This is a genomic window from Bacillus sp. DX3.1 (genome assembly GCF_030292155.1).
Classification (GTDB): Bacteria; Bacillota; Bacilli; order Bacillales; family Bacillaceae_G; genus Bacillus_A.
In genome coordinates, this window is the sequence record NZ_CP128153.1 from 5,006,371 (window position 1) to 5,064,041 (window position 57,671).

Below are 57,671 nucleotides of genomic sequence, written 5' to 3' on the forward strand. Positions count from 1 at the left end.
GCTCCGTAAATTCCAAGGCTTAATCCGACTGAAAAGCTATCGATGCTCACACTAAATGCAAATAACAATAAGCTTACCCCTACCGGTGCAGACCTCGTCTCTTCTCCTTCTAACATAGAAGAATATATAATATAAAATCCTAATCCAACTAATAAAATCGCTCCAGCAATGGTCGCCATATGACCCAATTGCTCCGATAAAAAACGACCAAGTACCATACCAAGAAACGGCATGACAATGTGAAACAGACCTATTGTAATACCGATATACAAAATTTGCCGCATTCTTAACGCAACCATGCCCATACCGAGGCTTACAGAAAAGGCATCTAGCCCTAGGGCAAACGCCATAATAAACAAAGGTAATAGTTGTTCAACCGTCATCTCGTTCGTCCCTCCTCGGACTTGCTACTTCACAATATGCTCATCCGAGGAAAAATAGAATCTATGAAAGAGTACTGCATGTCATAAAGTGAAACTTTAATCAGTGGGGAGTCTCTTCATCCCCCACTGATTATTAGCCCTCACCAATCGGGCTTTTACGAGCAGTTATCCCCCACCTAACTTCTTGACTTCCTGCCGAATTTTGGGGTGAGGGTATTACTACCCGCGAATAGCGGGATAAAGAGTAGATACATTCAGCTTTAATCTTCAAAAATGACATGATGTCCCGCCGCTTTTGTTAAGCGATTCATAATCGCATTACCGATTCCATCACTTGGGAACGACTCACTAAAAATAACATCGACTTTACTTGTATCAAATGTGCGCAACACATCATATAGTTTTGTCGCAACACTCGCTAAATCATTTCGTATGCCACATGACAATACGACATCCGCTTTATATACATGTTGATATTCTTCTGTTGTTAATACACCGACTGTATACCCTTCATCTTTTTTGTTATCCACAAGTTGCTGAATAAAAGCACGTGATCCTTCCACAATGCTGAGTGGTGCTTTCGGTGCATAATGTGTATATTTCATTCCCGGTGCTTTCGGTTTTTCGGTTTCATCTTTTAATGCTGGATCTAAAGAAACAGGTCCAATTACTTCTTCTAATTGTTCCTTTGTAATCCCGCCTGGGCGTAAGATGGTTGGCACTTCACTTGTACAATCTATTACTGTCGATTCCACACCAACACCTGTTGCACCGCCATCAACAATACCAGCAATTTTCCCGTTCAAATCTTCATATACATGGGAAGCTAACGTTGGACTTGGACGTCCAGAACGATTGGCACTTGGTGCTGCAACTGGTACATTCGCTTCTTCAATAAGCGCAAGTGCCACAGGATGATCAGGCATTCTGACGCCAACCGTATCTAAACCTGCTGTAACCTTCTCTGAAATCCCATCTTTTTTCGGTAAAATAAGTGTCAATGGTCCCGGCCAAAAATGCTTCATTAGTACATCCGCAACTGGTGGAATCTCTCTTACAATATCCGTTAATTGTGATTTTGCACCAATGTGGACAATCAGTGGATTATCACTTGGTCGACCTTTTGCCTCAAAAATTTTTGCGATTGCTTCATCATTCATTGCGTTGGCCCCTAGTCCATATACAGTTTCTGTTGGAAAGCCAATTGCTTCATTTTCTCTTAATAATTTTGCTGCTTCTCTCAACTGTGGATAATCTTCTTTTATTTCCACAACATTATCCACAACCCATATTTTTGTATGCATTTTTTTCCACGTCCTTTTCTTCCCTGAAATACTTGTCTATTTGTAGTTTACTATGAGATTTATCCAAAAGACAAACAAGGTTTATCCACAAAATGTGGATAAACCCGATTAATTTGTGGATAACTTTGTGAATAGCTGACAATTTAGTATTATTACATTCTGCTGTTTTATATTTTCACTAAAATGTTCTAACTGCCGAATCCCCGTTGGAACTTCTTCCTTTTCCACAGGCGTAAAGTTGAAAAACTGAAATATTGTCTCAGATTGTGGATGATTTGTGAGTAAATATAATTGTTGAATACTTTTCTCTTTCATATACTGCAAAAACATTTCAAAAAAATATAAGAACATCTTATTATCCACAGCGGGTGTGAACAAACAAGAACGAATGAGTGCATCTTCTTGCTTTTGTTCATAACCAATCACCGCTTGCATTTCTCCGCCATCTTCCAATATCATAAATTGTTCATATAACTCATTTATTTTATCATCTTTTTTATTAGCCTGTCCGAAAAAAGAATGCAATCGTTCTATATCTGCTTTCGTAGCAAAATAAAGTTTTTTCATACCGTATCCCTCCTCATTTCTATATATGAGAGAGGATACGAAAATAAAACTTATTTAGAAAATAAAGAGGAGATTGCTTCTACGATAAACAGTTTGACTTGCGGCTCTTCCACTTGCTCATCTTGCGCTTCTATTTTTTCTTTTTGTTTTTCCACAGACCTTTCCTCTTTTTCCACAATTACTTTCTGCTCTACTTCCTGTTTTACAGGTTCTTCTTGTACAGGCTTCTCTTTTATCTCTTTCACATCAGTTTGAACTTTTGTAACAACCTCTTTTTTTGTTGTTTCTTTTATCGATTTTCGTTTCGGCAATTCTTCTTCATCTTGTTCCTCTAGCACTGGTTGCTCTTCATCCTCAATCGATTCTGCTTTCACAACATGCTCATCTTTTTTTACAGCTGTTCCACTTGAGAAATCTAGGAAACACATCGGCGGGAATAATACACACCACCAATTTGCGCCCTCTCCTTTTCCGATTGAGATGAGTACAGCTTCATACTCTCCGGCAGGATAAATAAAGTTTCCATATACTTTTGTAGGAAATTTTACATTTTTTCCAAACGTAACTTGAAATGATTCCTTACTTCCTTCTCGTTTCAATGTATCAGCAACAGTTTTTTCAATTTCCGGGATATGGCTCTGGATGACACGACGTGCGTCTTCAAACGATTTTAAATCTGCTACCCAACCATCAATTTGCGCTTTCACTTCATCACGTACTTTACGTTTTAACGCTTGATCTTCCTTCGTATCGCTATTTGCTAAAATACGTAATCGAACGGCTTCTTTCGGAATAACAGTAGGTCCCTTTGCATCAGCTTTCATATATCCAAAATGCACGAGTAACTGTGCACCAATTAATAATAAAAGAAAATAGGCAATCGCTTGTTTTTTCATCTCCTACACCATCCCTTCAGTAAAACAGTGTAGACAAGTTTTCTTCTTTATAAACTATTAAATTCCGAATCTATAATTTTTTTGTAACAATTCATTCGATATGTATACAAATCCATTTTGATTTTTCGACAGATAAGCTGCGGCTATGGATAACAAAAGGGGACCTGCACTCGTTTTCTCTCTTTGTTTTCACTATGTCTGGGCAGGAAAAAGATCTGACCGCTTCTATGCATGGCCGGATGCTCTCCCCCACCTAAAAAGAAGGGTTTTATGTCGGTTTTCTAATTTGTATTTATATAAAAATGGAGCAAAGGTCTACACCCTCACTCCATTTCAGCAAACACCATACGATCTTTTCCGTTAATATCAAATACAACTTCCACATGGGCATGCGGGAATGTCTGTTGCAATAATTCTTTTACATCTTCTCCTTGCCCAACGCCTACTTCAAAGGCGACGATTGCCTCACTTTGTAAAACGGTTGGCAACTCCTTCATAAAACGACGATAAAAATCGAGTCCATCTTCTCCGCCAACGAGTGCCCGCTTCGGTTCGTGCTCTTTTACAACAGAAGAAAGGCCTCTCCAATCTTCCTCTGGAATGTACGGAGGGTTAGAAACGACAACATCTAGTTTTTGACCCGTTTCATAAAATGGTGATAATAAGTCACCATGATAAAACGTCACATTCGCCTCTAACGTCTTTGCATTCTCTTTCGCAACTTCAATCGATTCTTGGGCAATATCTACTGTATACACATGCAGATTTTGGTTTTCTAGAGCGAGCGTAATTGAAATTGCGCCGCTGCCCGTTCCAATATCAGCTACATGCAGTTCCTTCTGACCAAATCTACTCTGAATTCGCGTTAATACGCCCAATATAAGCTCTTCTGTTTCGGGTCTTGGTATCAATACTTCTTCATTTACGAAGAAAGAACGTCCATAAAACATTTCATACCCAAGCAAATACTGAACTGGGATACCATCCACGTGCTTGTGGATAAATGCTGTGAAGGTTTCGGCCTGTCTTTCTGTCAACTCTTCACGCATACTCATCATTAAACCTGTTCGATTCGTCTTTAATACATGACAAAGGACAATTTCTCCCGCATTTTCATCTCGCCCATTTTCTTGTAAAAAAGAAGAAGCCCATTTCAGGGCTTCATAGACACGCATTACTCAGCTGCCTCCATCTTTTGCGCCTGATCTTCCATCACTAAGGCATTGATGAAATCATCTAACTTACCTTGTAGGATTTGATCTAGCTTCTGAATCGTTAAACCGATTCGATGGTCTGTAACACGGTTTTGCGGGAAGTTATACGTACGAATACGCTCTGAACGGTCTCCCGTACCAACAGCTTGTTTACGGTTTTGATCGTACTCAGCTTGCGCTTCTTGTCTAAACTTATCATAAACACGTGCACGTAATACTTTCATTGCTTTTTCTTTGTTCTTAATTTGTGACTTTTCATCCTGACAAGACACAACTACACCAGTCGGTAAATGCGTTAAACGTACCGCTGACATCGTTGTATTAACACTTTGTCCACCAGGACCACTAGAAGCAAACGTATCAACACGAACCTCTTTTTCATGAATATCGATTTCTACTTCTTCTGCTTCCGGTAATACAGCTACAGTTGCAGTAGATGTATGAATACGTCCACCAGATTCCGTTTCCGGAACACGTTGTACGCGGTGTGCACCATTTTCAAATTTCAACTTTGCAAAAGCGCCTTTACCGTTAATCATAAAGATAATCTCTTTATATCCACCTAGTTCTGTATAGCTCGCTTCGATAATCTCAGTTTTCCAACCTTGCACCTCAGCATAACGGCTATACATACGGTATAAATCACCAGCAAATAAAGCAGCCTCATCGCCACCAGCAGCACCACGAACCTCTACGATAACGTTTTTATCATCGTTCGGGTCTTTTGGAACAAGTAAAATTTTCAGACGCTCTGATAATTCCTTCTCTTGTCCCTCTAACTCAGAAACTTCTTCCTTTACCATTTCACGCATGTCAGCATCTAACTTATCTTCCAACATTGCTTTTGCATCTCGTAATTGCTCACGAACATCTTTATACTCACGGTACACCTCTACCGTTTCTTGCATATCAGACTGTTCCTTTGAATATTCACGAAGTTTATTCGAGTCACTAATAATCTCTGGATCACTTAAAAGCTCGTTTAACTTCTCATAACGATTTTCTACAGCTTGCAAACGATCTAACACATCATTCACCTCTACATCCTAGTATCTAATACAAATAGTATATGGCACTTAATCAAAAAAACGCAAATTATATTTAAAAGCGGAAGCGGCTCGTTCAGAATGGGAGGGGGATGGCGCTTCTGACTTAGAGGCGTTCTTTGCCTCGTAGGAAGAAGCGAAGCCACCGACCATTCTTGCCGCTGGAGCTGGATATCATTAAAAGCGGAAGCGGCTCGCTCAGAATGGGAGGGGGATGGCGCTTCTGACTTAGAGGCGTTCTTTGCCTCGTAGGAAGAAGCGAAGCCACCGACCATTCTTGCCGCTGGAGCTGGATATCATTAAAAGCGGAAGCGGCTCGCTCAGCTCTGACCGGCTAAGGTTCTTTCGCACACAAGGCGCTTTTTGCCTTTTGTGCGGAAGGTTCTTAGATGCGAAGAGCTTGCCGCTGGAGCTAGATATCATCTAAAAGCGCAGCCGACTATCCCACCACTCTTTATCTATTTTCGAAAAAAACCCGCTCTATGTAGCGAGTTTCATTTATCGTTGTTTTGTAGGTACAGCATGACAATGACGACAGCGCGGTTCATATGACTCTGATGCCCCAACTAAAATGATTGGATCATCAAAAGAAGCTGGTTTTTCATCGATTAAACGTTGCGTACGGCTTGCTGGAGATCCACATACGGAACAAACTGCTTGCAGCTTTGTTACATGTTCAGCAATCGCCATCAACTGAGGAACTTGTCCAAATGGTAGACCGCGGAAATCTTGGTCTAAACCGGCTACAATGACACGATAGCCACGATTTGCCAATATTTGCACCACTTCCACAATGTCCTCATCAAAAAATTGCACCTCATCAATTGCGATAACATCCATATCTTCCGTTACATGCTCAAACATATCTTTTGAAGTCGCAACAGGAACTGCTGTTACTTTCATTCCATTATGTGAAACAACGTCCTCTTCACTATAACGGTTATCAATACATGGTTTAAATACAATTGCGTGTTGCTTCGCAAATTGTGTGCGGCGTACACGGCGGATGAGCTCTTCTGATTTTCCAGAAAACATACTTCCGCAAATCACTTCAAGCCAACCGTTTTGATTTATTAAGTACATGAAAGTTCTCCTTTCTTCTACTTTCTCTGACATAAAGTAGGTAAAGGTTTATATTTTCGCAAAAAAAACAGACAAGCGAATAGATACACTTGCCTGTTTTATGTTTGTTATTACTTAAGACCGTATTTCTTATTGAAGCGGTCAACACGTCCGTCTGCAGTAGCAAACTTCTGACGTCCAGTGTAGAATGGGTGAGAATCAGAACTGATCTCAACTTTTAATAATGGATAAGTGTTTCCATCTTCCCACTCAACAGTTTCGTTAGAACCTCTAGTAGATCCTGTTAAGAATTTGAAGCCTGTGTTTGTGTCCATGAATACAACTTTCTTGTAATCTGGATGGATTCCTGCTTTCATTCTTTTCATCTCCTTCCGCCCTGAATCATTTTCGAAACAGAGTTTTTCATCGTTAGCTGCAAATACAACTATAATGATGAAACACATATGATGAAATTATAACAAGGCTAACTCCATTTTGCAACTACCTGTTTTTGTCTTTTACAAATTAAAAGTGGAAGCGGCTCGTTCAGCTCTGACTGGCTAAGGTTCTCTCGCACAAAAGGCGCCTTTTGCCTTTAGTGCGGGAGGTTCTTAGACACGAAGAGCTAGCCGCTGGAAATAGAAAAACTCGCTTACTATGAAATAAGCGAGTCCCATCTTACACCTTTACTTTGTTGTTACATATCGTTTGGAATCTGCAACAATGTTTTGTAAAAACTCTTCATTTGTTTTCGATTGGCGAAGTTTACGTAGGAAACTTTCAACAAAGTCTGGTGTATCACGCATCGTTTTACGAATACCCCATAGTTTATCTAAGTGTTCTTTTGGAATTAATAGATCTTCTTTACGCGTACCAGAACGACGAATATCAATCGCTGGGAAGATACGGCGCTCAGCTAATGAGCGATCTAAATGAAGTTCCATATTTCCTGTTCCTTTAAATTCTTCGTAAATAACATCATCCATACGAGATCCTGTATCAACAAGTGCTGTCGCTAAAATCGTTAAGCTACCGCCTTCTTCAATGTTACGAGCAGCTCCGAAAAAGCGCTTCGGTCGATGGAAAGCAGCCGGATCAATACCACCTGATAACGTACGACCACTTGGTGGAATAACAAGGTTGTAAGCTCGTGCTAAACGGGTAATACTATCCATTAGAATGATAACGTCTTTTTTATGTTCTACAAGACGCATTGCACGCTCTAATACAAGCTCTGCTACTTTAATATGATTTTCTGGCACTTCATCGAAAGTAGAACTTACAACATCGCCTTTAACAGAACGTTCAATGTCTGTTACTTCCTCTGGACGCTCATCAATTAGAAGAACAATAAGTTCTGCTTCTGGATGATTCGTTGTAACACTGTGTGCAATTTCTTTTAACAGTATCGTTTTACCAGCCTTTGGAGGCGCAACAATTAAACCACGTTGTCCAAATCCAACTGGTGCAATTAAGTCCATGATGCGTGTTGATAATTTCTTCGTTTCCGTTTCCAACTTCATTTGACGATCTGGATATAACGGGGTTAACGCAGGGAAATGCACACGCTCTTTTGCTGATTCTGGGTCATCACCGTTCACGGCTTCTACCTGTAGCAACCCGAAGTAACGCTCATTTTCTTTTGGAGGACGTACTTTACCAGAAACTTTATCTCCATTACGCAAATCGAAACGACGAATTTGCGAAGCTGAAATATAAATATCTTCAGAACTTGGAGAATAATTGATTGGACGTAGGAACCCAAATCCTTCTGATTGAATAATTTCGAGTACACCTTCCATGAAAAAGAAACCTTCTTTTTCTGCTCGAGCTTTTAATATAGCAAAAATTAACTCTTTCTTTGTTAATTTGCTGTAATACGAAATCTTAAACTCTTTCGCAAGCTCATATAACTCTTTTAACTTCATGTTTTCTAATGCTGCAATTGACAAATTCATTCAGACACCACACTTTGATATTATTCTCTTTTCACACGGGTAAAGGGAAAATTACGGAAGGCAAATTCATAATAATGAAAGGCAATAAGTTCAAGTAGAGTAATATTCCCTATTGTAACCCTTTTGGCTAGTTTTAATCAATACGTTGTAACACAAATACAAGAAGCGAAGACAAGAAAATTTGTCTCCGCTCTTTTAGATTACTTCCACTTTTATTTAATTACAAGGTTTGGCTTTTTGTTTAAGCTGTGGCGTCCGTCAACAAAGCGCACTGTTCCTGATTTCGCACGCATAACGAGAGATTCAGTTGTACCAACGCTACCTTTGAATTGAACACCGCGTAACAATTCTCCATCTGTTACACCTGTTGCTGCAAAGATTGCGTCATCACCTTTTACTAAATCTTCCATACGAAGCACACGATTTATATCTTCAATTCCCATTTTTTTGCAACGCGCTAATTCTGCTTCATTTTGCGGAAGAAGTCTCCCTTGGATTTCTCCGCCCAAACATTTTAGTGCAACTGCTGCAAGAACGCCTTCAGGCGCACCGCCAGAACCGAATAAAATATCAACACCTGTGCGATCAAACGCTGTGTTAATCGCTCCAGCTACATCACCATCATTAATTAATTTAATACGTGCACCCGCTTTACGAATTTCTTCGATAATTGCTTGGTGACGTGGTCGATTTAAAACTGTCGCAACAACATCTTCAATGTCTTTATTTTTCGCTTTTGCCACAGCACGTAAGTTATCAATAATAGGTGCATGAATGTCGACTGCACCAACCGCTTCTGGGCCAACTGCAATTTTATCCATGTACATGTCAGGAGCATGTAACAAATTACCGTGATCCGCTATCGCAATGACAGCAAGTGCATTCCAGCCTCCAGCTGCCACAATATTCGTTCCTTCTAACGGATCAACTGCAACATCGACACGTGGGCCATATCCTGTTCCTAATTTTTCCCCGATGTATAGCATTGGCGCTTCATCCATTTCCCCCTCGCCAATTACAACTGTACCTTTCATCGGAATTGTATCGAACACGTCACGCATTGCTGATGTTGCCGCTCCATCTGCCTCGTCTTTTTTCCCGCGTCCCATCCAACGTGCAGATGATAATGCTGCAGCCTCTGTTACACGTACTAACTCCATAGATAAACTTCTTTCCACGATAATCCCTCTCCTTTGAATCTTTATATTTATGCCGTTTTGTGTGAACTGTCTTTCAATAAAGTGAAGCTTCCGTCAGCAGTGATTCTTCGTCCCCCACTAACGGAAGCACCACCGATCATTCTTTATCCCGTACCAATCCCCACACAACCTTAGGTGAGGAATAAACTGCCCGTAAAAACTCAATTAGTGAAGGCTAATTATTAGCGGAGTTGAAGAACCCCCCCTGATAAAAGTTTCACTTTATGCATTTTTCATTTCTTCGATTTCTTGCTTCGTCATCTGCTCACGCCAAATATTGGCACCGAGACCTCGAAGCTTGTCTACTATATTCTCATAGCCACGATCAATGTGCTCTAAACCTGTCACTTCTGTAATTCCATCTGCCATTAACCCCGCTATCACAAGTGCCGCTCCTGCTCTTAAGTCGCTCGCTTTTACCTTTGCCCCTTGCAAAGTTACAGGTCCTGTCATAATAGCAGAACGACCTTCTACTTTAATTTGAGCATTCATGCGGCGTAATTCATCAATATGTTTAAAACGAGCACCGTAAATGGTATCCGTTACAACACCTGTTCCATGCGCTTTTGTTAACAGCGTTGTGAATGGTTGCTGCAAATCTGTTGGAAATCCTGGGTACACAAGTGTTTTTACATCCACTGTTTTTAATTGACGGTTACCATTCACCGTAATTTGATCATCGTGTGTTTCAACTTGTACACCAACTTCTCGCAATTTTGCAGTTACAGACTCTAAATGTTGCGGAATTACATTATCAACCGTTACCTCTCCGCCAGACGCTGCACCTAAAATCATGTAAGTACCCGCTTCGATTCGGTCTGGAATAATTGAATGGTAACAGCCGTGCAAGGAATCGACACCATCAATACGAATGACGTCTGTGCCAGCACCTTTGATTCGCGCACCCATGCTTGTTAATAATGTTGCTACATCAATAATTTCTGGTTCTTTTGCTGCATTTTCAATGACTGTTCTACCTTTTGCACGTACAGCTGCAAGCATAATGTTAATTGTCGCCCCTACGCTCACAACATCTAAATAAATACGTGCTCCTCGCAGTTCATCTGCACGTAAATAAATCGCACCTTGCTCATTTGTAACATGTGCACCTAGTGCTTCGAACCCTTTAATATGCTGATCGATTGGTCTCGGTCCTAAATGACATCCACCGGGAAGCCCAATTACAGCTTTTTTAAAGCGTCCAAGCATAGCACCCATCAAGTAATAAGAAGCACGAAGTTTTTTTACCTTCCCATTTGGAAGGGGCATAGCAACCATTTTGGAAGGATCAACTGTCATCTCTTCCTCCTGATGGAACTTTACAACTCCCCCAATTTCCTCCAATAGGTCTCCTAACATCTTTACATCTGAAATATTAGGTACACCACCGATTGTTACTGGGGTATCAGCTAAAATGGTTGCCGGAATAAGAGCAACCGCGCTATTTTTTGCACCGCTCACGCGAATTGACCCGTTTAAAGGTCGTCTACCTTCAATTAGCAACTTTTCCATGTTGAGCTCCCTTCTTTTGTGAATGTATTTACCTTTCTTATTCCTCCTACATACCTATCATGTAAGCAGTCCACTTCCTATCTAATGAAGAAATAGACTATTAATACATAAGAAAGTCTTCCCATAAGAATTTCATTCGTTCAGCAAACTATCAATAAAAAATTAAAAATTTCTACTTCATTTTTCATACCAGACTTAACAGGCAGTAAGACCTCACCTTGAAATATAAAAAGGTCGAAGCAGATAGATGTGGACTAACTGCCCGTCAAGCACTGGGTGATCCCACTCACCACACCATCATATAAAATATTCCTTACGGTGGTAGTTTCACCCTATTAATCACCTCGGATACGTTATAACACTTATCAAAAGGCCATGCTCGTTATTTTCCATTATTCCATTTATCCCGCATTAACGAGCAGTAAGACCCCCATTTCAAGATTCTGAGAAATTCAAAGAAGATAGATGGGGATAACTGCCCGTAAAAGCCCGATTGGTGAGAGCTAATGATCAGTGGGGGATGAAGCCTCCCCACTGATCAAAGTTTCACTAAACATCTTACAAAGAATGTAGCACTTTATCTGATGATACAAATTGTTCACGCTTTCATTATACAACGAAAGGAAACCGTCTAAAAGACTAGACGGTTTCCAAAACGGAATTTTATTCTTACGCTTTACCGTTAGAACCAAATTCGCGCATTTTACCCATAACAGTTTGCTTGATTGCTTCGCGGCCAGGTCCGATAAATTTACGAGGATCGTAAACTTCTTGGTCTTTGTTTAATACTTCGCGAACAGCTTTTGTAAACTCAATTTGGTTTTCAGTGTTTACGTTGATTTTTGAAGTACCTAAAGAAATAGCTCTTGTGATGTCAGCAGTCGGGATACCAGTACCACCGTGAAGTACTAAAGGTACACCAGTGAAGTCACGAACTTGTTCCATTTCTTTGAATCCTAAGTTAGGCTCACCTTTGTAAGGGCCGTGTACAGAACCTAAAGCTGGAGCTAGGCAATCGATACCTGTTGCTTCAACTAGGTGTTTACATTCTGCAGGATCAGCGTAGATAACGCCTTCAGCAATTACGTCGTCTTCTTGTCCGCCAACTGTTCCAAGCTCAGCTTCTACAGATACGTTACGAGCGTGTGCATATTCTACTACTTTTTTAGTAGTTTCTACGTTTTCCTCGAATGGATGGTGAGAAGCGTCGATCATAACAGATGTGAAACCTGCATCGATTGCTTCTTTACATTTTTCAAAGCTAGAACCATGGTCAAGATGAATCGCTACAGGAACAGTGATGTTCATTTCTTCGATTAAAGCTTTAACCATAGCTACAACTGTTTTGAATCCAGTCATATGACGAGCTGCACCCTCAGATACACCTAAGATTACAGGAGATTTTTCTTCTTCTGCAGCAGCTAAGATAGCTTGAGTCCACTCTAAGTTGTTCATGTTGAATTGACCAACTGCGTATTTTCCTTCTAGTGCTGTGTTTAGCATTTCTTTCATGGAAACTAAAGGCATGGTGAATCCTCCTAAAAAACGTTTTTTGTATCCGATAAATTCTTATCGCTGGTAGTATGACCAGAATAAGGTAAAATATGTATATTTACATACCGGACTTTTTTCTACACTCCATAGGATACCAACTTGTACTAAAAAACTCAACCGCATTCACCTGCTCATCAGTCCATGTAAACGCTTTTATCCATATTTTTTATAAAAAGTTCATAGTTAAGCCTCTACAGCAATCAAATTTCGCACTACTTTTCGAATTTCATCGATATCAAATGGCTTTGCAAAATGCATCAAAGCACCTAAATCCTTTGCTTCTTGAATCATATCGAGCTCACCGTAAGCTGTCATTAAAATAACTTTAATATCTTTATTAATTTCTTTCACGTGCTTTAAAATCTCTATACCATCCATACCTGGAATTTTCATATCTAAAACGACTAAATCCGGATTATCCTTTTTCACGATATCTAAAGCTTGAAATCCATTTGCTGCTTGGAACGTTTGGTAACCTTCTTTTTGGAATACTTCATGCAATAACACACGAATACCATATTGGTCATCAACGATTAAAATTTTTCCTTCCATAGTCCCCAACCTTTCTGTGTAAATACAAGATTAAAAGCTTCTTATATCTTATTCGGTTTATTTTCGCTACACATTATCAAATTCCTTCCTGTTCTTTCTTATTTTACCGTTTCTTATTTTGTTATGCTAGTCTCATTGCTTCGCCTTTCTGAAAAAATAAGCTATAATGAAAGCCGTCTAACACGTCAGAAAGGAGCATCGCGATGTTAAAAATTTTTTCTACTCAGTTGAGTGGCTATTTTACAAGAATTTCTCAAAAAGAAGAGATGAATATAGAAGATAGTGCCCGTCTACTTGCCCAAGCACTAGTTAGTGATGGTATCATTTATGTACACGGTACAAAAGAAATGGAGGGTGTTGTTTCTGAAGCTTTATACGGGGCAGAGCCGATGAAAAACGCCAAATGTTTATTCGAAAATGGAAAACGAGCAGCCGTTACATCCGCTGACCGTGTGCTTCTCATCAGTCGTTTTTCAACAGATGAAGAAGTCATTTCATTAGTGAAAAAGCTGCAAGATGAAGGGCATTCCGTTGTTGGTATTTCAGCAGTTCAAGAAGGCGAAGCATCACTGGAGCAATTTACAGATGTACATATTGATACAAAGTTGCTAAAAGGACTAATTCCAGATGATGAAGGCTCCCGTTACGGCTTCCCAAGTTTAATAATCGCTCTATTTGCGTATCACGGATTAAAATTTACAATCGATGAAATTATGAACGAATATGAATAAAACAAAAAGGCGTCCGAATCTGGACGCCTTTTCCTTGCTTATTTGCCTTCTTTATTAATAATAGAAGCTTGTACGAAATCACGGAACAACGGTTGTGGACGGTTTGGACGAGATACAAGTTCTGGGTGGAACTGTGCTGCCACGAACCAAGGATGTTCTTTTAACTCGATAATTTCTACTAAACGACCATCTGGGCTTGTACCAGAGAATAGGAAGCCTGCGTTTTCCATGTCTTGACGGAATTGGTTGTTGAACTCATAACGATGACGATGACGCTCATATACAACCGGCTCACTATACGCATTGTAAGCATTCGTTTCTGGTGTAAGCTTACATGGGTATAGACCAAGACGAAGTGTACCACCTAAGTCTTCTACATCTTTTTGTTCTGGTAATAAATCGATAATTGCATATGGTGTTTCAGGATCAATTTCAGAAGAGTTTGCACCTTCTAATCCTAATACGTTACGTGCAAATTCAATTGATGCAAGTTGCATACCTAAGCAAATTCCTAAGAATGGAACCTGGTTTTCACGAGCATATTGGATAGCAGCAATTTTACCTTCTACTCCGCGATCGCCGAAGCCACCTGGTACAAGGATACCATCTGTATCGCCAACCATTTCTTTCACATTTTCTGCTGTTACATGCTCAGCATTTACCCATTTCACTTCTACATCTGTATCAAATGTGTAACCTGCATGGCGAAGTGCTTCTACAACAGAAATGTATGCATCTTGTAGCTCTACATATTTACCAACAAGAGCGATTTTTGTTTTCTTAGACAGGTTGCGTACTTTTTCAACTAATGCGCTCCAATCTGTCATATCTGCAGCTGGGTTGTCTAATTTTAAATGATCGCAAACGATTTGGTCCATATTTTGCTCTTGAAGAGATAATGGAACTGCATATAATGTATCTGCATCGCGTGCTTCGATAACCGCTTTTGTATCGATGTCACAGAATAAAGCAAGCTTGTCTTTCATATCTTGAGAAACAGGCAATTCTGTACGAACAACGATAATGTTTGGCTGAATACCTAAGCTACGAAGCTCTTTAACGCTATGTTGCGTTGGTTTTGTTTTCATTTCGCCTGCTGCTTTTAAGTATGGAATTAATGTACAGTGAATGTACATTACGTTGTCACGGCCAATATCGCTCTTAATTTGGCGAATCGCTTCTAAGAACGGTAGGGACTCGATATCACCAACAGTTCCGCCAATTTCTGTAATAACAACATCCGCATTTGTTTCACGGCCAGAACGATATACGCGTTCTTTAATTTCATTTGTAATGTGAGGAATAACTTGAACTGTTCCTCCTAAATATTCACCACGACGCTCTTTTTGAAGAACAGAAGAGTAAATTTTACCTGTTGTTACGTTGCTGTATTTGTTTAAGTTAATGTCGATGAAACGCTCATAGTGACCAAGGTCTAAGTCTGTTTCTGCACCATCATCTGTTACGAATACCTCACCGTGTTGGTATGGGCTCATTGTCCCTGGATCTACGTTAATGTATGGGTCAAATTTTTGAATTGTTACGTTTAAACCACGATTTTTTAAAAGTCTTCCAAGAGATGCTGCTGTGATCCCTTTTCCTAAGGATGATACTACACCGCCTGTTACAAAAATATACTTAGTCATGAAAGTACTCCCTTCTACTCTTCTGTTATATAATCACCGTTGCAAAGCGCAACGTATGTAGATAACACTGTATCCATCTTATTGTTAGACTCTTTCAGTTTTCTAAACAAAAAACAAAAAAGAAAATTGCTCCCCTCATCACAAAAAGTAATAAGTAGGGAGCAATTTTCTTTTATATTTACACTTTAAAAGTATTATCGTCCTTTTTTAAAGAGCCCAAAAATGATTCTACATGGACGATAATAAAAAGTCAAGGTTAGAGTTTGTCCTCTCCCTCTTCCTCTTCTTCATCATATTCAAGTTCTTCTTCAGCGAATTCTTCATCATCGTCGTCTTCATCTAGATCATCAAGATCTTCGTCTTCATCAAGAACCTTGTCCAAATCTTCTACATCTTCTTCTTCGAAATCGTCTTCATCACTATCAACATAGTCATCAAGATCTTCTTCCTCTTCTTCAACCTTACGCTTCTTCTTAGGTTTTGGTTGAGGTAAAATTTCTTCATCAATTTGCTCATATGGGTACCAGCTGCGCATTCCCCAACGATTTTCTCCTAAATTAATGAAACGTCCATCGATATTTAAATCTGTATAAAATTGTGCGATATTCGCAGCAACTTTCTCTTTAGACAGTCCCAGCACTTGAGCGATTTCTTGAACTAAATCCTGAAATGATGTTGCTTGTCTTTTGTCCTCTAACAAGCTATGTACAACTTCAATCATGGACAATTCTTTTAGCTCTTCTGGTGAATATTGCTTAAAATTCACTTATGCGGCACTTCCTTTCTTAAAATATAATCCTATATATAAAGTCCTGGTCAAAAAAATCCATACTATTTATTATAAACAAAACTCCAACAAATATGCTACAAAAAAATAGGAAATCATAAAGTGAAACTTTGATCAGTTGTGGTTTTCTTCATACCCACTGATTATTAGTTGAATCAATCGGGATTTTACAGGCCATTTATCCCTACCTAACTTCTTTCAATCTTATTCTATATAAAGCACCAAATGAATGAGAAATTGCTACAAATCCTATTTTATATTTTAAGCGAGCTACGTCAACCTCTTCTTTTTTATTCTAGAACCATATGAGCTCCATGTAATACGTAACGAATTTGCATCTCTGTGTATTCCTCTAACGTATAAAGCTTTTGCAGCGCCCAGCGCCTAAATCCCCACATTTGTCCTTGAATAAAAATATTGTGGGCAAGCAGTTGAATTTCCTTTTTCGTTAATGTGAATATACCATTTCGGGCACACTGCTCCAAAATATTTTCAAACATGCTCACCATTTGAAATTCTTTTTCAAGAACATAAGGAAGCGATTCTTTTGGTAAAAAACGAACTTCTTGATACATAATTAGCACTTCTTCTTGCAGTTCATCCATCACTTTAAAATAATTTGTAATGGCTATCCTTAAACTATCAACGCTTCCTTTCTCCGTACATACAACTTCTTCTAACCGTTCTTTTACATGCTCATAAATGCTATCGCACACTAAATAGAGAACATCATCTTTCGTTCGAATATACTCGTAGAGCGTACCGATACTAAACCCTGCTGCTTTTGCAATTTCCCTCGTTGTTGTGCGCGGGAATCCTTTTTGTTTAAAAAGCTGCACAGCTCCTTTAATCATCTGCTCACGCCGCAGTGCAACCAACTTCTCATCTTTTACAGACGCATGCACATTATGCTTAATCATCCCCTTCACCTCTTTCTCTATCAATTTGAAGGAAAAAGCGTAGGAGATACCTACGCTTTTTCCTTACTCATATCTCATGATTATTTCGTTAACATACGAGAGATTACAAGACGTTGGATTTCTTGCGTCCCTTCATAAATTTGCGTAATCTTCGCATCGCGCATAAAACGTTCCACTGGATAATCTTTCGTATAACCGTAACCACCAAATACTTGCACCGCTTCGGTTGTTACTTTCATCGCCGCATCCCCAGCAAATAACTTCGACATCGCCGATTCTTTTCCGTACGGAAGTCCTTCTGATTCTAGCCACGCTGCTTGATACGTTAGTAGACGCGCCGCTTCTACACTCGTCGCCATATCCGCTAGTTTAAAACCGATACCTTGCTGCGCTGCAATTGGCTTTCCAAACTGGTGCCGCTCCCTCGCATAATCTACGGAAGCGTCTAAAGCTCCTTGTGCGATTCCAACCGCTTGCGCCGCGATACCATTGCGGCCGCCGTCTAACGTCTGCATCGCAATTTTGAAACCTTGCCCTTCTTCCCCAAGTAAATTCGCAACAGGAATGCGGCACTCTTCAAACATAATTTCTGTCGTTGGTGAAGAGCGAATACCGAGCTTACTTTCTTTCTTACCAACCGAAAACCCTGGTGCACTGCTTTCTACAATGAATGCACTTGTGCCGCGTTGTTTTGATTCCGGATCGGTCAATGCGAAGACAACGTAAATATCAGCAATCCCACCGTTTGTAATAAAAATCTTAGAACCATTTAAAATGTAATGGTCACCATCACGCTTCGCTGTCGTTCTCAGCCCCCCTGCATCTGAACCAGAACTAGGCTCCGTTAAACCATATGCACCAATTTTTTTCCCTTCCGCCATCGGACGTAAAAACGTTTGTTTCTGCTCTTCTGTACCGAATTTAAAAATTGGCCAGCCTGCTAGCGAGGTATGGGCAGATAACGTTACGCCTGTAGAAGCACAAACACGTGATAATTCTTCAACTGCAATCACATAAGCCAAGTAATCGCTTCCAATCCCCCCGTATTCTTCAGGCCATGGAATCCCTGTTAAACCGAGGTCTGCCATTTGATCGAATAATGCACGGTCAAAACGCTCTGCTTCGTCGCGCTCCGCTGCCGTCGGTGCCACTTCATTTCTCGCAAAATCCCGAACCATTTTCCGTATCATCTCATGTTCTTCCGATAACCTAAATTGCATGTTCTCTTCCTCCTCTATCCTTTTCATGTAATCAAACGATTTCTATAGCGCTCTGCTAATCACAAGACGCTGGATTTCACTCGTTCCTTCATAAATTTCACAAATTTTCGCATCGCGGAAAAAGCGCTCGACTGGATAATCTTTCGTATAACCATAGCCGCCAAATACTTGTACCGCTTCAATTGCGACTTCCACCGCTGTTTTTGAAGCGAATAACTTCGCAATAGATGCTTCCTTGCCACATGGGAGGCCTTGCGCCCGCATTGAAGCTGCCCTGTATACGAGTAATCTTGCAGCTTCTATACTCGTTGCCATATCCGCTAGCTTAAAGCCGATCCCTTGCTGCGCGGCAATTGGCTTTCCAAATTGTTGGCGCTCCTTCGCATAATCCACGGCGCACTCTAGCGCTGCCTCAGCGATGCCAAGCGCTTGTGCCCCAATGCCAATACGACCGACATCTAAGTTTGCCATCGCAACCTTAAAGCCTTGTCCTTCTTCACCAAGTAAATTCTCTGCCGGTACTTTCATATCTTCAAATGTGAGCTGTACTGTACGTGAACCAAGCAGCCCCATCTTATGTTCATCTTTACCAACGATAAGACCCGGTGTATCCTTCTCGACAATAAATGCTGAAATCCCATTCTTCCCTGCATCTGGATTTGTAGAAGCAAATACGATATATGTATCCGCCTCGCCTCCATTCGTAATAAATACCTTAGAACCATTAATCACGTAGTGGTCACCTTGCTTCACTGCTCGTGATTTCAGGCTTCCAGCATCTGAGCCCGCATTTGGCTCCGTTAAAGCAAAAGCACCTAAATATTTACCCGTTGCTAGTTTTGGAAGATATTTTTGTTTCTGTTCTTCTGTTCCAAAATATACAATCGGATTCGTTCCAACAGATGTATGTACCGCCAAAATCACGCCGATTGTCGCACTTACTTTTGACAATTCCTGAATAGCTAAAATGTAGGAAATGAAGTCCATTTCCGCACCACCGTATTTCGCTGGAATTGGAATCCCCATCAATCCAAGCTCACCCATTTTACTTAAAACCTCTCTAGGAAACACCCCTTGTTCCATACTTGGAACAAAGGGAGCAATTTCCTTTTGTGCGAAATCCCGAACCATTTTTCTCATCATTTTTTGCTCTTCTGTGAAATGAAAATTCATATGCCCCGCCTCCATTTGTTTCATATATTTATTCGATAATCTGGTAAGACCACTACTTTGTAAAAAAGAGGGAGACCTACCTTATTGACTTCCTATTCGTACACGTAGAAGCCACGGCCTGTTTTACGCCCTAACCAGCCAGCATTCACATATTTACGTAGAAGTGGACAAGGGCGATATTTACTATCTCCTAATCCTTCATGAAGTACTTCCATAATATATAGACACGTATCTAGACCGATAAAATCTGCTAATGTTAATGGCCCCATTGGATGGTTCATACCAAGCTTCATTACTTCATCGATTGCTTCTTTCGTCGCCACGCCTTCGTATAGTGTATAAATTGCTTCGTTAATCATTGGTAATAAAATGCGGTTCGAAACAAATCCAGGGAAGTCATTTACTTCAACAGGGACTTTCCCGATTTTCTTTGTAATGTCTTCAATTGTTTCATATACTGCATCGTCCGTTGCTAATCCACGAATGATTTCAACAAGCTTCATAACCGGGACTGGATTCATAAAATGCATCCCAATTACCTTCTCTGGTCTTTTTGTTACTGCTGCAATTTCTGTAATCGGTAAAGAAGACGTATTTGTCGCCAAAATCGCGTGTTCTGGTGCAATTCCATCTAAATTCTCAAAAATTTTCTTTTTAATATCCATTTTCTCAACCGCTGCTTCAATAATGAGATCTGCTTCCTTTACACAATCTAGTTCAAGGGTGGTTGTAAGACGGTCCAAAGTTGCTTGCTTAGCCTCTTCTTCCATACGTCCTTTTTCCACTTGGCGCGCTAAATTTTTTGTAATAATCGCTAACCCTCTATCTAATTGCTCTTGCTTTAAATCTTGTATATACACGTGATAACCTGCCATTGCACACACTTGTGCAATGCCTGCCCCCATTTGTCCGGCACCAATTACAACAATATTTTGTACACCCATGTTCTTCTCCCCCTTTAATTAGCGAACTTCAATCATAATCGCGTCACCTTGACCACCGCCGCTACAAATAGAAGCAATGCCAATTCCGCCGCCGCGCTGTTTTAACGCATGAATAAGCGTAACGATAATACGGGCTCCGCTCGCCCCAATTGGGTGTCCCATCGCAACTGCTCCGCCGTTTACGTTAATCTTCTCCGGATTAATTCCTGCAATATCCGCACTTGCAATTGCAACTGCTGCAAAAGCTTCGTTAATCTCAAATAAATCAATCTCTTCCACTGTCTTACCTGTTTTCTTCAAGAGCTCATTAATTACATAACCCGGTGTTCTCGGAAAATCCTTCGCTTCAACAGCAATAGCTGTATGTGCCAAAATTGTTGCTAACGGTTTTCTTCCTTCTTGCTGCGCTCTGTCCTCGCTCATTAATACAAGTGCAGCACCGCCATCATTTAAACCAGGTGCATTGCCCGCTGTTACTGCTGCCGTTTTATCAAATACTGGCTTTAGTTTTGCTAATTTTTCAACTGTCGTATCCCCGCGTGGTGCTTCGTCTTGCGCGACAATAATTGGTTCACCTTTTCGCTGCGGCACAGATACTGGGACGATTTCTTCTTCAAAACGTCCTTCTTTTTGTGCAGCAACTGCACGCTGATGACTGCGACATGCCCATTCGTCTTGTGCTTCGCGGGAAATACCGTCTTCTTTTGCCACTTCCCCGCCATATACACCCATATGTATACCTGAGAATGCGCATGTTAAGCCGTCTGCCACATTTAAGTCGACAACTTCGTTATTCCCCATTCGATATCCCCAGCGTGCACCTCGTAAAATATAAGGACTGTTACTCATTGATTCCATACCACCAGCTACAATAAGTGATTGATCTCCAGTACGAATAATTTGATCCGCTAACGTAACAGCACGAAGGCCTGATGCACACACTTTATTCACTGTTTCTGTGCGTGTCTCCCATGGAATTCCAGCTTCTCTTGCCGCTTGCCGCGAAGGAATTTGTCCTTGTCCCCCTTGAATAACCGCTCCAAAAATAACTTCTTCAATGTCGCTTGCTTCCACATTTGCACGATCTAGTGCAGCTTTAATCGCAATACCTCCAAGCTCCGTTGCTTTTACATCTTTTAAAGCTCCCCCAAATTTTCCAACCGGTGTTCTTGTTGCACTTAAAATCACTGTTCTTACCAAAACGTATTCCCCCATTTCCTTTTTTACGGCGTGATTGAACGCTCGCTCAGTATTCCTACGTTGAGAAGAGGCGCAAAACTTGCACCTCTTTCTAAAGTTGTATGAATTCTTATGATTTACATTGCTTCTTTCTTTTGCCCGATGACAGAGCGTTCTAGAATCTCTGTTACATCAAGTGTTTGTACTTGCTCTTCTACTTCTTTTGCTTTCGTACCATCACTAATCATTGTTAAGCAATACGGGCAGCCCGTACCGATCATTGTCGGTTTCACAGCAAGCGCTTGTTCTGTACGTGCCACATTAATACGTGTACCAGCAGTCTCTTCCATCCACATAAGACCACCGCCTGCACCGCAGCACATTCCTGTTTCACGATTACGCTCCATTTCAACAACTGTTACGCCTGGAATTGCTTTTAAAATATTGCGCGGCGCTTCGTATACTTCGTTGTATCTTCCTAAATAACAGGAATCATGATACGTAATTGTTTCTTCCACACGGTGAACTGGCTTTAAGCGCCCTTCTTTCACCCACTGTGCTAATAGTTCTGTATGATGATAGACTTCTGCTTGTAAGCCAAAGTCCGGATACTCATTTTTAAATGTGTTATATGCATGCGGATCAATCGTAACGATTTTTTTCACACCTGCTTTTTCAAATTCCTCGATATTTTTTGTCGCCATCTCTTGGAAAACAAATTCATTTCCTAAGCGGCGCGGCGTATCTCCCGAGTTCTTCTCTTTGTTACCGAGAATTGCAAAGGAAATGCCAGCTTCATTCATTAGCTTCGCAAATGATAAGGCAATCTTTTGACTACGATTATCGTACGAACCCATAGAACCAACCCAGAATAAGTACTCAAATTCTTCGCCAGCTTTTGTTTTCTCTTTAACAGTCGGAATTGATACTTCCTCATCCGCTTGACGCCATGTTTCACGCTCTTTACGGTTCAGTCCCCAAGGGTTCCCTTGACGCTCAATATTTGTCATGGCACGCTGCGCTTCTGGATCCAATTTCCCTTCTGTTAAAACAAGGTAACGGCGCAAGTCAATAATTTTATCAACGTGCTCATTCATAACCGGACATTGATCTTCACAGTTCCGGCACGTTGTACATGCCCAAATCTCTTCTTCTGTAATGACTTCTCCAATTAAGCTTGGATCGTACGCAAGTGTTGCCCCTGCTGATTCTTGCTGGCCTTTCCCAGTTGCCATCATCGCTAATTGGTTTCCTTGTGTATTATTAAAGGCAACAGCCGGAACCCAAGGTGTCCGTGATGTCACCGCTGCTCCCTTGTCAGTCAAATGGTCGCGAAGTTTTAAAATTAAATCCATTGGCGACAGCATCTTTCCAGTTCCTGTTGCCGGGCACATATTCGTACAACGTCCACATTCTACACAAGCGTATAGATCAATGAGTTGCGTTTGTTTAAAATCTTCAATTTTCCCAACACCAAATGTTTCTTGCGTTTCATCTTCAAAATCAATTTTTTCAAGCTTCCCTGGATTGGAAAGACGACTAAAAAAGACATTGGCAGGTCCAGCAATTAAGTGCGCATGTTTGGACTGCGGTACATAAACTAAAAACGTTAACAAAATAAGTAAATGCACCCACCAAGCAAAATAGAACACGGAAATGGCTACGGTTTCATTTATACCCGCAAAAACGTAAGCGGTTGCAGAAGCGATCGGTTCGCTCCACGAAAGTTCTTCGCCGTGCCATATAATGCCCATCCCGTTACCAAGAAGTACAGAAAGCATTAAGCCACCGATAAAAATGAGAACGAGGCCCGATTTGAAATTACGTTTTAAACGAACAAGCTTTTCAACGTACCTTCTATAAAAAGCCCAAAAGACTGCAATTAAAATAATAAGTGTGATAATTTCCTGGAAGAATGTAAATGCAGGGTATAGTGGTCCAAGTGGAAGATGTGATCCTGGTGCTAATCCTTTCCAAACGAAGTCAATTGCTCCAAATTGGACAAGAATAAATCCGTAAAAAAACATAACGTGAATAATGCCGCTCTTCTTATCTTTCAACAGCTTTTTTTGTCCGAAGACGTTTACCTTAAGAAGATCCCATCTTTCTTTAAAGCGGCGATCAAATTCTACCTTTTTACCTAATTGTATGTAGGCCATCCTCGTTCGTATGAGATATACAAATAAATATCCTGCATACGCAATAACGGCAATGGCAGCCAGCCAATTGATAAGTAATAAACTATTCATTTTTATGCCAACCCCTCTCTTTGTAAGCCCTCTTTCTTTTAGAATCTTCGAAAATAAATAATTTTCTGAATTTATATCCCCTATCCCCATTATATAATGAGTGAGCATTCAGTCAACAGTTTTTTGTTATACAACAACAGAATTTTTATAACACTGTTTTTAACTGACGATATTTTGAATCATCCCACAACAATTATTTCGGAAGAAACTAAAAAAGAGCCACCCTCTCTAGAAAAATCATCTAAAATACTACATGTAATATTGAATTGTCTTACATACTTCTGTTTAAACTATAATAACTACGTATTTCTAATACAATAAGCATCATTAACAAGTTCGGTTATCTTCCCAAATTTTCTTCTTAGTACTGTAGCACAAATTGAACAAAACACATGACTGTGTAACCCAAAAAGAATGTGTTGAGAGAACCTGTTTTATGATCCAAATTGGATTCATTGGACCACTATAGAAATGAATATAGAGGAGGTAATTTGATAATGGTCTTTTTATCTCTCTTGCTACTATTGTTTGTAATATGGGCCCTACTGGACCTTTCATATGGAAGAAAGCATCATTTAAAACAAATTAAGCCTCGTTCTTTTCCTTTACGCCGTGGCCATTTTAAACTTTATACATATGGAAAAAATTTATACGATGACTTATTTACTGATATACAGCAGGCACAGCACCACATTCATATTTTATTTTTCATTGTTAAAAATGATGAGGTAAGTAATGCCTTTTTACAGCTTCTAATCAAAAAAGCAAAACAAGGCATACAAGTACGGCTTCTTCTCGATCGCATGGGTAGCCACCAATTATCAAGGGAAGCGATTCGTACATTGCGACAACATGGTGTCTCCTTTTCATTTTGTCATAAGATTAAATTCCCTTTTCTCTTTTTTTCCGCAAACCAAAGAAACCATAGAAAGATCACGATTATTGACGGGAAAATCGGCTATATCGGTGGCTTCAATATTGGGGAAGAATATTTGGGGCATGATCCAAAATTGGGCCTGTGGCGCGATTACCATTTGCGCCTTACAGGAGAAGGGGTACAAGATTTACAAACACAATTTTTGCACGACTGGCGCGATGATACAGCTGAGGATTTACTAGGAGAAACGTTATATTTCCCTAAACAACCGCCAGGCCCCATTCCACACCGCTTTATTCCAACAGACGGTGCTTACTTACAGCAAACCTTTTTAAACCTGATTGAAAGCGCAAAAGAAGAATTGTATATTGGTACACCCTATTTTATTCCAGGAAAAAAACTCATGCATGCGTTATTACAAGCGAAAGAGCGCGGCGTTCGTATCACGATTCTTGTTCCAAAAAGGGCAGATCATCCGTTTGTTCGGGAAGCGAAATTACCATACTGCCGAAAACTGATTCAAGCAGGTTGCAACATTTATGAATTTCAGCAAGGATTTTTTCATGCCAAAATTATTATGGTCGATGGCCATACTTGTGATATTGGAACGGCCAATTTTGATATGAGAAGTTTATATACCAATCACGAAATCAATTGTCTCTTATACGATTCAGCCTTTATAAAAGAAATTAAAACGAAAATTAGCGAAGACATAGAAGAATCCTCCTTACTTTCTTGGAAAAATGTCTCCTCTCTATCCCTGATTGATAAGGGAAAAGAATGGATTGGGACATTACTGGCATTTTTCCTATAGGATGAAACTTCTATCAGCGGAATACGAAATAGAATTGCGGTCTCACGCTGATTATATTGATGCTTCTTTTATACAACCCTTTTTAAAAATTGCAAAAGAAGTAAATCAGGACTTCGATATTATGATTGAGAGCAAACGAAAAGATTTGGCACTTTTTCAATTATATAAATCCATTTTGATTTTTCGACATATAGCCGCGGCTATGGATAACAAAAGGTGACCTGCACTCGTTTTCTCTCTTTGTTTTCACTATGTCTGGGCAGGAAAAGGATCTGACCGCTTCTATGCATGGCTGGATGCTCTCTCCCATCTAAAAAGAAGGGGTTTATGTCGGTTTTTAAATTTGTATTTATATAGTCAATGAACTCGCTGCTATTGGAGGCGTAAAGAGAATAAGCGGTCAACGTTACAATGGTAATTGTAACGTTTTTTCATAATTCCTTTCTTCTTTGCATAAACAAAATTGCGATCAAATTCAAGGCTTTTTAATTAGTCAGCCCGTCCCCGTCGAAGATGTATGGATACTGTTACAAAAAGAAACAACCGCTTAAATAAGACGGTTGTTTCTTTTTATATTAATATTCAAATGGTAAATCAGAAGCTAATTGTACCACTTCATTATGATCTGTTACTGCATGATTTTGATCTAATATTACATTGCTAAAAGAAATACCCACTACCATTGCTAACGTCAATAAACTACCAATAAGAAGTTTCTTCATATTCCATCACCCATATATTTTTCTTTTAATATATCATGAAAATTTATCCATTTTACATGCAATTATGCATGCCCATTAATATCCATTTTTATTTTTCGACATATAAGCCGCGGCTATGGATCACAAAAGGTGACCTGCGCTCGTTTTCTCTCTTTGTTTTCACTATGTCTGGGCAGGAAAAGGATCTGACCGCTCCTATGCATGGACGGATGCTCTCTCCCACCTAAAAAAAAGGGTTTATGTCGGTTTTTTAATTTGTATTTATATAGTAAGTATAAGGACTTACAGATTTATTTTCTTTAAAAGTATGTTTTTATAGGAATGTAGCTCTAATAAATCAAAAAAGAAAAGTGCTTTTTCATAAGCAACTCTAATATCCTGCTCTGCGTATCCTAACTTTTCCAGACACTCCCCTTTTTGATAATATAGCTGTCCAATAAGTGTCATGCTGCTTATACGACACGATGTTTCAATTGCCTTTTTAACCTGGTAAAGTGCTTCTTCATATTGTTCATCTAAGTATAGTGCTTTCGCATGATTATAACCAACCTTTACAGCAAATTCCTCGTTGCTATGTAGCGACTCCAATTGCTTTAAAATATCTTGAAACAATCCTATACTTTTTTTGAAATACCCGTTTTCCGCATAAATATTTGCAATTGCATTTTCTACATATAAATTTTGAAATACATCAAGTCCTGCTAGTTGCTTGTTCATTAATTTTCTTAATTCCAAAATACAATATTCATAGTTTACCTTTTTTAACATATATGCCGATACATGATACTGCCAAAGAAGAAACTGTTGAAATTCGGGATGATATTCTTCCTTCTTTAATTCATTCCACACTTTTTTATAAATTTCTTTATACTGCTTTTGTTTACAAAGCAGTATAATATGATCTTTAAATTGTTTTTTTCTTTCAATATCAGAATAAATGAGTACCTCATAAAAATGAGTGATAGGTACTTGTAGCTTCGATGCAATCCCTTGTAATATATCCATACTCGGATATACTGCTCCTGACTCAATCCTGCTTACTTCTGATTGATGACATATATTATCAGACAACTGCTTTTGTGTTAAACCTCTTAACATTCTAATTTTCTTTATTTCAGTTCCCAGCTTTTCTGCGTGCATAATAGCTCACCATCCCATTACAGAAATCTAACTTTTCAAGTTGTCATACCACTACAATACTGGTTTTTCGACATTTTTTGATATGTAATATTGCATAATATATACGAAATTTATCGACTTTGCTTCAAGACTCATCTCATACAGCTACTAGATTGGAAATGTTAAAGATGAATTTATACCATCAGTGAGGATCTTATCACCCGTTCATGCGGAATAAAAATGGGGTAATTGCGATTGTTATTGGTAAAATTTCCCAAAATCCAGAACAGTAACCTAACCTTACTATACCAAATTTTTTGTCGAAAAATGAAATAAAATCCACATTACACAATGCACTTCAAGTTCCAAGCCCACAAATACGATCTCTTAGTCACAATAAAAAGGGGAATAATAGAAAAAGATGTTTACCACTATAACCGGTAAACATCTTTCTTTATATCCATCCCTTTTCCTCTGCGATTGTGATGGCTTCAATTCTATTCTTAGCATCTAGCTTTGTTAATACCTCTGAAATGTAATTCCGCACCGTACCCGATGAAAGATAGAGTATTTTCGCGATTTCATTGGCTGTTTTTCCTTCTCTCGCTAACAGCATTACTTCTTTCTCACGATCTGATAATGGGTTTTGTTCTTGCCAAAGCCCAAACATTAGCTCCGGAGAAATCTCCCGTTTCCCCTTCATCACATTACGAATCGCTGCCGCTAAATCTTCACTTGGACTATCCTTTAATAAATAACCCTGTACATTCGCTTTCATCGCCCTTTCAAAATAACCTGGGCGCGCAAATGTCGTTAACATCATCACTTTGCATGGTGATTTTTTCTTCTGCAATGCTTCTGCAACATCTAGCCCACTTTGAATCGGCATTTCAATATCCACAATGCTTACATCAGGCTGCAACTTTTCAATCAGTTTTAAAGCCTCTTCTCCGTTCTCTGCTTGCCCAACCACTTCAATGTCATCTTCTAAATCAAGCAACGCACCTAATGCTCCTCGGAGCATTCGTTGATCTTCTGCAATGATGATTCGAATCATGACTTCACCTCGTCTTTTCCTGTTCTAATTACGATTGGAACTTTCACCGTTAACATTGTTCCAGGTCGCATTCCACCTAATTTAAGCGCTCCATCTATAAGAGCAAGTCGTTCTCTCATACCTAAGATTCCATTTCCATCATTAGCTTGCGCTTGTAATCCCACTCCATTGTCCTTAACCTGCAAAATCAGTTCCCCTTGCGTTTCAAGTAAAGACACCTTGCATGTTGTCGCTTTACTATGCTTTACAACGTTTGTGATAGCTTCTCGCAAACACATACCTAAAATATTTTGTTCAAGCGGTGATAACGCATTTGAACCCGCCTTCTGCTCTACTTCTAACGAAATATTGGCAGCCTCTAGTATGACCTTCACTTGCTCTAGCTCTTCCTCCACTGTAATCATACGCATATCCGAAATTAATTCTCGCAGTTGTTTTAAAGCTGTACGAGATGTTTGCGTAATTTCCTTTGCTTCTAGACAAGCGCGTTCCGGATTTTTCACGATGAGTTTCTCAACAAGCTGGCTTTTTAGCGTGATAAGAGATAATGTATGACCTAAAGTGTCATGTAAATCTCTCGCAATTCTCTGGCGTTCTTCACGTTTTACCAAGTCTTTAATTTGCTCATTTGCTTCACTTAACTGCGTTTTTAATATCTTTTTCTGGTTAAAATTACGCATTGCAAAAGGTGTAATAAGCATTAAAATAAACATCGGTACAGACCCTAAAATAGACGTTAATGTAAAGCTACGACTATATACCAACACAAAAGTAACAAGCATCATCACTAAAAGAGGGACCAGTAGACGAAATGATTTTTTTGTAGGTGCAAACCCTATTGCATTTGCCGTAAAAAATCCTAAATAAACAAAATATGGATTGTAAAAAACCCCAAATAAAAACACAATAACCATTTCAATACATGCCCACAAAATAAATGTCTTTCCTACAAAATAAAGCTGGCGGTACGCAATGATAAAGATTACTAGCATACCGCTTCCTAATAGCAATTTCCAGCCCGATTCTTGCGTTAAATTATAGATTGGAAATACTAAATACACGAACCATATATAGGGGAAGAATCCCATACTTTTCGGAAAAAGTTCAAATTGCTTCTTTTCTATCATTCTATACCGCTTCCTGTCGTTTTCTTATATATATTGATATTACAACGAATATAAGGAAATAACCTCCTAAAATCGCGATATTTTCCCAGACAATGGATTTTCCGGCTACAATATCCCATGCCCCGCTTCCGAAGTGATATGTTGGTGTCCATTCTCCAATTGTTCTTAGTGCTTTCGGAAATACTTCAATTGGCATCCATAAACCGCCTAGTACTGCTAAACTCATATTTAAAATGTTAGCGAGCCCGGAAGCCGCGTCTGCTTTCTTAATTGAACCTACAATCGTTCCAAGTGCTAAAAATGGCGTCACGCCTATTAATAACCATAATCCAGCGCCAATCCACTGCCCTACTGTTAATTCCACATTATTAATTAACATACCTGCAATAAAGATTACAAGTATTGAAAAAGCATTTACCACTGTTTGAGAAATAATTTTAGCCGTTAAATATGCACCCTCTGGAAGTGGTGTGATTTTTAAAAGATGTGTCCATCCCTGCCCTTTTTCTTGAGAAAGTCGCACACCAAAGCTAAAAAGTGCCGTCCCTACAATACTAAACGTAGCCATCGAAATTAAATAATGGGCTTTCCAAGCATCCCCGTTCTGCGGTACTTGAATCACATTTGTAAAAATGTAATAAAACATAACTGGCATTAATAATGAGAAAAAGATAAATAATTTATTGCGAAACGTACGTAAGACCTCTATTTTACATTGCATCCATAGCGCTTTCATACAATTCCCTCCTTCTGATTTGCGACAAACTGTTCAAAGGCTTCATCAAGACTTCCACGTTCAACTGAAATATCTGTAACCGGTAAGTTTTCTTTATAAATTGCTTGCAACGTAGCATCTGTATCATCTGTTGTGAGAATAACACGCTGTTCATGGAACTGTACTCCCGTAACATGCGGTAATCCCTTCAGCAAGCCTGTAGGAATTTTTTCTTTTGGATAAAATGAAATGGTTTTTCGAGAAATCGTCGCTTTCATTTCCTCAGGTGTACCATCTGCAATGATTTTTCCGTTTGCAAATAATAAAATACGATCCGCTAGTGCATCAGCTTCTTCTAAATAATGCGTTGTTAAAAGAATTGTTTTCCCTTCACTTGCTAACTTTCGAATGGTTTCCCAAAAGCTTTTTCGAGAAGTGATATCCATTCCTACAGTTGGTTCATCTAAGAATAATAAATCTGGATTTCCAGCAAGTGCGAGCGCAAAGTTTAAACGTCTTTTTTGACCACCTGATAGTTTTTCACATCTTTGCTTTTTTTCTGATTCTAAATTCGATAACTGAAGTAATGTTTCTTTTGCAATTGGATTTGTATAATAACTGCGAAATAAATCAATTGCTTCCTCCACTGATATACTATCGATAACACTTACTTCTTGTAGCATTGCGCCAAGGCGATTACGAACAGCTCGATGTTTTGGACTCTTTCCAAATATAGAAACACTTCCTTCTGATGGATCTTTTAATCCTAGCATCATTGAAATCGTTGTTGTTTTCCCTGCACCATTTGGTCCAAGGAGTGCAACAATTTGCCCTTTCTCCACATTAAATGAAACGTTATTGACTGCTTTTTTATATTTAAATGTTTTTGAAACACCATTTACTTTAATAATTTGTTCCATTTCTCCACCTCCGTTATTCCTTATATTTACATTGTATTAATTGGAAGAGATGGAAAACAGTAAAATACATCATGACATGAATATGACAAATGTCATGAAACCTTTGTGGAAACAAAAACAAACGTGATACAATCGTGTAAGATATTTATTCGAGGAAGGACAGTGGTTTTTTATGATTATTCGTAATGAACAAGATTTAGAAAGCTTACGAAAAATCGGCCGCATCGTTGCACTTGCACGCGAGGAAATGAAAAAACAAGCGAAGCCAGGCATGACAACGAAAGAGCTTGATTTAATCGGTAAGAAGGTATTAGACGAGCACGGTGCTATTTCTGCACCTGAAAAAGAATATGATTTCCCAGGTACAACTTGTATTTGTGTAAATGAAGAAGTTGCTCACGGCATTCCAGGAGATCGTGTACTTCAAGAAGGCGACTTAATAAACGTAGACGTATCTGCGGCACTTGATGGGTATTATGCAGATACAGGTATTTCTTTTGTTCTAGGACAAGATGAAGAAAAAGAAAAACTTTGCCAAGCAGCGATAGACGCATTTTGGGCAGCAATGAAAAAAGTGAAAGCTGGTTCAAAACAAAACCAAATTGGCCGTGCTGTTTCCAATTTTGCACATAAAAATGGTTATGAAGTTATCCAAAACTTAACAGGCCATGGCATTGGGCTTAGTTTACACGAAGCTCCAAACCACGTTTTAAGCTATTTTGATCCAATGGACAATGCACTGCTTAAAGATGGTCTTATTTTAGCTGTAGAACCATTTATCTCTATGAAAGCTGATCACATCATTGAACGCGGTGATGATGGTTGGACATTCGTAACGCCAGATAAGAGCCTTGTTGCACAATGTGAACATACAATTGTTGTCACACGCGGCGAGCCAATTATTTTAACTGAACTGTAAATCAAAAAAGAAGAGAGATCAATATTGATCTCTCTTCTTTTCATATAGATGCTTTACAAATATTGCTAAAGATTATCATGAAATGCGGGAACATGATAACCCCCATACTACAAGGCTCAAGCGTAAGAAAAAGAAATCCTATTATGAATTTCTTTTTCTATACATAATCTAAAGTTTGGGTACACTAGATTAATGCAGTTTAGGGGCCTGCATGAAAGAAAGCCAATCCTTATATAAAATGATAGCATATACAACTCAACAAAAAATATGCAAATTTACATATATATAAATACAAATTTAAAAACCGACATAAAACCCTTCTTTTTAGGTGGGAGAGAGCATCCGGCCATGCATAGAAGCGGTCAGATCCTTTTCCTGCCCAGACATAGTGAAAATAAAGAGAGAAAACGAGTGCAGGTCACCTTTTATTATCCATAGCCGCGGCTATATGTCGAAAAATCAAAATGGATTTATATAGGTTATTTTATTATTTCTCAACCATAATTAATTGAAAATACAGAAATTAAAAGGTAAAATATAGTCGTTATCCGTCTTCTTTTGTCAGTCAGAGAGAATAGAAGAATGGGAGAGGAAAACATGAAGATTTCATTGAAACAAAAAATAGTAAGCTCTTTGCTTGCTGTATCACTCGCTGTCAGCTTAGCTCCACTTGGACAAGCAAAGGCTGATTCTCCATCGGAAACCATAACAGCTCCATCTATTGCAAAACAACTTGATGCCAACCGCGCTATTGAACATGTCCGTTTTTTATCCGAAACAATTGGTCCACGTCCGAGTGGAACACCGAAAGAACAAGCTGCTTCTCGTTATATTGGAATGCGATTACAGTCTATGGGATATGAGGTAGAATACCAACCCTTTTCCGTTCCAGATCAATACATTGGGTTTATTGATTTCCCTTTATCTCGTGAAAAAAATTGGCAAGCAGGCGCTGCACCAAATTCTCTTATTTCTGCTGAACCTGTTACCGCTCCAATTATCTTTGTTCCAAACGGGACAAAACCAGAAGAAGTCCCCAATGACGTGAAAGGTAAAATTGTATTATTTGAAAGAGGTACTACGGTAGCTGATTATAATAAGCAAGTAGAAAATGCTGTTGCAAAAGGCGCTAAAGGGGTTTTATTATATAGCCTAATTGGTGGCCGCGGAAACTACGGACAAGCGTTTAATCCAAGATTAACGAAGAAGCAACCAATCCCTGTATTTGGTCTTGCTTATGCACAAGGAAATGGGTTAAAAGAAAAAATACAGCAAGGTAAAACAATACTTTCTTTAAAAGCACGACATGATGCAAACTTACAGTCTCTAAACGTTATTGCGAAAAAGAAACCGAAAAATAGTACAGGAAATGAAAAAGCTGTCATCGTAAGTTCACATTACGACAGTGTTGTTGGAGCACCTGGTGCAAATGATAATGCGTCTGGCACTGGTTTAGTACTAGAGTTAGCTCAAGCATTTAAAAATGTAGAAAGTGATAAAGAAATCCGCTTTATTGCTTTTGGTTCTGAAGAAGTAGGTCTAATCGGCTCTGATCATTATGTTGAAAACTTATCACAAGCTGAAAAAGATCGCATTTTAGGTGTCTTTAATGCTGATATGGTTGCAACAAACTATGATAAAGCGAAAAATTTATATGCAATGACACCGGATGGTTCTACGAATCTTGTAACAGATGCGGCATTAAACGCTAGTAAACAGCTGAATAACCCACTTGTTCTACAAGGAAAATTCGGTTCCAGCGATCATGTACCATTTTATGAAGCTGGTATACCTGCTGCACTCTTCATTTGGATGGGCGTAGACAGCTGGGATCCACTCATCTATCATATTGAAAAGGTATATCATACGCCGCAAGATAATATTCTAGAAAACATGTCACCTGAGCGTATGAAAATGGCTTTAGATGTCATTGGTACTGGTGTTTATGATGTTCTGCAAAAACCGGCGGTACAAACAGAGCAGAAAGCAGCTTAATTATCACCAAAGCCACTCACTCCAAAGTGATGGCTTTTTTTGTTAAAAAAAAATAAATATGCATAAAAGCATATTTATTTCAAGGTATCATCATGTATAATACTAAATATAATAATAACTAAATACAACAATAATGATTATACTTGATAAGAAGGCATTTCTATTATAAAAAAAAACGATTCTTGCAGGTGTATTAACTTTTGCTGGACAGGAGCTACTGCTTTTATTCCAGAAACAAAAGCTACTGCTGCAACCATTCAAGAACAAAGCTTTACAAAATACTATTTCTAATTTCGCCATAGAAACCCCCCCCTCAGGTTGCATTCTTTTCTTCACATTATCATGAAGTTTTTTTGAATATCTACCTAAAGGGAGTAATATCAATAGTAATTTTTTAGTTTGTCCACTACTCAGATTACAATGTAATCAATAATTTAAAGCTTTTTTATTATTTTATTCGTTGTCGAGTGAATAGAATTCCACCTAAAACGAATAATATCATACCTGCAACGATTGAAATCATTTCCGCTGATGTTCCTCCTGTATTAGGAAGCATTGATGTCGGCTTATCATTTTCTTCAGTAGGTGGAACTTTTGAATCGTTATTTGTGTTTGGATCTTTTGGATCTTTTGGATCTACACCTGTTTCGTCTTTGATTTTTGTATTCGTGATGTCATAACCATGTACTTCGGATTGATATCCATCTACCGGTTGTTCTTTCACTTCATACTTATATGCCTTACCTTCGGCATCATATGCCGCTAAGTCTGTAAATGCATATTTCCAACCTGTTGCTTCGCCTACTTCTTGCGTTGCAATCACTTTACCATTTTGTAGTAGGTCTACTTTGATCATTGCTGGACGATCTTTCGCATTGTCGTCTTTCCATGTCTTCGTTCCTTCTACTTTTGTTTGGCTTACTTTTGTATTCGTGATGTCATAACCATGTACTTCGGATTGATATCCATTTACCGGTTGTTCTTTCACTTCATACTTGTATGCCTTACCTTCGGCATCGTATGCCGCTAAATCTTTGAATTCATATTTCCAACCGCTTGCTTCACTTACTTCTTGTGTCGCAAGCACTTTGCCATTTTGTAGTAAGTCTACTTTGATCATTGCCGGACGATCTTTCGCATTGTCGTCTTTCCATGTCTTCGTTCCTTCTACTTTTGTTTGGCCCACCTTTGTATTCGTGATGTCATAACCATGTACTTCGGATTGATATCCATTTACCGGTTGTTCTTTCACTTCATACTTGTATGCCTTACCTTCGGCATCGTATGCCGCTAAATCTTTGAATTCATATTTCCAACCGCTTGCTTCACTTACTTCTTGTGTCGCAAGCACTTTACCATTTTGTAGTAGGTCTACTTTGATCATTGCTGGACGATCTTTCGCATTGTCGTCTTTCCATGTCTTCGTTCCTTCTACTTTTGTTTGGCTTACTTTTGTATTCGTGATGTCATAACCATGTACTTCGGATTGATATCCATTTACCGGTTGTTCTTTCACTTCATACTTGTATGCCTTACCTTCGGCATCGTATGCCGCTAAATCTTTGAATTCATATTTCCAACCGCTTGCTTCACTTACTTCTTGTGTCGCAAGCACTTTGCCATTTTGTAGTAAGTCTACTTTGATCATTGCCGGACGATCTTTCGCATTGTCGTCTTTCCATGTCTTCGTTCCTTCTACTTTTGTTTGGCCCACCTTTGTATTCGTGATGTCATAACCATTCACTTCTGTTTGGTATCCATCTACTTTTTGTTCTTTCACTTCATACTTATATGCCTTACCTTCGACATCGTATGCCGCTAAATCTTTGAATTCATACTTCCAGCCTGTTGCTTCGCTTACTTCTTGCGTCGCAACCACTTGGCCATTTTGTAGTAAGTCTACTTTAATCATTGTAGGACGATCTTTTGCGTTATCGTCTTTCCATGTTTTCGTTCCTTCTACTTTTGTTTCGCCTACTTTTGTATTCGTAATGTCATAACCTTTTACTTCTGTTTGATATCCATCTACCGATTGCTCTTTTACTTCATACTTGTATGCTTTTCCTTCGGCATCATATGCCGCTAGATCTTTGAATTCATACTTCCAATCACTTGCTTCACTTACTTCTTGTGTCGCAAGCACTTTGCCATTTTGTAGTAAGTCTACTTTGATCATTGCCGGACGATCTTTCGCATTGTCGTCTTTCCATGTCTTCGTTCCTTCTACTTTTGTTTGGCCCACCTTTGTATTCGTGATGTCATAACCATTCACTTCTGTTTGGTATCCATCTACTTTTTGTTCTTTCACTTCATACTTATATGCCTTACCTTCGGCATCATATGCCGCTAAGTCTGTAAATGCATATTTCCAACCTGTTGCTTCGTTTACTTCTTGCGTTGCAATCACTTTACCATTTTGTAGTAGGTCTACTTTGATCATTGCTGGACGATCTTTCGCATTGTCGTCTTTCCATGTCTTCGTTCCTTCTACTTTTGTTTGGCTTACTTTTGTATTCGTGATGTCATAACCATGTACTTCGGATTGATATCCATTTACCGGTTGTTCTTTCACTTCATACTTGTATGCCTTACCTTCGGCATCGTATGCCGCTAAATCTTTGAATTCATATTTCCAACCGCTTGCTTCACTTACTTCTTGCGTTGCGATTACTTGGCCGTTTTGTAGTAAGTCTACTTTAATCATTGTAGGACGATCTTTCGCATTATCGTCTTTCCATGTTTTCGTTCCTTCTACTTTTGTTTGACCAACCTTTGTATTCATGATGTCATAACCATATACTTCTGTTTGATATCCGTCTACTGCTTGTTCTTTTACTTCATACTTATATGCTTTTCCTTCGGCATCATATGCTGCTAAATCTTTAAATTCATATTTCCAGTCTGTTGCTTTGCTTACTTCTTGCGTTGCAATCACTTGGCCATTTTGTAGTAAGTCCACTTTAATTGCTTTCGGACGATCTTTCGCATTATCGTCTTTCCACATTTTTGTTCCTTCTACTTTTGTTTTGCTTACTTTTGTATTCGTGATGTCATAACCATTTACTTTTGATTCGTATCCGTCTACTGGTTGTTCTTTCACTTCATACTTATATGCCTTACCTTCAGCATCGTATGCCGCTAAATCTTTGAATTCATATTTCCAGCCTGTTGCTTCGCTTACTTCTTGCGTTGCAATCACTTGGTCATTTTGTAGTAAGTCTACTTTGATCATTACCGGACGATCTGTTGCATTATCGTCTTTCCATGTCTTCGTTCCTTCTACTTTTGTTTGGCCTACTTTTGTATTTGTAATGTCATAACCTTTGATTTCTGTTTGATAACCGTCTACCGTTTGTTCTTTTACTTCATACTTATATGCTTTTCCTTCGGCATCATATGCTGCTAAATCTTTAAATTCATATTTCCAGTCTGTTGCTTTGCTTACTTCTTGCGTTGCAATCACTTGGTCATTTTGTAGTAAGTCTACTTTAATCATCTTCGGACGATCTTTCGCATTATCGTCTTTCCATGTTTTCGTTCCTTCTACTTTTGTTTGGCCTACTTTTGTATTTGTGATGTCATAACCTTTGACTTCCGATTTATATCCTTTTACTGGTTGTTCTTTCACTGTATACTCGTAAGCTACTCCGTTTGCATCGTATGCTTGTAGGTTTTCAAATGCATACTTCCAATTTGTTGCTGCTGTTACTTCTTTTGTGTCTACTACTTTACCGTTTTGTAGTAAATCTACTTTAATCGTGCTTGGACGATCTGTTGCGTTGTTATCGTTCCAAGTCTTTGTTCCTTCTACTTTCGTTTCGCCTACTTTTGTATTTGTGATGTCATAACCGTTCACCTCAGATTTGTATCCGTCTACCAGTTGTTCTTTCACTTCATACTTGTAAGCTGCTCCATTTTCATCAAACGCTGCTAAATCTTTAAATTCATACTTCCAGCCTGTTTCTTTGCTTACTTCTTGTGTCGCAATCACTGTACCGTTTTGTAGTAAGTCTACTTTGATGGCTTTATGCTCTTCCTCTGTGCCACCTTTCCAGGTCTTCGTTCCTGAAACTGATGTCTTACCTACTTTTGTATTCGTGATGTCATAACCATTTACTTTTGATTCGTATCCGTCTACTGGTTGTTCTTTCACTTCATACTTGTAAGCTGCTCCATTTTCATCATATGCCACTAAATCTTTAAACTCATACTTCCACTCTGTTGCCTTGCTTACTTCTTTCGTGTCAATCTCTTTTCCATTTTGTAGTAATTTTACTTTGATTGACTCTGGGCGATCTGATGCATTGTTATCGTTCCAAGTCTTCGTTCCTGAAACTGATGTCTTGTCTACTTTTATATTCGTGATGTCATAACCTTTTACTTCTGTTTGATATCCATCTACCGGTTGTTCTTTCACTTCATATTTATATGCTTTTCCGTCTGCATCGTTTACCACTAAATCTTTGAATTCATACTTCCAGCCTGTTGCTTCTGTTACTTCTTGTGTTGCGGTCACTTGGCCATTTTGTAGTAAGTCTACTTTGATCATTGCCGGACGATTTGTTGCGTTTCCGTCCTTCCACGTCTTCGTTCCTTCTACTTTTGTTGTTTGTACCACTTTTGTATTTGTAATGTCATAACCTTTTACTTCTGTTTGATATCCATCTACTGGTTGTTCTTTTACTTCATACTTATATGCATTTCCGTCTGTATCATATGCCGCTAAGTCTTTGAATTCATATTTCCAGCCTGTTGCTTCTGTTACTTCTTGTGTTGCGATCACTTTACCATTTTGTAGTAAGTCTACCTTAATCATCGTCGGACGATCTTTCGCATTATCGCCTTTCCACGTCTTTGTTCCTGTAACAGATGTAGTTTTCACTTTATTGGAAATTGGCAATTCGACTCCATTTTCAGCATCTGATTCTATTTCAAACTCTACTTTTGTCTGAGGATCGAAATCAATATAGTCTGGAGCTGAAACCTCTTGCACATAATATTTACCTGGTGATAATTTAGGAGTTTCAACTATCCCTTTTTCATTTGTTTTATATTCGCCCCCAACTTGTTCACCAGACTCTTTATACAACTTAAACGAAACATTCGGGATTACTTTTTCTTTATTTCCTTCAATATGTTTAACAATTTTTAGCGTTCCTTTTGGAACCTCGTTACCTTCAGCACCACCGTCAGCTGTCATATTTTCGACTGGGTAACTACCCGATTCAGTAACTGGGTCTTTGTGAAAAACTTGGTAATCAATCGTATAATCATTCTTAAAAAACTCTTGCTTCTTTCCGGCTTCCGTTATAGTAGATGTATAACCAATCGAAAAGGAGGCAAGACGTGCTTTATCCTTATAAAGCACAACTTTAAATGATCTGTCACCAGTAAAGGTAATCGTTCCGTAACGTTGCTTTTCAAACTCTTGTAGCGTTAAAGATCGACGACCTAGATAATCATCAATAATTATATAGAAACTATCCTTATTAAGTGTTTGACCTTCCTGTAAATTATCAGTCACAACAATATCGCGACTTAACTCTTCTTTATTTAAGTTTATATTCAAGAACCAACGTACTTCATTGTCCTTACCTGAGTTCATATCACCAGTTTTATAAAAAAACGGTGGCTTTCCAGGATCTGTACCACCACTGCTTGGGCCGGTAATTGTTACAGATTGCTTATCTACATTTGTACCGAAATTGGTTTCAATCTCTTTCTTTTGATCCGTTCCTACATTAGCAGCTTCCACGTAAAAGTTTAAATACCCTTTAATATTTTCATATGCATCTACTTTATCATTAAATGTACATACCACAGTACCTGCAGTGACTTTACAAGTACCATAGTCATCTAATGGAAACTCTCTATCTAATCCTTTTAATTCTGGAGGCAGCGTTAATGTTAGTGTGTCTCCAGACTTCAGCCTAAGTCCATTTTTTTCACTGAAGTTTACAGTTACTTTAGTCCGTTCTGTGGTCTGTAGATTTGTTTTACCAATCTGAAAACTATCCACAAGTCCTGCTGTGTTTAACTCTTGTGCATTTGCTACTATACCTAAAAAACTCTGACCTATAGTAAACATAAAAATCATTATAATCGAAAAAATCGAAGTTATTCTTTTTAAATACATGCTTTCTGTTATCCTCCCTATAAAATTAAATGTTTCTAGATTCTGGTACAAACATACTATGACAAAGATTCTATTATTCAATGTCATTAAGCTATTTTACTTAAATATGTTTGATAGCTATTATCATCTTTTTCTCTTTTCTCAACCCTTCTATTGCTCAGAAACTTGAAATTTGACTTTTATATAGATTCCTCTAATTTCTCCGACATATCTAAACTGTGGTATTTTGAGTCTGTATTGTTTAACAAAAACAGCTAAGGTAAAGGACAAAGTTTAATAAAGGAATTCAAATTACAAATACACATGAACGGGCCATAGAACAACTTCAAAGTCAGCAGAAGACAATTCAACAAGCGTTCACGATAAAACTCATGACAGTCGTTCACCTTATTATGCCGTAAAGTTTCCGAAACTTCTTCATATCTACCGCAAACGATTGCTCAATACGCAAAAAATTTCAGTGCAGGCAAGTATGGACGAGCTACTTCACAGCAAATATGCATTTGACCAACTCCCATACTTATCCTCCTGAAGAATAACAAGAAGTACAGCGTATAATCGAATTGAGCACACCAGCCGAAGAAGGTTACAGCTGTGAAACGTGCTAGGATACTCGTATTCTAAAGGATGTCATTGAAGATACGTTTTCTGTCATCATGAGTTGAGGTCAAATTGGACATATGTTAAAACGTTTTATGTTTAGTTACATAACCGCCCTACACACCGAAACAATCAGACAAGAAAAACAAGAAACGTTCCAATATCAGCGCTATATAATTAAAAACGCTCCGGATGAAGTATTGTGTGCCTATGAAGATGAAAGTCATATTCTCCAAATCTGAATAAAGTGGAACGAATTTGGGGGTAACTAAAAAAGAGTGTGATTGTCAACTGATTTCATGTGCATCGTGCAGAAATACGAAAATCAGCCTTTTCATTTTTGGAGCCTATCAATGAGTGTCGAGAAAAAGTAATTTGCCTAATGGATCCGTGGCTATGTCGAAGAATTAAAATGAACTTATATATACATTTCACTTACTAGCTAAGAAGCGTTAGCTTTTCTAGAGCGACATTAAAGTTTAATGTCGATATATATATAAATGATGATAATAGCAAAACCGAGAAATTTATCTTTTTTCACCATTTTTATCAAATCATGAAAACTTTAGTTGGACCATATGTACTATTTTAGACATAAAATCCCTAGTTTTTTGACTAGATTGGAAGTTTTCAAGATTACTTACTAATTGTGTAGATACTTGGTTAGATGCAGTGTTATTTTAGTATTGATATAGATGTAACAATATCATTTACAACAATCACACCATTTCCTAGTAACATTCCACCAACTAATAATACATGTACGGCTTTTTGATAAATTTACCCCCGACAACCTATTATTCTAGAATCGTTCCCAAAAATCAATAGTTAATTAGTGTTTTTCCATTCTTACTTCATCACCATAACATATATTTAGAATAAAAAAACAAAAAAGAGATGGCTTTGCCATCTCTTTTTTTGTTGCAGCTTTCCCTTATCAAGCCATACGTGAGGTTTTCCCCCACACGGTTTTTCAGTATGCTTCTTTCTTTGACGTCTGATCAGACATTTTTATGTCAACTTGTATATCATTTATAAACAAAAATAGGTATCTTTTTTTCCTATTACATTTTCTCTGGTGCAGATACTCCTACGATTGCTAATGCGTTTTGAAGTGTAATGCGTACTGCACGCATTAAGTCGTAACGAGCTTTACTTAGTTCTAAGTTATCTTGGTTTAATACTTTTTCTGCATTGTAGAAGCTATGAAGTGCTGCTGCTAATTCAAATGTATAGCTTGTAATGCGGTGTGGCAGACGTTTTTGTGCTGCTTCTGCAACCGCTGCTGGGAATTCTCCCAGTTTCTTCAGTAAGTCAACTTCTTTCTCTGAGGAAACAAGTTTGTAGTTCACATCTCCGCCTGCCGCTAAGCCTAGCTCTTCACCTTGACGAAGGATGCTGCATACGCGTGCATGAGCATATTGTGCATAGTATACAGGGTTTTCATTTGATTTTGATACCGCTAAGTCCATATCAAAGTCTAAATGAGAGTCACCACTACGCATTGCAAAGAAGTAACGCATTGCGTCCACGCCTACTTCTTCCATAAGTTCACGTAATGTAACAGCTTTACCTGTACGTTTACTCATTTTCACTTTTTCACCGTTTTGGTATAGTTGTACCATTTGGATGATTTCTACTTCTAACGTATCTTTATCATAACCAAGCGCTTGGATTGCTGCTTTCATACGAGGAATGTAACCGTGGTGATCAGCACCCCAAATGTTGATTAATTTATCAAATCCACGTTCTAATTTATTACGGTGATATGCGATATCTGGCGTTAAGTATGTGTAAGAACCATCGTTTTTAATTAATACGCGGTCTTTATCATCGCCATAAGTTGTAGAACGGAACCAAGTAGCTCCCTCTTCTTCAAATATTTCATCGCGCTCTTCTAACACTGCAAGAGCTTGGTCAATTTTCCCGTCTTTATATAGTGATGTTTCTGAATACCAAACATCAAAATCAACGCGGAAACTGCCTAAGTCTTTTTGAAGTTTTGCTAATTCATATTTTAAACCGTACGCACGGTAGAATTCATAGCTTTCTTTTTCGTCAGCTTTCGCATAACGATCACCAAACTCTTCTGCTAAACGTTTCCCGATACCGATAATATCAGCACCATGGTAACCGTCTTCTGGCATTTCTTTTTCTAAACCTAACGCTTGCATGTAGCGAGCTTCAACAGAAAGTGCTAAGTTATGAATTTGGTTACCAGCATCATTAATGTAGTATTCACGAGATACGTTGTATCCTGCTTTTGCTAATACATTACATAATGTATCACCAACTGCTGCACCACGTGCATGTCCTAAGTGAAGGTCACCTGTTGGGTTTGCAGATACGAACTCAACTTGTACTTTTTCACCTTTACCAGTGTTTGTTTCACCATAAGCTCCGTCAGCTTTAATAATCGTTGGGATTAAATCTGTTAAATAGCTGTTATCCATATGGAAGTTAATAAAACCAGGACCAGCAATTTCAATCTTTTCAATAGAAGCTTTTTCCTTATCGAAGTTTGCAATTAGCTCTTCTGCGATCATACGAGGTGCTTTTTTCGCAACACGCGCAAGTTGCATCGCCATGTTTGTAGAGAAGTCACCATGTGTTTTGTCTTTCGGAGATTCTAATACAACGTTTGGAATTTGTTCTGCTGTTGCTAATTCCGCTTTTAATACAGCAGCTTTGATTTCCTCTTTAATCAATTCTTTTACTTGTTCTAAGGAATTCATTTTGTTGCCTCCTTCAAATTCATCGTAATTGTATATCTACCTGCTTCTTGTTCACTTAGAAGCAATGCATACGTTAAAAAGAGTTGTCCTTTTTTCTTCTCTTCCGACCATTTAAAAAGAACGTTATCTGTTTTCGTTTGCAATGCAAACGTGCCAAGCTGACTCGTATACGTACCAGTTGTCCATTCACCTTTTGTATGCGTTTGACGCATAGATACAGCACCTGAACGCATGATGAGAACTTGTTCATCTTGGATTTTTATAATTGTCTTCACTTCGCCTTGTTCGTTCGGCTCTTGAAACGTTACATATGTACTTTGACCTTTTACATAGTATTGACCATTTGCGTCAAAAGCAATAGTTTCCTTTCGTGCCCCTTCACGGATTTCTGTTACGAAATGAACGTGCACCGGCAAGCCTGCAAGTTGTTTCTCCACGTCTTGCACACCTTTCAAAATGTTATAGATATTAAGTATAAGTTATATTAAATCACTTTCCTTATCATATCAAAAAAAACCTATGTCTGTCTGCTGAAAAATCAGGAAAACTACGTTTCGAAAAAACAATTTATAAAGATAGATTCTTCATGATAAAATATCTTTTAAATCTAAATTTTCTTTCATTAAGGGGATGTTTTTATGATACCGCCAAAATTAGAAAAAGGTGATGAGATTCGAATCATTTCACCAGCTTGTAGTTTAAGCATTGTCTCAGATTACAATCGAGAACTCGCTATTAAGAGACTAACAAATATGGGCTTTCGTGTTACATTTTCAAAAAACGCGGAAGAAATCGACCGTTTTGCTTCTTCTTCTGCTTCTTCCCGTATTCATGACCTTCATGAAGCTTTCGCTGATCAAAGTGTGAAAGCAATCTTAACAACACTTGGAGGATATAATTCCAATGGGCTGCTAAACCATATAGATTATGATTTGATTCGTAGCCATCCCAAAATTCTCTGTGGGTATTCTGATATTACCGCTCTAGGCAACGCGATTTATACAAAGTCTGGTCTTATTACATATTCAGGCCCTCATTTCTCTTCATTCGGAATGGAAAAAGGTCTTGATTATACAATCGATTACTTTTTAAAATGCATGACTGCTGAAGAGCCGATAGAAATACACCCTGCTGAAACGTGGAGCGATGACTCTTGGTACATTGACCAAGAAAATCGAACTTTCTTCAAAAATGAAGGGTATGTTTCCATACATGAGGGAGAAGCAATTGGAGAAATTATTGGTGGCAATATGAGTACCTTTAATTTACTGCAGGGTACAGTATATATGCCGAACTTGCGAGATAAAATATTATTTTTAGAAGAAGATGCTCTCACAGGAAAAGCTACAGTTAAGACTTTTGATCGTTACTTACACTCTCTCATGCAACAGCCGGATTTTGAACATGTAAAAGGCATTGTGATTGGAAGACTACAAAAAGGATCTGAAGCTGTCATAGAAGATATCCAAGAAATGATTTATTCGAAACAGGAGCTTTCTCACATTCCTATAATTGCAAATGCCAACTTTGGTCATACAACTCCAATCTTCACTTTCCCAATTGGTGGACGTGTGAAAATCATTGCAAATCAAAAACAATCTTCGATCACGTTATTAGCACATTAAAAAGGAGCGAATGATTCGCTCCTTTTTATGACTTCTGTAATTTCTTTAATGCTTTCTCTGGGATATTTTCTTTCGAAACTTCAGCCCATCCTTTTCCTTGGGTTCCTTTTGCATAAATTTTAATAAAGGCCCCTGGATGAAGCTTACGATTGATCATTTTTCTTATGATTTGCTGCTTACCATCTTCAGAGTAACCTGTGAATGTATATAAATACTCGTCATCTTTTTTTTCACCTTTATTTATGACAGCGTAATAATCTTGTATTTCCTTATTTGAAAAGAAATTATCTACAAAGGCTTGAACACCTTCTGTTTTTGAATGTAAATAAAACGCCGTGCCACCTAAAAGAATGGCAAAAACGGCTAAAACTCTAATTACCAATTTCATATATGCGCCTCCTGTTGATATATCTTTTTTACCCGTCACATACTCATATCTGTATTATATGGAAAAGGGCATACTATACTCTATTGAAATGTCTTACACTTTCCTTACACTATTGTAAGGAACATCGTTTGAAGTATTTCCCTAATAAAAAATTTTTCTGTTCCAGCAACTTTTGTATTATTATTAAATAATACAAATTTTTATAAACAAAAATCAAAAAGGGGACGTTTTTCAGATGGCAATCTTGCAAGGTTTAGCACTACTACTCGTTGTACTATTTCTTTTTACACTTTTTAGCTTTCGTGCTCCTTACGGAATGAAGGCAATGGGAGCTCTTGCCAACGCTGCAATTGCAAGCTTTCTCATTGAAGCATTTCATCGCTATATTGGTGGCGAAATGTTCCACAACAACTTTTTACAATCTGTCGGTGAAGCTTCCGGTAGCATGAGTGGTGTCGCCGCTGCTATTTTAGTGGCACTCGCAATCGGTGTATCTCCTGTATATGCTGTTTTAATCGGTATTGCATGTAGTGGATTTGGAATCTTACCAGGATTTTTTGCTGGATATGTTGTTGCCTTTATCGTTAAATTTTTAGAAAAGAAACTACCAGCTGGTGTCGAATTTCTAGCAATTTTATTTGTTGCAGCACCGTTATCACGCGGTATGGCCATGCTTATGGACCCCGTTGTAAATGCAACGCTTGGAAAAATCGGCTCCATGATTTCAGTCGCTACCACAGAAAGTCCAATTATTATGGGGATTATGCTCGGCGGACTCATAACAGTTATTTCTACATCTCCATTAAGCTCCATGGCGCTAACTGCTATGCTTGGATTAACAGGTTTACCAATGGCAATTGGTAGTCTTGCAGTAGCAGCCTCTGCTCCAATGAACTTTATTTTCTTTAAACGTTTAAAGATTTGTTCCAAAAAAGATACGATTGCTGTAGCAATTGAGCCATTAACACAAGCCGATGTTGTAGCAGCAAATCCAATCCCTATTTACACGACAAACTTTGTCGGTGGCGCTCTTGCTGGTATTATTACGTCCTTATTCCAACTTGTAAATAACGCTCCTGGTACAGCATCACCAATTCCAGGACTTCTTGTTCTCTTTGGATTCAATGATATCGTGAAAGTAGCAATTGCAGCTGTATTATGCGGTATTGTTACCACAATCATTGGATATATAGGATCAATTATTTTCCGCAATTATCCAATTCGTTCCGCAGATGAAATTCGCGGTGTATCTTCAGAAGAAAAAGTAGCATAAGAAAAAGGAGCTAGTTCCATAGTATGGGACTAGCTCCTTTTCTTATACGTAACTTGTAGGTAGATGTCGAATTTTGCAGAAGCATCGATATATTCACCCATTCGGTCGATATATTTGAAAAAACGCCGATATATGGGGGCTGCAAGCCGCTTCCGCTTTTATTTTATCTAACTACGGCAGCTAGAATCTACGGCCATTTCACACTCTCGGTCGAGTGCTCCAACGACCTGCGATTCTGAGCAAGCTGCCTACGCTTTTATTTTACCCAACCGAGCAGCATTTCCCGCACGAATTTGCTTGCTGCGATTGGCGTTTGATCACTATGGTCATAGATAGGAGCTACTTCTACTAAGTCTGCTCCGACTACGTTTATATTTGAATTTGCAATTGCAACGATGGAATCTAATAGTTCTTTTGATGTGATACCACCAGCTTCTAATGTTCCCGTTCCAGGAGCATGTGCTGGATCTAATACATCAATGTCAATTGTGACATAAACAGGGCGTCCTGCTAGCGTTGGCAATACTTCCTTTAACGGCTCTAATACGTCAAATTTGTATAAATTCATGCCCACTTCTTTTGCCCACTGGAACTCTTCTTTCATACCAGAACGAATCCCGAAAGAATATACGTTTTCTGGACCAATTAAATCGCACACTTTACGAATTGGTGTAGAGTGGGATAAAGGCTCCCCTTCATATGACTCACGCAAGTCAGTATGAGCATCCATATGGATGATTGCTAAATCCGGATATTTTTTTGCCATTGCCTTAAAAATTGGCCAAGACACTAGGTGTTCACCACCAAGACCTAGTGGAAACTTATCGGCATCTAATAGTTTTGTTACATATTCTTCAATCATGTCTATGCTGCGCTGCGCATTCCCGAATGGAAGCGGAATATCACCTGCATCAAAATATTTTACTTCTTCTAGCTCACGATCTAAATATGGACTGTACTCTTCTAGTCCAATCGATACTTCACGAATACGTGCAGGACCAAAACGAGAACCTGGGCGATAACTTACTGTCCAATCCATTGGCATCCCGTAAATTACAGCCTCTGCATCTTCAAAACTTGGATGACTTTTAATAAATACTTTACCTGAATAAGCTTCATCAAAACGCATATTCTTTTCCTCCTTATATGGAACTTAAGGTATCCCAACCTTTCATTATTTCTCAAATTTGGAGCCACTTGCTCCTCTTTCTCGATTTAACACACTCTTCTCTTTACATTAGTGAAAAGATGATCTTTACGTAAAACAGCTTCAGCGACTAGCATGCTCGGTAGCTTTGCACCTTACACCTTGAGCGAGCCGCTTCCGCTTTTCTATTATCCAGCTACAGCGGCTAGAATGTTCGATGGCTTCGCGCCTTCCTCCGAGGCAAACTACGCCTCTCTGTCAGGAGCTCCATCCCTCTCTCATTCTAAACGAGCCGCTTCCGCTTTTTTTCTGTCCAGCTCCAATGCCCAGGACCTCGTGTCTAAAAACCTTCCACACAAGAAAGTAAAAACACTTTCTGTGTGAAAGAACTTTAGCCAATCGACCCTAAACGGGGCATTTCCGCTTTTCTATTTAATTAAATCCCCAACAAATTTTGGTAATGCGAATGCTGCTTTATGCAGTTCTTTTGTGTAATATTTCGTTTCGATTTCATGGAAACGCTCTTCGCTTACTTCTAATGGATCATGTTTTTTAGATCCAATTGTGAATGTCCAAAGTCCACTTGGGTACGTTGGAATGTTTGCTGTGTATAGACGTGTAATTGGGAAGATTTCTTTTACGTCTTTGAACACAGTTGAAATTAATTCTGGTGTGAACCAAGGGTTGTCCGTTTGCGCAACGAAAATACCATCTTCTTTTAACGCTTTAGAGATTCCAGCGTAGAATCCTTTTGTAAATAAGTTTACTGCTGGTCCTACTGGCTCTGTAGAGTCAACCATGATTACATCATATTCATTTTCGCTTTCTGCGATGTGTAAGAAGCCGTCTCCTACTTTCACTTCAACACGCTCGTTATCTAACGCCCCTGCAATTGTTGGTAAGTATTGTTTAGAGTACTCGATTACTTTTCCGTCGATTTCAACAAGCGTTGCTTTCTTTACGCTTGGGTGTTTTAACACTTCACGAATAACACCGCCATCGCCACCACCAACAACTAATACGTTCTCAGGATTTGGATGTGTAAATAAAGGTACGTGCGCTACCATTTCATGATAAACGAACTCGTCCTTCTCTGTCGTCATAACCATGCCATCTAAAATAAGCATGTTTCCGAATTCTTCAGTCTCAACCATATCAAGCTTTTGGAATTCTGTTTGCTCCGTATGTAATGTGCGGTTAATACGCGCCGTAATTCCAAAATGTTTTGTTTGTTTTTCAGTGAACCATAGTTCCATCGTACAATCACGCCTTTCGCTGCAAATTTATTATAGGGACATCATTAATGTCCCCTAACAAAAATAAAACAAAACATACAAAAAGTATAGTTAAAAGTACAAAAATACCGAAAATATATTTTAGTCAAATCGTTTTTGTTCGTGTATAAAGGAAATTACCTATGTAGTAACAAAGAAAACCCTTTCTTAAGAAAGGGTTTTTGTCTCTACTTTCATGGATTCACGAACAGGAATTAAAATCATAACACAGCCAACTAATACAACAATTCCTCCTACTAAAAATGGACTTTGTGGTGAAATCGTATGACCGATGATGCCGGATAAAATTGGTGCAATTGCTCCGCCTAACCAGCGAACGAAGTTGTATACACCTGATGTGATAGATCTTTCATAAGGTGAAATATCCATTACATAACTTGTATATAAAGCATTATTTAGCCCAGATGCTAATCCCGATAGGACGATAAGGACAATTTGTAACCACATCACCTTTACAAAGAATAGTGCAATTAAAAAGATCGCAAATACGAGTAAGCTATAGCGTAGTAATGTTTTTGGTTCATATTTCCCTTCTAATTTATGTGCTAATATAGCAGATCCATATGCTAACGCAAGTCCCCAGCCACAAAATACAAAACCAAGCTGAATTGCGGATAAATGCATAATAAGCGGTGAATAAGCTAGCACAACGAAAAATCCATAGTAATATAACATGCCTGAAATTGCACCTTGCATAAATGGTTTATATTTCACCAGGTTAAGTAATTCACTCATTCCGGCCGCTTTACGCTTCACTTTGCGCTCTGGTTCTTTTACAAAAAAGAAAACAAGAATAAATGCTGATAAAATTAAAATACTTGTCGCAAAGAATGGATAACGCCAAGAATATCCGCCTAATAAGCCCCCTAATAACGGACCGCCTGCCATACCTAAACCAATCGCTGCTTCATATAACCCTACTGCTTCATGCACTTCTTTACTTAAAGCGATTAATAATGTCATCGCTGTTGCGAAAAACATTGCATTCCCTAGGCCCCAGCCAGCACGAAAAATGGATAACTGCGCAATCGTTTGTGATAACCCACATATAAATGCAAATACTGTTACAATCGCTAAACCTGTTGTCATCATTCTTTTATCGCCAAAACGGGCTGCAAATACACCAGCTGGCAGCATCATAATTGCCATTGTCAAAATATAAGCTGTAAATAACATTTCTACCTGCCAATGCGTTGCACCGATTTTCTCAGCGATGATCGGCAAAATAGGATCGACTACCCCGATGCCTGAAAAAGCAAGGAAGGTAGCCAAAACTGTAATCATTCTCCCTAATCGTTGTTTGCTCTCCATGCACATCATTCTCCTCTTGTTTTTTCTAAAAATGTTGTTGCTCGTTGTAGACTATGCTCTAACTCTGCTTTGACGCGCTGCATTTGTATCATTTTTGCATCTAGTGTCTGCACTTGTTCCTTGAGCATATCTGCAATCTCTTGAATGACTTCACGATCACGTGGATTATCGCTGTTTCGTCTTTGCTCCATGCGCTCTTTTAATGATAAGAACTGTTGCATTTCTTGGAGAGTGATTCCTAATACTTCTTTTGCTTCCACAATTTTTTTAATGCGTGCAATGTCGGCATCCGTATAAAGGCGAATATTCCCTTCACTACGCTCCGGTGGATGAATTAAGCCAATTTCTTCATAATAACGAAGTGTTCGTTTTGTTAAGCCAATTTGTTTCGTTACTTCATCAATCTTATACATGTGTATTCCTCCCCTCATCACGTTATTACATTTTACGTTAACGTTAACTTTCATGCAACTGTTATACTTTTGTAAATGTTTGGCATATACATTGTATTTTTCTTGTAGCAGTTTCATAATGAAAGAAATGAGACGATAAGGAGATTTTCAAATGAAACAACCACTTATTTTTGCCCATCGCGGCGTCAAAGGAACACATCCAGAAAATACAATGATTGCGTTTCAAGAAGCAGAGCGCATTGGTGCCCATGGTATCGAGCTTGATGTCCACCTTTCAAAAGATGGTGAACTTATTGTCATTCACGATGAAACCGTTGATCGTACAACAAATGGAACTGGACTTGTTTCTGAAAAAACAGTAGCAGAATTACAGCTACTGGATGCAGGTAGTCATAAAGATATATCTTTTCACGAAGCAAAAATTCCAACATTACGTGAAGTGTTCATTTGGTTATCTACAACAAATTTACAACTTAATATTGAATTAAAAACAGATGTGATTCATTACCAAGGCATTGAAGAAAAGGTTATTGATCTTGTTCGTGAATACCATCTTTCCAATCAAATTATATTCTCCTCGTTTAATCATGATTCTGTTGCATTACTTGCACAGGTAGCACCTGAAATTTCAAGGGCGATTTTATACGATGAACCACTTGCCGATCCACTTGCCGAAGCAAAAAAAAGAGAAGCAAATGGACTACATCCGAATTTTAAACTATTAACAAAGGAATTCATCCAAACTGCACAGCAGCAAGGCTATGTATTCCGTCCTTATACAATCAATGAATACAACGACTTACAAACGATGATTGATTACGGCGTTGATGTCATTATTACAGACTGGCCAAATCGTGCTTTCGAGCTTCTTTCTTGAATGAAGAAGCTCTTTTTTCTTTTGTAGAAACCCTTCAAGTTTCACTTTATTGTTTAAAATATGAAAAAACCCTCAATACTAGTAAAAGTATATAATGAGGGGCTGAAAAAGATGGAGCAAACTGTAAATCCAAAGCATAAAAAATATATACGTCTTTTCCTCACCGCACTCTTTTCATGTGTTCTTTTTTTCGTTTTTGCTCTTTTTATTACGATTATCGTAGCGAAAATTATGGGACCACCCCCTGTTGCCGTTCCTCAAACAAGTGTCTTTTACGCTAACGATGACACAGTGATGGGACAAAATAATAGTATCCAAAAACGCTATAATGTCTCTCTTGATAGTATTTCTCCTTATGTAAGAGAAGCAACCCTTTCCATTGAAGACCAACGCTTTTACGACCATCACGGTTTCGATATGAAGCGCATTGCCGGTGCTGTACTTGCAGATATAAAAGCAATGGCAAAAGTACAAGGCGCTAGTACCATTTCGCAGCAATACGCTCGTAATTTATATTTAGATCACGATAAGACGTGGAAGCGAAAGTTGTTAGAAGCAATGTACACCATTCGCCTCGAAGTCAATTACAGTAAGAATCATATTTTAGAAGGATATTTAAATACGATTTATTACGGACATGGTGCTTATGGAATTGAAGCTGCCTCCCGCCTTTACTTCAATAAATCTGCTAGTCATTTAACCTTGGCAGAGGCAAGTATGTTAGCAGGCATTCCAAAAGGACCTAGCGTATACTCTCCCTATTTACAAGAAGAGCGAGCAAAAAACAGACAGCTACTCATTTTAAATGAAATGGTAGAACAAGGTTATATTACGAAACAAGAAGCAACTACTGCCCAAAATGAAAAACTTACTTTTGCTTCCTTAGAAAAGAAAGAAGTAGCAGAAATAGCACCTTATTTTCAAGATGCTGTGCGAGCTTCCCTTATTCACGATGTTGGGCTAAATGAGCAAACCATGCAGCGCGGTGGGCTTCGCATCTACACAACACTTGATCCAAAACTACAAAAAATTGCAGAACAAACAGTAAAAGATACAATTCCCGAAACAACAGATATCCAAACGGCACTTGTCTCTATGAATCCTAAAACAGGAGAAGTAGCTGCACTTGTAGGCGGAAAAGATTATAAAGCAAGCCAATTTAACCGAGCTGTCCAAGCGTATCGTCAGCCAGGCTCTACCTTTAAACCATTTTTATATTACGCTGCGTTAGAGAAGGGATTTACGCCAGCTACACGTTTAAAAAGCGAGTATACAGTATTTACGTTAGGTGATGGGGTCTCCAAATATAAACCCCAAAATTACAAAAACTATTATGCGGATGATTTTGTAACGATGACGCAAGCCCTTGCGGTATCAGATAACGTATACGCTGTGAAAACACATTTATTTTTAGGGGAGGACTCCCTTGCGAAAACTGCTAAGCAATTTGGCATTACGAGTTCATTAAAGGATGTACCATCACTTGCCCTTGGTACTTCTCCAGTAAAACCCATTGAAATGGTAAGTGCATACAGTATGTTTGCCAATGGCGGAAAACAAGTAAAACCAACATTTATTCGCCGCGTTGTCGATCATGAAGGAAATATTTTGTATGATGCGCATTTAGAAAATAAACAAATACTCGATAAAAGCAAAGCGTTTGTCATGCAAGAAATGATGACAGGTATGTTTAATAAAAAATTAAGCAGCTATGCCTCTGTGACGGGGCAATCACTCGTCCCAAAACTATCGCGCACATACGCCGGAAAATCTGGTTCTACAGAGACCGATAGCTGGATGATTGGCTTTACACCACAGCTTGTAACGGGTGTTTGGGTTGGCTACGATCAGCCCAAGTCTATTTCAAATCCAGCAGAACAAGGCTATGCCAAAACAATATGGGCCAATATGATGGAAAATGGGTTAGATGGGAAGCCAAAAAAAGAATTTAAACAACCAACTGACGTTGTTGCTGTAAATATTAATCCCGAAAACGGAAAAATTGCTACAAAAGGGTGTCCTGTTTCTGTCAAAATGTACTTTGTAAAAGGAACTGAACCAACTGAGTACTGTATGGATCATGTTGATGATAAAGAAGAATTCGATGAGGTAGTAAAGGATCAGAAAAAGGAAAACTGGTGGAAAAAGTATTTTCCGTGGTAATAGGATGCACAATTCACAAAGGAGCAGTTTCATCCCCTGCTCCTTTTCTATTTTCAAATGCTATATTTCGCTTCAGCAATCTTTATCATTAATAATCGCTAGTACTTGATGATCTTCCCACCTTCCATTAATCTTTACATTTTTTCTAGCAATACCTTCCCTATGAAATCCAACTTTCTCTAAAACATGAATGGATCCTTTGTTATGTGGCATAACCCCAGCTTCAATTCGGTGAAGCTTTAATTCGTAAAATGCATATGAAACAACAAGGCTAACCGCCTCTGTCATATATCCTTTTCCATTATGATGCTTATCTAAGTAGTAACCAATGAAACAATTTTGTAAAGGGCCTCGCAATATATCTGAAAGTGCAATATTTCCAATCAATTCTTCTGTTCCAATCAAGAAAATTCCAAATGAGTATTCTTGATCTAGCTTTCTCTTTTCATATTGTTTTCTAATTCGATCCTGCTGTCCTTCCAAAGTGTAAAATGCAGCATCTCGTAATGGTGTATACAGCTGGAAAAATTCTTGATTCCTCAATTCTACTTGTAACATCGCTTCAGCATCATACTCTTCAAGAACCTTCACAAAAACACGATTTCCCTTTATTTTCATTTTATATCGCCCCCTTTCCCTATCTTCCAGCACAAATAAAAAATCCCCTTCTATCGAAAGGGATTTTTGTTATTCTCCTAATAACGCATGATGTAACGCTTCACTAGATTCATTCCAGATAGCTTCGTTATGCTCTTTTAAAAACTTCCCAAGCACTTTTTTAGATGTTGCATCCATATGATCAACCATAATGTGACGCTTTAATGATTTATCCATCTTATTTACATGCTCAGGAAGTGATTTATAACCACGGCGAATTTCACGATCAACTGTCATTTCACAAGCTGTAACACCCGCATAGTACGCACCTGTTGCCGTTCTCTCAATTGTTACCCAAACAAGCCAGTACGGTTTTCCGTTTGGAACTTCTTCTTTGCTCTTTAAAAATTTAATCCCTTTTTCAACAGTGCTACGTGCATGCATCGCTCCAATATCAACAAATGCATTTTCTTCTGTAACATCAACGAAAACAGGTGAAATATTTTCTAAGCTTAACGCACCAACGCCAAAGCCACCGTGTCCATCTGTTGAATCATTTTTAACGATATTAAAACCGATTTTTTTCTTTTTTTCTGTCATATGTAAACTCCTCCTCACTCATGTATTACATTAGCCCAAATATAGGCGCAATTATACTTTGCAAAAACCCTAATACATATGGTATTACCACTTGGAAGATTGGTTGAATTGTATAACGGTCAAGCGGTGTAATAACAAGAATCAATAAAGCAATTGCTCCATATTTCTCATATTGCGTCATTTTTGCACGAACATTTGCCGGTGCTAAATCTTCAATAACACGATATCCATCAAGCGGTGGAATCGGTAATAAGTTGAAAATAAGTAAAACAATATTAAGAGTAATAAAAATTTGAAAGAATTGACGTAATGTATCTGCCACTGCAAATGGAATGGCATCTAATACCCCAAATCTTATTAAGCTGTACCAAATGATTAAGCCTATAGCACTTAAGATAAAGTTACTAATTGGCCCTGCAATTGACACTAAAACACCAGCAAGACGTGGTTTTTTAAAGTTATACGGATTAACAGGTACTGGTCGTGCCCAACCAAACCCAATGATTAATATGGCAATCATGCCAATAGGATCTAAATGAGACATTGGTGATAACGTTAAACGCCCTTGCTTTTTAGCTGTATCATCTCCAAACTTATATGCAACATATGCATGTGCGAATTCATGCACAGACAATGCAATAACAATAGCCATTGCTACTAACGGTATTTGGTGCAGTGGATATACAAAAAAATTCTCCATACTTCATCTCCTCTTCATTATGTCAAAAAAGAAAATATTTGTTTTTCTGATTGTTCTCTTTCAGAATCCGTTATAATAAGATGGTAACCTACATAAAAGGAGCGATATATATGCCATATGTAACAGTGAAAATGCTAGAAGGACGCACAGAAGAGCAAAAGAAAGCCCTTGCTGAGAAAGTAACAGCAGCAGTAAGCGAAACAACTGGTGCTCCAGAAGAAAATATCGTTGTCTTCATCGAAGAAATGTCTAAAAACCATTATGCAGTCGGTGGAAAACGCTTAAGCGACAAATAATTTCTATCTTCTAGAATAAGAAGCAGTCCTAGGGCTGCTTCTTATTCTTTTCCTTCTAATAACTGAATAATTTTCTCTTTATATTTTCCTTTTCGGCCATCTTCATAGATTAAATCATGCGGATAAAAGAGTTTTTGATCCGTTCTCTTTTTACCCGTAATCGCTTCTACAATATCAGATTCACGTGAAAGTTCACGAAGTTCTCCGTTTGGCATCAGAAGTAAAATCGGGAGACGCTCCTCTTCTTCCCCCGCACGGTAAAAGTCGTACGGCAAGTCCGATGTAGAATCAACCACTAAATAATACTCTGGATCTAAACCAATTTTCTTAAATAAACTACTTAATTCCGCCCAATTATTCAAGCCATGTTTCTCTGTAAACTCTACATATTTAAAAAGGTTTCGATTCATAAAGCGGCGGCACAAATCACTTAAAATAGCATCTTCTTCATCCTGCCATACTTGGAAGTAGTAATACATAACATTCTCATCTAACTTTATGTAATCCTCTACCGTTACTTCTTCTTCAAATAAAGAGTAAAAATGAACAGGATGATGTTTAAATGCATAATACTGCTTATGCAACATTTTTGCACGATGTAAGATTTTCGTTAAAATGACTTCTGCACTGCGTGTTACCGGATGGAAATACACTTGCCAGTACATTTGATAACGGCTCATAATATAATGCTCAACAGCATGCATACCGCTATTTTTAATAACGACTTGGTCTCCATACGGCCGCATGACACGTAATATACGCTCCATATCAAAGTTTCCGTATTTCACACCTGTAAAATATGCATCTCGTAATAAATAATCCATACGATCTGCATCAATTTGACTCGAGATCATACTAATCGCTAATTTATTGTCCGACGTTTTCGCAATGACATCTGCTACCTTTTGCGGAAACTCTTGATCAACACGGCTTAATACTGTATTGATTTCGGTGTCACCGACAATAATTTTTTGTGTAAACTTCTCATGATCTAATGAAAATACTTTTTCAAATGAATGAGAAAATGGGCCGTGTCCAACATCATGAAGCAATGCTGCACATAAACATAACAATCTATCTTCTGCATTCCATTCCGGTCTGCCATCAAATACATCATCAATCATACGACGAATAATTTCATATACACCTAATGA

Annotated in this window: 49 protein-coding genes and 2 pseudogenes (2 of these 51 only partly in view); 11 read left to right on the forward strand and 40 right to left on the reverse strand. The window is 38.5% G+C overall.

All coding sequences use genetic code 11. The features are described from left to right. The 13 genes from QRE67_RS25135 to spo0F form a co-directional block, all read right to left on the reverse strand. A protein-coding gene (locus QRE67_RS25135) for a manganese efflux pump MntP (protein ID WP_286122868.1) crosses the window boundary here: on the reverse strand, window positions 1–383 show its 5' portion. 166 nt of this gene lie to the left of the window's left edge; the window shows 383 of its 549 coding nt (coding positions 1–383); its start codon is at window positions 381–383; its stop codon lies beyond the left edge, outside the window. Between the two features lie 260 nt (window positions 384–643). Continuing rightward, the gene (locus QRE67_RS25140) at window positions 644–1,687 is read right to left on the reverse strand and encodes an L-threonylcarbamoyladenylate synthase (protein WP_286122869.1); all 1,044 of its coding nucleotides are present in this window, start codon (window positions 1,685–1,687) and stop codon (window positions 644–646) included. Window positions 1,688–1,795: 108 nt separating this feature from the next. Further along, on the reverse strand, window positions 1,796–2,254 hold the full coding sequence (locus QRE67_RS25145) for a GNAT family N-acetyltransferase (RefSeq protein ID WP_286122870.1): 459 nt from the start codon (window positions 2,252–2,254) through the stop codon (window positions 1,796–1,798). A gap of 50 nt (window positions 2,255–2,304) precedes the next feature. Further along, complete coding sequence (spoIIR, locus tag QRE67_RS25150) at window positions 2,305–3,150, reverse strand: stage II sporulation protein R (protein ID WP_286122872.1); 846 nt, start codon at window positions 3,148–3,150, stop codon at window positions 2,305–2,307. 323 nt (window positions 3,151–3,473) lie between these two features. Beyond that, entirely contained in the window at window positions 3,474–4,325 is an 852-nt protein-coding gene (gene prmC, locus QRE67_RS25155; RefSeq protein WP_286122873.1) for a peptide chain release factor N(5)-glutamine methyltransferase, read from the reverse strand. Then, window positions 4,325–5,392, reverse strand: a complete 1,068-nt coding sequence (prfA, locus tag QRE67_RS25160) for a peptide chain release factor 1 (protein ID WP_286125377.1) — start codon at window positions 5,390–5,392, stop codon at window positions 4,325–4,327. The genes prmC and prfA overlap by 1 nt, the downstream gene beginning before the upstream one ends. A gap of 516 nt (window positions 5,393–5,908) precedes the next feature. Continuing rightward, entirely contained in the window at window positions 5,909–6,493 is a 585-nt protein-coding gene (locus tag QRE67_RS25165; protein ID WP_286122874.1) for a thymidine kinase, read from the reverse strand. A gap of 110 nt (window positions 6,494–6,603) precedes the next feature. After that, window positions 6,604–6,849 carry a type B 50S ribosomal protein L31 gene (locus QRE67_RS25170; RefSeq protein WP_286122875.1) on the reverse strand — a complete coding sequence of 82 codons (246 nt, stop codon included), beginning with the start codon at window positions 6,847–6,849 and terminating at the stop codon, window positions 6,604–6,606. A gap of 309 nt (window positions 6,850–7,158) precedes the next feature. Beyond that, the gene (gene rho, locus QRE67_RS25175) at window positions 7,159–8,430 is read right to left on the reverse strand and encodes a transcription termination factor Rho (protein WP_286122876.1); all 1,272 of its coding nucleotides are present in this window, start codon (window positions 8,428–8,430) and stop codon (window positions 7,159–7,161) included. 212 nt (window positions 8,431–8,642) lie between these two features. Then, entirely contained in the window at window positions 8,643–9,608 is a 966-nt protein-coding gene (glpX, locus tag QRE67_RS25180; RefSeq protein WP_286122877.1) for a class II fructose-bisphosphatase, read from the reverse strand. A 243-nt stretch (window positions 9,609–9,851) separates the two neighbouring features. Then, entirely contained in the window at window positions 9,852–11,141 is a 1,290-nt protein-coding gene (gene murA, locus QRE67_RS25185) for a UDP-N-acetylglucosamine 1-carboxyvinyltransferase (protein WP_286122878.1), read from the reverse strand. Between the two features lie 669 nt (window positions 11,142–11,810). Further along, complete coding sequence (locus tag QRE67_RS25190; protein WP_286122879.1) at window positions 11,811–12,668, reverse strand: class II fructose-bisphosphate aldolase; 858 nt, start codon at window positions 12,666–12,668, stop codon at window positions 11,811–11,813. Between the two features lie 210 nt (window positions 12,669–12,878). Beyond that, entirely contained in the window at window positions 12,879–13,247 is a 369-nt protein-coding gene (gene spo0F / locus QRE67_RS25195; protein ID WP_286122880.1) for a sporulation initiation phosphotransferase Spo0F, read from the reverse strand. A 203-nt stretch (window positions 13,248–13,450) separates the two neighbouring features. Between spo0F and QRE67_RS25200 the strand changes: the two genes are divergently transcribed. Continuing rightward, on the forward strand, window positions 13,451–13,978 hold the full coding sequence (locus tag QRE67_RS25200) for a DUF2529 domain-containing protein (protein ID WP_286122881.1): 528 nt from the start codon (window positions 13,451–13,453) through the stop codon (window positions 13,976–13,978). A 38-nt stretch (window positions 13,979–14,016) separates the two neighbouring features. Here the strand turns inward: QRE67_RS25200 and pyrG are convergent, their stop codons facing one another. From pyrG to QRE67_RS25240, 8 genes and pseudogenes are all read right to left on the reverse strand, one after another. Further along, window positions 14,017–15,624 carry a CTP synthase gene (pyrG, locus tag QRE67_RS25205; RefSeq protein ID WP_286122882.1) on the reverse strand — a complete coding sequence of 536 codons (1,608 nt, stop codon included), beginning with the start codon at window positions 15,622–15,624 and terminating at the stop codon, window positions 14,017–14,019. Window positions 15,625–15,880: 256 nt separating this feature from the next. After that, entirely contained in the window at window positions 15,881–16,390 is a 510-nt protein-coding gene (gene rpoE / locus QRE67_RS25210; protein WP_286122883.1) for a DNA-directed RNA polymerase subunit delta, read from the reverse strand. Window positions 16,391–16,701: 311 nt separating this feature from the next. Then, window positions 16,702–17,331, reverse strand: coding sequence for a TetR/AcrR family transcriptional regulator (locus QRE67_RS25215; protein ID WP_286122884.1), 630 nt, complete (start codon window positions 17,329–17,331; stop codon window positions 16,702–16,704). 80 nt (window positions 17,332–17,411) lie between these two features. Next, window positions 17,412–18,551, reverse strand: a complete 1,140-nt coding sequence (acdA, locus tag QRE67_RS25220; protein ID WP_286122885.1) for an acyl-CoA dehydrogenase AcdA — start codon at window positions 18,549–18,551, stop codon at window positions 17,412–17,414. Between the two features lie 42 nt (window positions 18,552–18,593). Further along, complete coding sequence (locus QRE67_RS25225; protein WP_286122886.1) at window positions 18,594–19,724, reverse strand: acyl-CoA dehydrogenase; 1,131 nt, start codon at window positions 19,722–19,724, stop codon at window positions 18,594–18,596. Window positions 19,725–19,816: 92 nt separating this feature from the next. After that, window positions 19,817–20,668, reverse strand: coding sequence for a 3-hydroxybutyryl-CoA dehydrogenase (locus tag QRE67_RS25230; RefSeq protein WP_286122887.1), 852 nt, complete (start codon window positions 20,666–20,668; stop codon window positions 19,817–19,819). Between the two features lie 18 nt (window positions 20,669–20,686). Continuing rightward, window positions 20,687–21,975 (reverse strand): annotated as a pseudogene (locus tag QRE67_RS25235) (acetyl-CoA C-acetyltransferase). Between the two features lie 9 nt (window positions 21,976–21,984). Further along, window positions 21,985–24,096 carry a (Fe-S)-binding protein gene (locus QRE67_RS25240; RefSeq protein WP_286122888.1) on the reverse strand — a complete coding sequence of 704 codons (2,112 nt, stop codon included), beginning with the start codon at window positions 24,094–24,096 and terminating at the stop codon, window positions 21,985–21,987. 497 nt (window positions 24,097–24,593) lie between these two features. Here QRE67_RS25240 and cls point away from each other — a divergent pair, with 497 nt between their 5' ends. Together cls and QRE67_RS25250 are read left to right on the forward strand one after the other, a co-directional pair. Beyond that, window positions 24,594–25,787: a cardiolipin synthase gene (cls, locus tag QRE67_RS25245; protein ID WP_286122889.1), complete on the forward strand. Its 1,194-nt coding sequence runs from the start codon at window positions 24,594–24,596 to the stop codon at window positions 25,785–25,787. 1 nt (window position 25,788) lies between these two features. Next, window positions 25,789–26,007 (forward strand): hypothetical protein, encoded by a 219-nt coding sequence (locus QRE67_RS25250; protein WP_502874005.1) that lies wholly within the window; start codon window positions 25,789–25,791, stop codon window positions 26,005–26,007. 355 nt (window positions 26,008–26,362) lie between these two features. On the opposite strand, the gene QRE67_RS25255 is transcribed toward QRE67_RS25250, so the two are convergent. Then, entirely contained in the window at window positions 26,363–26,509 is a 147-nt protein-coding gene (locus QRE67_RS25255; RefSeq protein ID WP_286122890.1) for a quorum-sensing peptide PapR, read from the reverse strand. A 282-nt stretch (window positions 26,510–26,791) separates the two neighbouring features. Then, window positions 26,792–27,649, reverse strand: a complete 858-nt coding sequence (locus QRE67_RS25260; RefSeq protein ID WP_286122891.1) for a helix-turn-helix domain-containing protein — start codon at window positions 27,647–27,649, stop codon at window positions 26,792–26,794. A 212-nt stretch (window positions 27,650–27,861) separates the two neighbouring features. Between QRE67_RS25260 and QRE67_RS25265 the strand changes: the two are divergent. Next, window positions 27,862–27,999: pseudogene (locus QRE67_RS25265) on the forward strand (bacillolysin); the annotation flags it as partial. Window positions 28,000–28,082: 83 nt separating this feature from the next. Here the strand turns inward: QRE67_RS25265 and QRE67_RS25270 are convergent. From QRE67_RS25270 to QRE67_RS25285, 4 genes are read right to left on the reverse strand one after another with little or no spacing between them, the layout of a single operon-like run. Further along, the gene (locus tag QRE67_RS25270; protein ID WP_286122892.1) at window positions 28,083–28,685 is read right to left on the reverse strand and encodes a response regulator transcription factor; all 603 of its coding nucleotides are present in this window, start codon (window positions 28,683–28,685) and stop codon (window positions 28,083–28,085) included. Continuing rightward, on the reverse strand, window positions 28,682–29,812 hold the full coding sequence (locus tag QRE67_RS25275; RefSeq protein WP_286122893.1) for a sensor histidine kinase: 1,131 nt from the start codon (window positions 29,810–29,812) through the stop codon (window positions 28,682–28,684). The genes QRE67_RS25270 and QRE67_RS25275 overlap by 4 nt, the downstream gene beginning before the upstream one ends. A 1-nt stretch (window position 29,813) precedes the next feature. Continuing rightward, window positions 29,814–30,548 (reverse strand): ABC transporter permease, encoded by a 735-nt coding sequence (locus QRE67_RS25280; RefSeq protein ID WP_286122894.1) that lies wholly within the window; start codon window positions 30,546–30,548, stop codon window positions 29,814–29,816. Then, entirely contained in the window at window positions 30,545–31,447 is a 903-nt protein-coding gene (locus QRE67_RS25285; RefSeq protein WP_286122895.1) for an ABC transporter ATP-binding protein, read from the reverse strand. The genes QRE67_RS25280 and QRE67_RS25285 overlap by 4 nt, the downstream gene beginning before the upstream one ends. 172 nt (window positions 31,448–31,619) lie before the next feature. On the opposite strand from QRE67_RS25285, the gene map reads away from it, so the two are divergent. Together map and QRE67_RS25295 are read left to right on the forward strand one after the other, a co-directional pair. Next, window positions 31,620–32,366 carry a type I methionyl aminopeptidase gene (gene map, locus QRE67_RS25290; RefSeq protein ID WP_286122896.1) on the forward strand — a complete coding sequence of 249 codons (747 nt, stop codon included), beginning with the start codon at window positions 31,620–31,622 and terminating at the stop codon, window positions 32,364–32,366. Window positions 32,367–32,963: 597 nt separating this feature from the next. Continuing rightward, the gene (locus tag QRE67_RS25295) at window positions 32,964–34,361 is read left to right on the forward strand and encodes a M28 family metallopeptidase (RefSeq protein WP_286122897.1); all 1,398 of its coding nucleotides are present in this window, start codon (window positions 32,964–32,966) and stop codon (window positions 34,359–34,361) included. Window positions 34,362–34,463: 102 nt separating this feature from the next. Here the strand turns inward: QRE67_RS25295 and QRE67_RS25300 are convergent, their stop codons facing one another. The 4 genes from QRE67_RS25300 to QRE67_RS25315 all read right to left on the reverse strand — a co-directional run bounded on the left by QRE67_RS25300 (window position 34,464) and on the right by QRE67_RS25315 (window position 44,269). After that, a complete protein-coding gene (locus QRE67_RS25300) occupies window positions 34,464–34,661 on the reverse strand; it encodes a hypothetical protein (protein WP_286125395.1) in 198 nt (65 codons plus the stop codon). 148 nt (window positions 34,662–34,809) lie between these two features. Next, the gene (locus tag QRE67_RS25305; protein WP_286122898.1) at window positions 34,810–40,497 is read right to left on the reverse strand and encodes a Cna B-type domain-containing protein; all 5,688 of its coding nucleotides are present in this window, start codon (window positions 40,495–40,497) and stop codon (window positions 34,810–34,812) included. A gap of 1,664 nt (window positions 40,498–42,161) precedes the next feature. Further along, window positions 42,162–43,832 carry an arginine--tRNA ligase gene (gene argS / locus QRE67_RS25310; protein ID WP_286122899.1) on the reverse strand — a complete coding sequence of 557 codons (1,671 nt, stop codon included), beginning with the start codon at window positions 43,830–43,832 and terminating at the stop codon, window positions 42,162–42,164. Continuing rightward, complete coding sequence (locus QRE67_RS25315) at window positions 43,829–44,269, reverse strand: YwiB family protein (RefSeq protein ID WP_286122900.1); 441 nt, start codon at window positions 44,267–44,269, stop codon at window positions 43,829–43,831. Before QRE67_RS25315 ends, argS begins: the two co-directional genes overlap by 4 nt. A 201-nt stretch (window positions 44,270–44,470) precedes the next feature. On the opposite strand from QRE67_RS25315, the gene QRE67_RS25320 reads away from it, so the two are divergent. Next, a complete protein-coding gene (locus QRE67_RS25320) occupies window positions 44,471–45,457 on the forward strand; it encodes a S66 family peptidase (protein WP_286122901.1) in 987 nt (328 codons plus the stop codon). Between the two features lie 25 nt (window positions 45,458–45,482). On the opposite strand, the gene QRE67_RS25325 is transcribed toward QRE67_RS25320, so the two are convergent. Then, window positions 45,483–45,845 (reverse strand): YxeA family protein, encoded by a 363-nt coding sequence (locus QRE67_RS25325; RefSeq protein WP_286122902.1) that lies wholly within the window; start codon window positions 45,843–45,845, stop codon window positions 45,483–45,485. Window positions 45,846–46,080: 235 nt separating this feature from the next. On the opposite strand from QRE67_RS25325, the gene QRE67_RS25330 reads away from it, so the two are divergent. Further along, window positions 46,081–47,118 (forward strand): PTS sugar transporter subunit IIC, encoded by a 1,038-nt coding sequence (locus QRE67_RS25330; protein WP_286122903.1) that lies wholly within the window; start codon window positions 46,081–46,083, stop codon window positions 47,116–47,118. A gap of 256 nt (window positions 47,119–47,374) precedes the next feature. Here QRE67_RS25330 and speB read toward each other — a convergent pair whose 3' ends face one another. The 4 genes from speB to QRE67_RS25350 form a co-directional block, all read right to left on the reverse strand. Then, on the reverse strand, window positions 47,375–48,247 hold the full coding sequence (speB, locus tag QRE67_RS25335; RefSeq protein WP_286122904.1) for an agmatinase: 873 nt from the start codon (window positions 48,245–48,247) through the stop codon (window positions 47,375–47,377). A 446-nt stretch (window positions 48,248–48,693) separates the two neighbouring features. After that, on the reverse strand, window positions 48,694–49,521 hold the full coding sequence (speE, locus tag QRE67_RS25340) for a polyamine aminopropyltransferase (RefSeq protein ID WP_286122905.1): 828 nt from the start codon (window positions 49,519–49,521) through the stop codon (window positions 48,694–48,696). Between the two features lie 186 nt (window positions 49,522–49,707). Continuing rightward, window positions 49,708–50,871: an MFS transporter gene (locus QRE67_RS25345; protein WP_286122906.1), complete on the reverse strand. Its 1,164-nt coding sequence runs from the start codon at window positions 50,869–50,871 to the stop codon at window positions 49,708–49,710. 5 nt (window positions 50,872–50,876) lie between these two features. Beyond that, entirely contained in the window at window positions 50,877–51,284 is a 408-nt protein-coding gene (locus tag QRE67_RS25350; RefSeq protein ID WP_286122907.1) for a MerR family transcriptional regulator, read from the reverse strand. A gap of 151 nt (window positions 51,285–51,435) precedes the next feature. On the opposite strand from QRE67_RS25350, the gene QRE67_RS25355 reads away from it, so the two are divergent. Both QRE67_RS25355 and QRE67_RS25360 read left to right on the forward strand, forming a co-directional pair. Then, complete coding sequence (locus QRE67_RS25355) at window positions 51,436–52,161, forward strand: glycerophosphodiester phosphodiesterase (RefSeq protein ID WP_286122908.1); 726 nt, start codon at window positions 51,436–51,438, stop codon at window positions 52,159–52,161. A gap of 111 nt (window positions 52,162–52,272) precedes the next feature. Next, window positions 52,273–54,324: a transglycosylase domain-containing protein gene (locus tag QRE67_RS25360; protein WP_286122909.1), complete on the forward strand. Its 2,052-nt coding sequence runs from the start codon at window positions 52,273–52,275 to the stop codon at window positions 54,322–54,324. 72 nt (window positions 54,325–54,396) lie between these two features. Here the strand turns inward: QRE67_RS25360 and QRE67_RS25365 are convergent, their stop codons facing one another. The 3 genes from QRE67_RS25365 to QRE67_RS25375 form a co-directional block, all read right to left on the reverse strand. Beyond that, on the reverse strand, window positions 54,397–54,942 hold the full coding sequence (locus tag QRE67_RS25365) for a GNAT family N-acetyltransferase (protein WP_286122910.1): 546 nt from the start codon (window positions 54,940–54,942) through the stop codon (window positions 54,397–54,399). Window positions 54,943–55,011: 69 nt separating this feature from the next. Then, a complete protein-coding gene (locus QRE67_RS25370; protein ID WP_286122911.1) occupies window positions 55,012–55,521 on the reverse strand; it encodes a YwhD family protein in 510 nt (169 codons plus the stop codon). A gap of 25 nt (window positions 55,522–55,546) precedes the next feature. Continuing rightward, window positions 55,547–56,221 (reverse strand): site-2 protease family protein, encoded by a 675-nt coding sequence (locus QRE67_RS25375; RefSeq protein WP_286122913.1) that lies wholly within the window; start codon window positions 56,219–56,221, stop codon window positions 55,547–55,549. A 110-nt stretch (window positions 56,222–56,331) separates the two neighbouring features. Here QRE67_RS25375 and thmT point away from each other — a divergent pair, with 110 nt between their 5' ends. Then, window positions 56,332–56,517 (forward strand): 2-hydroxymuconate tautomerase, encoded by a 186-nt coding sequence (thmT, locus tag QRE67_RS25380; protein ID WP_001147171.1) that lies wholly within the window; start codon window positions 56,332–56,334, stop codon window positions 56,515–56,517. Between the two features lie 41 nt (window positions 56,518–56,558). On the opposite strand, the gene QRE67_RS25385 is transcribed toward thmT, so the two are convergent. After that, window positions 56,559–57,671: the 3' portion of an HD domain-containing protein gene (locus QRE67_RS25385; RefSeq protein WP_286122914.1), read on the reverse strand. Its footprint extends 192 nt past the window's final position; only the last 1,113 of its 1,305 coding nucleotides appear in the window; its start codon lies beyond the right edge, outside the window; the stop codon is at window positions 56,559–56,561.

Bases quoted from the DNA above. Each gene is read 5' to 3' on its own strand.
- QRE67_RS25170 (WP_286122875.1), bottom strand. From the start codon at position 6,849: ATGAAAGCAGGAATCCATCCAGATTACAAGAAAGTTGTATTCATGGAC.
- QRE67_RS25255 (WP_286122890.1), bottom strand. From the start codon at position 26,509: ATGAAGAAACTTCTTATTGGTAGTTTATTGACGTTAGCAATGGTAGTG.
- QRE67_RS25365 (WP_286122910.1), bottom strand. From the start codon at position 54,942: ATGAAAATAAAGGGAAATCGTGTTTTTGTGAAGGTTCTTGAAGAGTAT.
- QRE67_RS25295 (WP_286122897.1), top strand. From the start codon at position 32,964: ATGAAGATTTCATTGAAACAAAAAATAGTAAGCTCTTTGCTTGCTGTA.
- QRE67_RS25240 (WP_286122888.1), bottom strand. From the start codon at position 24,096: ATGAATAGTTTATTACTTATCAATTGGCTGGCTGCCATTGCCGTTATT.
- cls (WP_286122889.1), top strand. From the start codon at position 24,594: ATGGTCTTTTTATCTCTCTTGCTACTATTGTTTGTAATATGGGCCCTA.
- QRE67_RS25275 (WP_286122893.1), bottom strand. From the start codon at position 29,812: ATGATAGAAAAGAAGCAATTTGAACTTTTTCCGAAAAGTATGGGATTC.
- QRE67_RS25215 (WP_286122884.1), bottom strand. From the start codon at position 17,331: ATGATTAAGCATAATGTGCATGCGTCTGTAAAAGATGAGAAGTTGGTT.
- rho (WP_286122876.1), bottom strand. From the start codon at position 8,430: ATGAATTTGTCAATTGCAGCATTAGAAAACATGAAGTTAAAAGAGTTA.
- argS (WP_286122899.1), bottom strand. From the start codon at position 43,832: ATGAATTCCTTAGAACAAGTAAAAGAATTGATTAAAGAGGAAATCAAA.
- map (WP_286122896.1), top strand. From the start codon at position 31,620: ATGATTATTCGTAATGAACAAGATTTAGAAAGCTTACGAAAAATCGGC.
- pyrG (WP_286122882.1), bottom strand. From the start codon at position 15,624: ATGACTAAGTATATTTTTGTAACAGGCGGTGTAGTATCATCCTTAGGA.
- spoIIR (WP_286122872.1), bottom strand. From the start codon at position 3,150: ATGAAAAAACAAGCGATTGCCTATTTTCTTTTATTATTAATTGGTGCA.
- speB (WP_286122904.1), bottom strand. From the start codon at position 48,247: ATGCGTTTTGATGAAGCTTATTCAGGTAAAGTATTTATTAAAAGTCAT.
- QRE67_RS25370 (WP_286122911.1), bottom strand. From the start codon at position 55,521: ATGACAGAAAAAAAGAAAAAAATCGGTTTTAATATCGTTAAAAATGAT.
- murA (WP_286122878.1), bottom strand. From the start codon at position 11,141: ATGGAAAAGTTGCTAATTGAAGGTAGACGACCTTTAAACGGGTCAATT.
- QRE67_RS25225 (WP_286122886.1), bottom strand. From the start codon at position 19,724: ATGAATTTTCATTTCACAGAAGAGCAAAAAATGATGAGAAAAATGGTT.
- QRE67_RS25260 (WP_286122891.1), bottom strand. From the start codon at position 27,649: ATGCACGCAGAAAAGCTGGGAACTGAAATAAAGAAAATTAGAATGTTA.
- QRE67_RS25305 (WP_286122898.1), bottom strand. From the start codon at position 40,497: ATGTATTTAAAAAGAATAACTTCGATTTTTTCGATTATAATGATTTTT.
- QRE67_RS25250 (WP_502874005.1), top strand. From the start codon at position 25,789: ATGAAACTTCTATCAGCGGAATACGAAATAGAATTGCGGTCTCACGCT.
- QRE67_RS25360 (WP_286122909.1), top strand. From the start codon at position 52,273: ATGGAGCAAACTGTAAATCCAAAGCATAAAAAATATATACGTCTTTTC.
- thmT (WP_001147171.1), top strand. From the start codon at position 56,332: ATGCCATATGTAACAGTGAAAATGCTAGAAGGACGCACAGAAGAGCAA.
- QRE67_RS25230 (WP_286122887.1), bottom strand. From the start codon at position 20,668: ATGGGTGTACAAAATATTGTTGTAATTGGTGCCGGACAAATGGGGGCA.
- QRE67_RS25300 (WP_286125395.1), bottom strand. From the start codon at position 34,661: ATGGCGAAATTAGAAATAGTATTTTGTAAAGCTTTGTTCTTGAATGGT.
- QRE67_RS25375 (WP_286122913.1), bottom strand. From the start codon at position 56,221: ATGGAGAATTTTTTTGTATATCCACTGCACCAAATACCGTTAGTAGCA.
- QRE67_RS25350 (WP_286122907.1), bottom strand. From the start codon at position 51,284: ATGTATAAGATTGATGAAGTAACGAAACAAATTGGCTTAACAAAACGA.
- QRE67_RS25355 (WP_286122908.1), top strand. From the start codon at position 51,436: ATGAAACAACCACTTATTTTTGCCCATCGCGGCGTCAAAGGAACACAT.
- QRE67_RS25285 (WP_286122895.1), bottom strand. From the start codon at position 31,447: ATGGAACAAATTATTAAAGTAAATGGTGTTTCAAAAACATTTAAATAT.
- QRE67_RS25200 (WP_286122881.1), top strand. From the start codon at position 13,451: ATGTTAAAAATTTTTTCTACTCAGTTGAGTGGCTATTTTACAAGAATT.
- prmC (WP_286122873.1), bottom strand. From the start codon at position 4,325: ATGCGTGTCTATGAAGCCCTGAAATGGGCTTCTTCTTTTTTACAAGAA.
- QRE67_RS25145 (WP_286122870.1), bottom strand. From the start codon at position 2,254: ATGAAAAAACTTTATTTTGCTACGAAAGCAGATATAGAACGATTGCAT.
- QRE67_RS25325 (WP_286122902.1), bottom strand. From the start codon at position 45,845: ATGAAATTGGTAATTAGAGTTTTAGCCGTTTTTGCCATTCTTTTAGGT.
- QRE67_RS25190 (WP_286122879.1), bottom strand. From the start codon at position 12,668: ATGCCTTTAGTTTCCATGAAAGAAATGCTAAACACAGCACTAGAAGGA.
- QRE67_RS25270 (WP_286122892.1), bottom strand. From the start codon at position 28,685: ATGATTCGAATCATCATTGCAGAAGATCAACGAATGCTCCGAGGAGCA.
- QRE67_RS25330 (WP_286122903.1), top strand. From the start codon at position 46,081: ATGGCAATCTTGCAAGGTTTAGCACTACTACTCGTTGTACTATTTCTT.
- QRE67_RS25280 (WP_286122894.1), bottom strand. From the start codon at position 30,548: ATGAAAGCGCTATGGATGCAATGTAAAATAGAGGTCTTACGTACGTTT.
- QRE67_RS25320 (WP_286122901.1), top strand. From the start codon at position 44,471: ATGATACCGCCAAAATTAGAAAAAGGTGATGAGATTCGAATCATTTCA.
- spo0F (WP_286122880.1), bottom strand. From the start codon at position 13,247: ATGGAAGGAAAAATTTTAATCGTTGATGACCAATATGGTATTCGTGTG.
- QRE67_RS25140 (WP_286122869.1), bottom strand. From the start codon at position 1,687: ATGCATACAAAAATATGGGTTGTGGATAATGTTGTGGAAATAAAAGAA.
- speE (WP_286122905.1), bottom strand. From the start codon at position 49,521: ATGGAACTATGGTTCACTGAAAAACAAACAAAACATTTTGGAATTACG.
- acdA (WP_286122885.1), bottom strand. From the start codon at position 18,551: ATGCAATTTAGGTTATCGGAAGAACATGAGATGATACGGAAAATGGTT.
- QRE67_RS25165 (WP_286122874.1), bottom strand. From the start codon at position 6,493: ATGTACTTAATAAATCAAAACGGTTGGCTTGAAGTGATTTGCGGAAGT.
- QRE67_RS25345 (WP_286122906.1), bottom strand. From the start codon at position 50,871: ATGGAGAGCAAACAACGATTAGGGAGAATGATTACAGTTTTGGCTACC.